The following is a 46,803-nucleotide window of genomic DNA, read 5'->3' as shown; positions in this document are numbered from 1 at the left end:
GTCACCATCGAGGACATCGAAGCTACCCTGCCCGCACAGGTTACAGTAGAAATGGAATCCGGCGCCAAAGTTCTGGCCAATGTCACCGCATGGGATACCTCCAAGGTAGACCTGACCCAGGCTGGCACATACGAAATCACCGGTACGGTAGAGGGGACAGATATCCCGGCTATCATCAAGGTGGTAGTACAGGCAGAGAAATTCATTGAGTCCCTGACACCGGAGGAGATCAACGTCTCCGCAGTGGAAGGTTCTACCGCAGAGGAAGTTTGGAACATGATCGACAAGAATGTCGTTGCCAACTACTCTGACGGCAGCACCGCCAACCTGGTAGTCTCCGACTGGGATTACAGCAATGTCAGGTTTGACGAGCCTGGCACCTATGTGGCAACCGGTACTCTGACCCTGGATGGCGAAGTGATCGAGATGACCATCCCGATCAATGTGACCATCACGGCAGAGGGCGAGGAGCGCGATCCCAATCCTGGCACCGACAAGCCGAGCATTCCTGGATCTGATGAAGATCAGGTAGGCGGCGGCGACTGGGATTGGCCGTCTGGCAGCGGAAATGATTCCACCACCGGATCTGGTTCTGGAGATAAAGAGAACCCGTCTTCTGGAGATCACAGCATGATCGCTGGAGCACTGGCAGTCCTGGCACTGAGCGCTGGCGCTGCTGTAGTTCTCATCCGCAAGAAAAAATAAGAAAATACTCCTGAAATAAAAGCAAAAAGGAGAAAGGTCCCTTGTAATCACAGGGGACCTTTCTCCTTTTTAGTTTCGCTTTCTAAAACTAATGCTTTGAAACGATGGCAAAAATATGGAATATTTCATCTTGACAAATCAGTAACAGGACATATAATTGACTTATCAATAGCTGATAAGTCATCGAATTGAGGGAAACAAGATGGAAAAAACCTTTCACATGCTTTTATACCGGGCGGCCCATGCGGAGCGCAACTATCTGCGTCCCTATCTGGCCGCCATTGGCCTGGAGGTAGGCCAGCCCAAAATATTAGGCTATCTGGAATCCAACGGCCCCTGCCGGCAAAGCCAACTGGCCGATTATTTTGATATCGATTCCGCGGCGGTATCCCGGATGCTGGATTCAATGGAAAAAAGCGGGCTGATCACTCGCCGTCCCAGCGAGAGCAACCGCCGGTGCAATCTAGTGGAGCTAACCGCCAAGGGGCGGGAGGCTTATCATATATGGAAGAGCCACTGCCAGGAGCTAGAGGACATTATGCTCCAAGGCTTTACTCCGGAGGAGCGGACACAGTTTGCTTCGTTTCTCTCCCGGGTATATCATAATTTCCGGGCAGAAAAGGAGGAAAAATAATGGCGGACTTAAAGCGTCTGTTGCGCTATATGGGACCCTACCGAAAGGATATGGTCATCGGCGCCCTGCTCATTGTGGTGGAAACCGCTTTTGAGCTGTTTATTCCTCTGCTCATGGCGGATCTCATTGATGTAGGGGTCACGAACCACGACACCGCCTATATTCTCCACAAGGGAATCCAGATGGGGATCTGCGCCCTCTTTGCCCTCATCACAGGGCTCATGTATGCCCGATTTGCCGCCCGGGCCTCCTTCGGATGGGGCGCGAGGATCCGGGAAGCCCAATACGAACGGGTGCAGGACTATGCCTTTTCCAATCTGGACCACTTTGAAACCTCTTCCCTGGTCACCCGAATGACCACCGACGTCACCGTGCTGCAAAACGCCATCAACGGAGGGTTTCGGCCCATGGTGAGAGGACCTGTCATGTTGATTATGGGGGTGATCCTCTCTTTCTGGATGAATCCCCAATTAGCCCTTGTCTTTGTCGTCGGCACCCCTATCCTAGGCGTTATCCTCTTCCTCATTCTGCGCAAGGTGGCGCCCATGTACGGCATCATGCAAAAAGCAGTGGACCGGCTCAATAACGTGGTGCAGGAGGGGTTAACCGCCATCCGGGCTGTCAAGGCCTTTGTGCGGGACGAATATGAGGAGGAAAAGTTCCAGCAGGTCAATGAAGTACTGATGGATACCACCCAAAAGACCTTTCATTATGCGGTGCTCAACCTGCCTGCGTTCCAGTTTATCATGTACCTGTCAATTGTCCTCATCATGTGGTTTGGCGGCAATATGATTCTATCTTCCCATCTTCAGGTAGGCGATCTGACCGGATTTCTCAGCTATGTATTTCAGGTGATGAACTCCCTGATGATGATTTCCAATGTGTTTTTGCTCCTGACCCGTTCCCTGGCCAGTGCCCACCGCATCGGTGAGGTACTGGATGAAAGGGTGGATCTCTTCTCCCCCCAAGGCGCAGCAACAAAGGTGGCCGATGGCAGCGTGGATTTTGAGGGGGTCTCCTTTAAATACAATGCCGATGCTAAAGAAAGCGCCCTATCCGGCGTAACCCTTCATATCAAAGCGGGACAGACGGTGGGGATCCTGGGGGGAACAGGTTCCGCCAAAACCACCCTGGTCCAGCTCATCCCCCGGCTCTATGACGTCACCTCCGGCAGTGTCAAAGTAGGCGGCCGGGATGTGCGGGAGTATGACCTGCATGCCCTGCGGGATGCTGTAGGCATCGTACTGCAAAAGAACATCCTCTTCTCCGGTACCATCCGGGAAAACCTGCAATGGGGCGACGCCAACGCCGATGACGCCACCCTATGGGATGCCTGCCGGATCGCCTGTGCCGACGAATTTCTTCAGCGGATGCCCAAGAGGCTGGACACCGACTTAGGACAAGGCGGTGTCAACGTATCCGGCGGACAAAAGCAGCGCTTATGCATTGCTCGGACCCTGCTCAAGCATCCCAAAGTTCTTGTCTTCGATGATTCCACCAGCGCGGTAGATACCGCCACCGAAGGCAAAATCCGCGCTGCGCTGGCTAAGCTCACCGACGTGACCAAGATCATTATTGCGCAGCGGGTTACCTCGGTCATGGATACCGATCAAATCGTCATCATGGAGGATGGCGGCATCCACGCGGTGGGGACCCATGCCCAGCTTCTGGCGGAGGACCCCATCTACCAGGAAATCTACGATTCCCAGATGAAAGGAGGCCAGGTCCATGGCAGCACGTCGTCTCAACGCTAAAAAGCCCCGGAACCTGCGGTATACCGTGGAATCCCTCCTATCCTATATGGGCAAACACCGGATGCTCCTGTTCTGGGTGGCGGTTTTGGTCACCATCAGCGCCATGGCCAACCTGCTGGGCACCTATATGATCCGGCCGGTGGTCAACAATCTGGCCTCCGGAGATCTTCATACCCTGATCGCGGGCATTGCCGTTACCGCTGTCATCTATGTCATCGGTGTACTCACCGCCTACGGTTATACCCAAATCATGGTGAAAGCGGCCCAAAAGATCCTGTTTGATATCCGCCGGGATCTATTTGCCCATCTGCAGAAGCTTCCGCTGAAGTTCTTTGACAGCCAGCAGCACGGCGACGTCATGAGTTATTTCACCAACGATGTGGACACCATCTCCGACGCTCTCAACAACAGCTTTGCTATGGCCATCCAGAGCTTTATCCAGATGGCGGGCACCTTGGTGATCCTTTTCATCCTCAACTGGCGCCTCTCCCTCATCGTGGTGGTCTGCTATGCCGCCATGTTCCTTTACATCCGCTTCAGCGGCAAACGTAGCAGCGCCTACTATGCCAAGCAGCAGGCCAGTCTGGGCGAGCTGGATGGATATATTGAAGAAATGGTAGGCGGGCAGAAGGTGGTCAAGGTCTTTAACCATGAACAGGCCAACCTGGAAACCTTCCGGAAGAAAAATGAGGCCCTGCGCAAGGCTGGAACCGGGGCCCAGTCCTACGCGGCCACCATGATTCCCGCTGTAGTCAGCATCTCCTATGTCAACTATGCCATCGTCTCCATTCTCGGCGGCATCATGGCCATGAAGGGGATGACCGACGTGGGCAGCCTGGCCAGTTATCTGGTATTTGTCCGCCAGGCCGCCGCCCCCATCAACCAGTTCACCCAGCAAAGCAACTTCCTTCTGGCGGCATTGGCCGGTGCCGAGCGGGTCTTTGAGGTCATGGACCGCAAACCGGAGGTAGACGACGGCAAGGTGGAGCTGGTCCAGACAGAGCAGGCTCCAGCTTCCTCCGCCAGCTCCTCCCGCAGGACATGGGTTTGGCGCAGAGAGGACGGAAATCTAGTTCCCCTACAGGGGGATGTTCGGTTCCAGAATGTGGACTTTGGATATGATGAAAGCCGGCTCATCCTCAAAGACATCAGCCTCTATGCCAAGCCGGGCCAGAAAATCGCCTTTGTAGGCTCCACCGGCGCTGGAAAAACCACCATCACCAACCTGATCAACCGCTTCTATGATGTGCAAAAAGGGACCATCCTTTACGACGGCTTTGACGTGCGGGATATCAAGAAGGCGGATCTTCGCCGCTCCCTTGGCATTGTATTGCAGGATACCCACCTCTTTACCGGCACCATCGCCGACAATATCCGTTTCGGCAAGCTGGACGCCGCCCAGGAAGAAATCGAACGGGCGGCCCGCATTGCCAATGCCGACAGCTTTATCCGGCGCCTCCCCCATGGATATCAGACCATGGTGACCTCCGACGGGGCCAACCTCTCCCAGGGGCAACGGCAGCTTTTGGCCATTGCCCGGGCCGCGGTAGCCGATCCTCCTGTCCTCATTTTGGATGAGGCCACCTCCTCCATCGACACCCGGACCGAATCCCTCATTGAAAAGGGGATGGATCAACTGATGAAGGGGCGTACCGTCTTTGTCATCGCCCACCGTCTGAGCACGGTGCGCAACGCGGACGCGATCATGGTGCTGGATCACGGCAAGATTGTGGAGCGGGGCGATCATGATGACCTTCTGGCCCAGAAGGGCTTCTATTACCGGTTGTATCACGGCATGTTTGAGCTAAGCTGATTGCCCTCCAAGACCTTTGGGCCGCTTATGCCCCGACTGCTGGAACCCCCAGGGCCCTTTCCCCGTACATTGTAGGGAAAGGAGTGCTTGTCATGATATTTCCATTGACCCAGCGGACCAAGCTGTTCGCTGCTGAGATAATCAAAGGACGTCCCGTATCCTACGCCAGCCTCCGGGGAAGCAAGGCCTATCCCCGTCTCCACGGCAAAGTCTCATTCTATGGAGCCAGAGGCGGCACCCTAGTGGTGGCGGAGGTGTTCGGTCTGCCCACCGGCACAGGGAACTGCGGCCAAAAGGTCTTTGGCTTTCATATCCACGAGGGAAGATCCTGCACCGGAAATGCAGAGGATCCCTTTTCCAACGCCGGGTCTCACCTGAATCCCAGCAACTGCCCTCATCCCAGCCATGCGGGAGATATGCCTCCGCTCTTTGGCAACAACGGTTACGCCTGGAGCGCCTTTTTCACCCAGCGCCTGACAGCCGCTGAAGCTATCGGCCGGACGGTAATCATCCACGGCAGCCCCGACGATTTTCATACCCAGCCTTCTGGCGACGCAGGAATGAAAATAGCCTGCGGTGAAATCAAACGGGCCTGACATAAAAGCTTCTCAGTTGAGATAGTCTCCCCTTCTGGAAAACAGCCACTTCTGAAAAGGGTCCGACGCGGCAGAAACCGCGTCGGGCCCTTTCTCTTTAAAAACTATCTGTACCGTCGTGATCCATACCGGGTTTGATCTGTGAAGCGGATCCTGTCAATCAGCTCTGATGCACCGTACAGTCACCCGAGCACGGCCGTCATAGTTGCAGGTAAAAAGGGTTAAATCCCACCCACCGCTTAACAGCCCTTCTACATCGGTAGCGCCAAGCACTTCAATTCCCGCCACCTCGTAGAGAAAGCGGTTTCCGCCTATATCGGTAAAGACGATCTGGGCGCCGGCAGTTAGACTGCCAAGGGCGCCGAAATGGGTGCGGTAATTGTGGCCGGCGATGACCAAGTCCCCTGAATAGGCCGAACCATGGTAGCGGCAAGGGGCAATTTTCAGATTGGAATCGCTCCATTCCGCCATCACCGGCAGGACTATTTCCAGAGAAGGTATTTCCAGAATACCAATATAGCCCTCCCCCTCAATCTCGGTGGCGGCCATCTCGCTCCTATTTATCACACCCTCTTCTGCAGAAGGATTCGTCTCCGGTGTCCGGACCAACAGCTCCTCAAGTGCGTGTTCCGCATCCGTTCCGGCTCTATGTTCGTCCAACAGGTTATAGCCGGTCAAAAAGAGGGCTGCTGCCAGCAACAACAGCCCTCCTAGGATCAGACAAGTTCCACCCTTTTTTCTTTTACCTTCCATCCGATTCTCCATGTCTGCGTCTTAGAATATATCCCATGACCACAAATAGCAGGCCGGCACAGGCAAGCAGCGGTACAGGCCACCACAGCATGCCCGTTTGTGGGAGGCGCGACGGTGTGTCCGATGGACAGGTATTGGTCATAATAAAGGTACTCCCTTCCTGGGCCACAGACACGGTATATCCCTCCGGTGTCTTGGCCTCCGCCACCTGCCATTTGGAACTGCCCTTTAAATTCTCCCATGTATACTGCCAGTGGTTCTCCTCGTTTAGGACTACGGTGTCCACTACCCTGCCGTTTTCCAAAAGCTGCACCAAAATTTCCTTTGGCCGGCTTTCTTGATTCCCATTGTCCTCCCAAACCTTGCATACCTTCCGTTGGACAAACTCAGATGAAGTTTCGGTGCTGTCAAATTTGCAGGACACCTTTTGGTGGTAGCTCCAGCCGCCGTCTTCCGAAAGCGCGGGAAGGGATACAAGCATCGCCTCCGGCGTGTAGATATGCCCTTCTTCCTCATATTGCTCTCCCTTGACCAAATACAAGCCAGTTGAAAGCCCGGAAAATACGACCTGCCCATCCTGGCCGGTCTTTTTAACCTGCAAAGACTGCAGATGGTCCCGAGCGGTATAGGCGTCTAGGGTTTGGGCCAGCGCCCGCCATCCGGAGCTGGTCAGGTTCTCCAGGTTGACCGGATAGTTTTTAAAGTCGCCGGTCAATGTATAGCTGCCGTCCTGTGATATCTCAGCTATCCGGTAGATGGAAAATTCTACATCCGCGAAACCTTCCCCGTTCTTTCCAAAATACACCGTCAAGGATGCATTTTGCTCTATGTCGCCATTGTCAACGGCAAAAACAGTTGTAACCGCCCAGGAGAGTCCTACCAGCAGAGAGCACAGAATCGCCGTTACACGTCGACGGAATGTGTTAGCTTTCATCCATTTCTCACCTCTCTATTGCTCAATGTGCTTTCCAACGGGGACGGAAAAAGACCCACAGCAGAAAAGTCAGCAGGATAGGGGCTGCCACGATCGGGGCTACCAGCATGGGATCAATCTGTACTGCCTCCGACGTTATGGAGGTGGTCAATGCGTCTTGCTGATTTTCGACACGATGCCCCCGAACCAGAAGCCGGTGGGAGTTGACGCCATAGGGCGTGCATGTAACCAATGTGCATAGGTCCTCTCCCTCTTCCATGCTGAGGAGGGACACATCATCCGGCTCAACAATGTGAATTTGATCCACCTCGTAGGTCAGGGTTTCATCCAGCACATGAAGGATAAAAATGTCCCCTTTTGTCAGCTGGTCTAGGTCGGTAAACAGTTTGGCGGAGGGAAGGCCTCTGTGCCCCGAAATCACACAATGGGTGCTGGGCCCGCCCACCGGTAATGAGGAACCTTGGATATGCCCCACAGCAATCTGCAATATCTCTTCATCCGTCCCATGATAAATAGGTAACTCCACATTGATGCTGGGGATCTCCACATAGCCCATAATCCCATCATCGGAGACGCGCAGCAATCCCTCATAGACCTGTTTTTCTTCTTCGCTCAGTTGAAAGCGCCCCTGATCTCGTGGCAACGCGGTATTATAGGCCTGCGCCTCTCTCCACATACCTTCATAGTCGCTGTCATCCATCTCCGCTACAGTCTCCACATAGGTGGCAATCGTCTTCGACTGGTGAAAGCTGTTCCAACAGTTGCTGATGGTCGGATACAGCAGCAAGGACAGCCCTACAAGAAGGGCGAGAAGAAGGAGCAGGGAATATCTTTTGTTTTTCTTGGCTCTTCCATTCTTCATACAGGGCTCTCCTTACCGCTGCGCTGCCGGGAAGGAGCGCTTCCCGGCCCACAGACGGCGTCTCAAAGATCTTTATTCTTCTTTATTTTCTGTTCCCACACGTCTTTTTACAACCAACAGCACTCCTGCACCGACGACCAGCACTCCGCCCAGCACATAGAAAAGGGTGGTGCCCATGCCACCGGTTTCTGGCAGCTGTGCTCCTTTGTTGTTGACGACGGTCGCGGACAGAGAGCCCTCGGTCAAATTGGCCGTCATGACGATCTCCCCGGTGACAGTATTGCCGGAAAGGGAGGTCAAGGTCATGTCATGTTGGGCCGTCACAGTAAATTCAATGGGCTCAATGGTATTGTATCCCACCGGCGTTTTTGTTTCGGACAGCCGGTAGTCCCCATCGTCCAAGCCGGCAAAGGTAAAGGTGGTCAGACTGCCGTCTGTCCCCAATACCTCCACGGTCTCCCATGATTCCCCCTGTCCATTTACGATCTTCTTTTCCAAGGTAAACTCAGCGCCGGGCAATTCTTCCCTCTCCTGGTTTACCTTGTCGACAATGACCTTATAGGTAAAGACGATGACCGTATCATCCGGGGTTTTGCCTTTGCCTTCGCCGTTGGGGTTATTGGAGTAGGTAATATGCATTGTATTGGGATTGCCGGCGCCACCGATGACGGCGCCTTCATTGAGCACCGACTCATACTCCACCGTAACTACGCTGTTGTTGCCGGCCTGCACCCCGTCGGCAGCGGTAATTTTCTTCAGGTCCTCAAACCTGACCTCGAATGTAAATCCGCCGCCTAGGCCTTCGGTGACAACCGTGTAATTTCCCCCATCTACCAGCTTGCCATCGATGTATACTTTTACACTGTCACTTTGGAAGGAGAGTCCCGCGCTCTCGGTGTCGTGGAAGGTCAGCGCATATTGGCTGTAGGTGCTATAATTTGCCGGTAGAGTGGCTTTCAGCTGGAAAGGAATCCGGTCTCCTATGTCATAGTCGGCAGAGTCCTGCCAGTCTGTGTAGGTAAGACCTTGGGAATCATTGATGTCCTTGACCTTCTTTTCCGAGGTGGTCGTTCCGGACTTTGGTGCCATGGTAACATTTTCCACAACCTGGACAATGTAATTGGTATAGGCGTCATGGCTGCCTTCCAAGCTGTTATCCTTATCTTTTACAAGGTAATATCCAGCAGGTAGGCCGGAAATCACGTAATTGCCGCCTGTTGGCGTATCGGCACTGCCTTTGGGCGTGGTGAGGTAATCTTCCGCCACCTTTGCGAACGCTTCGGCATCCGCGGCTGTCGCCTCCGTCCCATCTCCGCCACCCAGGGCTTCTGCCACCTTGGCCGCCGAATCACAGCTGCCGTATTTCTCGGCATCCGCTGTCTGCAAAGCTGCCAGCAGCGCCGCCCCGTTGACGCTCTCTCCCCATTGGATGTTGGAGAGGACGCTGTCGCTGGACAGATCTCCGGAAAAAATTTGATATGCCTCATAGGTATGGCCCTGCGCTTCATTTTCAATGGTAATGGAATAGTTGCCGCCGGCGGCGAAGGCCGGTATCACCAGCATCAAGGCCATCATCAAAGACAGCAGTATGGCTGTCAGCTTCTTGGTCGGTTTCATCAAAGTTGCCCCTTTCCTCTTTCTGTCAAATCATGATGTCTGCTCAGTTCTATGTTGAGGAGGCATCCCCCTTCCGGTACCTGCGGCGCAGATAGACATATCCCGCACAACATATGCCAACCAGCAGCAATCCTCCCACAGTATAAAAATAGGTGCCTATTCCGCCGGTTTCGGGTAGGACATAGCCTTCCCCCTTTGTATTGATAATCTCAATCACGCCGGTCTGTATGCCGTCAGCATTATTCTCTGAATAGGTGGCGTCAAAGCCGGCGACAGGCTCCTCCTCCACCGTGTAACGGTATTCCCCTCCATTGTCATTCGCTCTGGGCAGATTTTTCCAGGTATAAGACCACCCATTTTCTTCCTTCAGTTCCACCTGCGCATAAACAGATTGGCGATCATCTGCATCCCACTGGTAAAGGGTGACCTTGACGCTATCCGACGGCGGATTTTCCATTGGTTCCCCGTTTTCATTCTGCCATTTCTTTGTCACCGTCAACTGATCTAGTTCGTTGGGCACATAGAGGGTTCCGGAGGTAGAAAAAGGAATAAAGACTATATCATCGGGAGAAATACCGTCTAACGCCCCATTTTCCCGCATTTTTTCAACCGTCTGTTCCTCATTAGCGCCCTGCTCCATCCATACAAAGTATTGAGGCTCGTCACTGGGCAGGTAGCCCTCCGGCGCAGACAGCTCTGTCAGCCTGTATATGGTATTGTAAAGGGATTCCTCCCCCAAGAAGTTCAGGACGATCATACCGCTGTCACCGGTAATAAACTCTCCGCTTCCACCGACTGCTGTGACAGAGGTCTGATTCCACTGATAGCTTCCATTTTTGTATTCATACCGCTCCAATTTAAACGCGGCCCCGGGCAGGAGTGCGGTTACATTCTTGCTGTCATGTTTATAGATGGTCACTGTGGCCTTGTTGACCGTAGCGGATGATGACTGCTCCTGCATGATGATGCCGGCTTCCGAGGAAGATTCTGACCGGCCGCTGAGGGTTACCTTGTTGGATATCTGAATATCTCCGGCCGCGGTCCCTCGATCAATGGAATAGTCATAGACCAGGACACAGGGGGTTGCATCCGGTAGGGTAAACGTAATGGTATGGGTCTCGCTATTGTAACTGACTGTATACTGCGTCCCATCGATTAACTCGCCGCAGTAATGATTTTCCTCCCCGTCCGCCTGATAGTAGTAGAGTTTTACACTCTCTGGCAGGAATGCCGCCCCGCTCCCCGCTGGGGTGCTCATGGTATCCTCCAGGGTGAGGGTATCTGCATATGGGTTTAGGTCATCCCCCTGGGTGTTCACGGTAATGTAATAACGCACCGTGTCAGAATAGGAGGGATTTCCCTCTTCATCATACTGCACCAGCTGTTCCCCTGTTTTTACCAGATTGGGAGTAACCCGCTTGACCGTCGTTGTCGTAGAATCTGTTGTGTCGCCCCACTGGGCATGGTTTTCATAGACCTGGGTATCCCCCTCTTCCCACGCGGGATCACCGGCAACGGAAACGTCGTAATAGATCGCGAGGATCCCGTCGTCAGGCATCTCATGGTGGTGGGTGATGGTAAAGGTTACGGTTGTCGTGCCATCGTCCTGTTCCTGGGTCGCAACCGATAGATAGTAATCCTGCCCCTCCACATCCCAATAATCGTCATCTCGATTTTCGCCGGAATGCAGCCGGAGCTTTACCGAGCCATCCACCAGCTGTGTGCCCTTGGGAAGAGTATCTGTAACAGTGACGGCATCGGGAACCGATTTGACACGGTGCAGCAGCAGCCGGTAATGGAGCAGGCCATCTGTCTGGCTATAGTCAATGGTCAACGGATCATCGGTAAAAGAATGGGTATCTTTGCTCCCCTCCACTACCCCGGTAGCGCTAACCTGTTTGTTGAGCTGCTCCTCCACGACATCTTGACCATATGCATATGCCTCATGATCCGGTATCCTAGCATAATTCCCCGCTCGCAGAGCAACACCATTTGGTATCTTATCCAGAGCCAACTGGGTGTGGTAACCGATGATGATGGACTGGCCTGTAATTTTTTCCAAGGCGCTTTCACTGAATGCAATTCCAAACAGGGTGAGTGGCTCATCCTCCCCGAAACTGGTGATCGTTTGCCATGGAAGATTGTTGATGATCTGCCAAAAATCGGCGGATGCAATCTGTTCAATGGCCGGCGTGCTGGATTTCGCAACCGCATACACCTCAAAATCGGTGCCATAAACAAGTGGCGTTCCATCGGTGGTGCTCACATAAAGGGAATCGTATAGAAGCCGAAGGGTGGTATAGTGGCTGTCGGCCAGGAAGGTCCCATCTTCCTGCATCACCTCAACAATCCTGTCCACATACATTAGGTTGGAAAGATCCCCGCCTTCAGCAGGATATGTAATCAGGGATCCCCATGATAATTCGCCGTTATCCCCTGCGGAACCCCAGAATCCCTTTTGCACATTATAGTCCAGCGGTTCGGGTATTGTAACACCAACATCTACCTCCGTCTCATACTCGCCAAATCCGGCCCAGTTATGGAAAGTGATATTTTCCCCTGGCTGTACCCCAGCCGGCAGATCTGTTTCATAGGTCACCATATACCGGGAGTTTGTACCAGCGGGGAAGGTATAGGGGATGGAAATCACGCTTTCCTCCGCTGGATTCCAGCCTTCAAGCCGGGTCAAAGTGACAGATTCCGGTAATCCCAGCTGATGTGTCTGGCCCTGGCTGTCGGTATAAGTCAGAGTATCCTCCAATTGGTAACCGCCGATGTCCCGCCCATCTTCGTTGATGAGGATGGTCCATTTCACTTTCCGGGTCAGGGCATCGTAAGTTCCTTCTTTAGCTATCATAGATAGGGAGACTTTTGTGCTTATCTGTGCCTCGGCGTCATTGGTGCTGTCCTGAGCCGTCGCCTTATTGGAAAATTCCAGGTATCCATTTCCCTCCCCCCGGCTGTTATCCAAATCAGGCGTGGCAGTATAATAGAGAATATAGGCTTCACCAGCCTGAAGGGCGGGAAGCTCTGTAAGGATGAAGGAAGCCGCCGCCCCAGCTGTCTGCTGTTGGAAAACGGGAACAAACCCTGTTATTTCCGTTTGCGCCCCGGCGGCATCTTTCTTCATGATATGGATGCTGTCCGTATCATAATTTACAATTCCGTCATCAGGGTAATGCAAAAAGGCATCTGTAATAGTTATAGGGCCATCCGAGCCATTCTGGGTGGAAACTTCAATGGCATAGCCAAGTTTCTTCAATTCCTTATCATAGTAGCCGGTTTTTGTAATGGTAAGATCGGTCTCTTCTTCCTTTGGCACAACTGTAATTGATCCACCATCCCCGCCAAAGAAAATCTCATCCTCCCCCTGTCCTCCTGTAAGCGTCACCGTACCCTGAAATTCCAGCTTTCCTGTGAACGGCTTACCATCGGCAAATTGGGTATCAAAGGTAATCTCGATCAGCCCATTTTGATGGATGATATAGGTTCCAACGACTTCATCGCCAATGGTAGCGGGACCGGTGGCATCTTCATCCAGCCCGATACCGCTTGGCAGCTGATAATAGATCACTCTAGAATCCGGCCCCACAATGCCTTCTGGAATAGAATAGCTGATGTTCACCTTGGCCGAATCACCGTTTGTAAATTCTGTGGCCGGCACCCATTGCCCATCAACCTCCTTGGATACAACCACCTGAGTAATATATGGTCCAAAGTCTGTGCCGGTCTGCGCAGAATTAGGGGCAGCGGCAAGCCGTCCGCTTCTGGCTTTATAGCCGGGCTTATCGACGGTAGCCCAGCTGTCCGCATCCTGTGGTATGTCGGTTGCGGTATCTTCAACGGGAAAACAGCTTTGGTCATGGATATGCTCCAGAACCTGCATTTTTCCGCAAATCCAATGGCCGTCTGCGTCAAAGCAGCTGGCGTCATGGGTGTGGAGAAGGATCTCCTCCTGGCCGCAAGCCAACTCCTTATGATATTCATAGCAAGCGTCTGTATGGGTATGGCCTTCTGTCTCTTCCGTGCCGCAGATCAATACAGGCTCCCCTTGTTGATAACAGGATGCGTCATGAGTATGTCCCTCTGTTTCTTCCAAAGGACAGAGTAAATCCCCTCCTGCCTGGTGTTCATAGCAGTCGTCTGTATGGGTATGGTTTTCCGACTCTTCCAGGCCGCAAACCAGTATCCAATCCTCTTGTTGGTAACAGTCCGCTCCGTGGGTATGTCCCTCTCTCTCTTCCAAGGGGCAAGTCAAAGTAGTCTCTGCCTGGCTCTCATAGCAAGCGTCTGTATGGATATGCCCTTCTGTTTCTTCCGTGCCGCAGATCAGCACAGGAACCTCCCTATAGCAGGATTCGTCATGAGCATGTACCTGAATTTCCTCCAAAGGACAGATTAACATGCCGCTATCGCTGTAGCAGGTGCTGTCATGGGTGTGAACTACAAAATCCGCATATCCGCAAATGATGTCTCCGTTTGCATCATAGCAGTCCTCTGTATGGGCATGGAGGCTTTGCTGGCAATAGAGCGTTTCTTCCCCCCGCTCCATGGTAATGGCGGGCAGAATCAGCAGGGATGCCGTTGCAACGGCAACCAAGGCTGCCAAAATGATGACAAGCTTTTTCCAATGCCGATGAATATTTTCCCGATACTTATGCGGATAATTCTTCTTCTCTTGATCATGGAATTCCATGGACGCGCCCCCTTTCACGAAATTATTCTATGGTTCCCAGTTGGCTGAAGGGCCAGATTCGAAAGACTAATTTTCCTACGATCTGTTCTTCTGCAACACACCCCACCGCAACATTTCTCGAGTCGCTGGAGACGCTGCGGTGATCTCCCATAACAAAATACCGTCCATCCGGCACCTGATAGGGAAGCTCAATATTGCATTCACCTAATACCTTTTCTGTCAGATAAGGTTCCTCCAGAAGTATTCCATCGATGTACACGCTGCCGTCGTCACTGATGTCAATCCATTCTCCCGGCAGACCGACCACCCGTTTTACCAAAATTTTATTGTTATAGTAAAATGCTATGACGTCCCCCCGCTCATAGGAATCTTCTCTAAGCGATGCGACAACATCCCCATTGCGCAATGTTGGTGTCATGGAAGAGCCATAGATCCTGAAGATGGGAAGGAAAAAGGTAGCCACCAACACCGCAGCTGCTGCTACAACGACCAGGATAGCAACGGTACTGCGCAGCATCCTTTTATATCGCATCCGGTAGGACTCCCGTTGCAGTTCCGCTTCCAGCTGTTGTATTGTAGGGGGTACCATATTTGGTTTCCGTTTCATACCCGTACTCCATTTATGTATCAGCTGTAAAATTCAGCAGTTTTTTCAGTTCTTGATGGGTTTCATAAAAAGACTGTAGGCGCTGGGCAACTTCCTTCCAATAGGCTTCTGACCTTTCTTTTGCTTCCGCTTCCATGGCCTCGCATTTCTCTCTGCTTTCCGCTTCAGCAGACTGGCATTTTCGACGGGTTTCCGCTTCCATAGCAAGACACTTTTCCGCCGTCTCTTTCAGCAGTCTTTCAGACCTTATCTTGCTGTCCGCATCCCGCTCAGCGCAGAGAGCAGATTGCCTGTCGTTGAGCTTCTGAATGTTTTCAATATACTGCTGGCTGGCAGCCTGCGCCGCCTCAAAGATACCGTTAATTTGCAGGGCGGCAACTGCAATAGAGCCGGCCTCGTCAATGGCAATTTCCCTATTTTTCAAAGCTTTTCTTGCCTCGTCCAATTCTTTTTTCAAGGTTTCCATCTCTTTTTCCTGGGCAATCATCATCTCTAAAAGGTCTTTTCGGCTGAGCCGATGCAGCTGATCTTCCGTCATAATCTCACCGCACCTCCTTTTCATTCCTATGGCCATACTAAAAAGTATATGACCAAACACCTGCCGTGTGCTTTACACTTATGCAATAGTTTTCTTTTCCCCGAGCATTTTATAAAGTAGCTCATCTTTATTTGTCAGCAATGCAAGTCCGATTTTGTAAGTTATTCTTGGTGCTAAACACATTTTCTCACTTTCATGAGGTCCCTATTTTATTTACATTGAATCCACATAATTCGCATTATGTCGAATTAATGATGAATTTATCACTAACGAGGGAAAAAAGGCAATACTGCAATAAAATATGAAATAAACCTACATAGAACGATTTCAGACTTTTCTATAAACTTTATGAGAAGAGTCTTTTCTTATACGCTGATTTATATAAAAAACTATTCCAATGCGTTGACAGATTTCGTGAACTTTGATATATTGCTAGTAAATGGAATTCTCTAGTTCTATTAATGCCACATAATGCGAATTATGTGGCATTAATATTTGTTAAAATTTATATGACCAAATTCAGCGCGTCAGTTCTCTTCCGATGTTCGTAACCGGAGGAAGCAATATAAATCCCATTTGTATTAATGCTGGAATGGCCCAGAACATCCGCAAGCTGGGCAATATCTTTATCAATGGAGTAAAAACATCTGGCAAATAAATGCCTCAGATTATGGGGAAAGACCTTTTCTTCCCGCACCCCCGCTCTTTGACAGAGGGCTTTCATCATTTTCCAGATATGCGACCGATCCATGGGCCGGCCCGACCGCGTGATAAACACCGGACCTGTGGTGATTCCGCGACGGCGCAAATAGCATTTCAGCGCTTTGCGCAGTTTCCCTGCAATCAAAATGGTACGTTTTTTCCTTTGAGGCAGATGGCAGCTTCACCAGACGCTACCGTCTCCGCAGTAATAAACTGCAGTTCCGATACGCGGATGCCGGTGCTGCAGATTGTTTGAAGTATCAGCGCCAGCCTTTCATCCCCTTCCTTTTCCGCCGCTATCACCAGACGTATGTACTCCGCTTTGCTCAGTTCTTTTTCCCTGGAGCAAAACGGCTTTTTTTGAATTTTCAGCTGTTTGACCCGTAACTGAGGATTTCCGATGAAAGAAAAGAAACCATTGAGGGCCGCCAGTTTCGCATTAACACTCACCGGTTTATATTCCTCCTGTAGCTTTTTCTTATATTGAATCACCATCTCCTTTGTTATCTGCTGGTTCCCCAGATAGGCAAAAAAGCTTATGATATCCCTTCGATACTGCTTTCTTGTCGTCAGGCTCCTTTCCTCGCATTCCAGATACCGCATGTAATCGCTCAATTGTTCTTCCATTTAATCATCCTCCCAATTGATTAACGTTAAATCCGTATACTCCTTTCTTCATTTTATCATCTATTTTCGGCTGGCAGCCGTCAGTCAGTCCGGCGCCAGCAGTTTTCTCATAGCGGCATGAAGCATGGCCACCCGAAGATGGGAAACTTCAGTAGATTAGGATAAGACGATTTTGTGATTTCATCTGTCTTTTGCCCTTCGTAACATAAAAAACTCCGTGTCGATGGCAAAACCATTGACACGGAGTTTTTTCGTAAACTTATCGCAAGCCGGCTTTTATTGTCCCTTCATGAAGATATCTAGCCTCGAAAGGGTGGAACCTCCCAAACCCAATACTAAAACCGAATGGGATTTTCATCACTGGCATAATCGTGGGTATCGGTGGAAAGGTTCTTTTTGGTGAGCCGTTCTTCAATAAAGCTGCGTACCAGGGTGTAGATGATGGCGAAGATGGGAACGCCGATGAACATTCCCAAAAATCCGAAAATACCGCCGGCCAACAGCAGGGCAAAAATAACCCAGAAGGCGGAAATCCCAATGGATTGGCCCAGAATCTTGGGACAAAGGACATTGCCGTCAAACTGCTGTAGGGCCAGGATGAATATCGCAAACCAAAACGCTTGGACAGGATTAATCATCAGCACCAATAGAATGCTGGGAATAGCTCCAATAAAGGGACCAAAATAGGGGATTACGTTGGTCACCGCCACTAGGACACTGATGAGCATGGGATAGGGAAAACGGAAGATACTCATAAAAACAAAACAGAGAATGCCCACGATCAGCGCATCCAGAATCTGCCCGGCAATAAAGCCGCTAAAAGTGGCGTTGGACTTATGTCCCAAGCGGATGAGGGAGTCCACCCGTTCCTTTTTCATCAGCGCGTACATGGCCTTTTTTGCCTGGGCAAAAAAGCGCTCCTTATGATAAAGGACATAAACAGAGATAATAAAGCCGATGGCCGCCCGGACAATGCCGGAGGTAATCTGGATGGTATAGCCTACTACATGGGGCAAGGCATCGGTTACAACTTCATAAACTTTAGCCAGAATTCCTTCTGCGGAGCCAATCATGCTGCCCAGATTTTGAACCAATTCCGCCGCTGCCTCCTCATCTCCCAGCAGCCCCACCAAAGTATTCTGGGCAAAGTCCTCCAGCTGCGCCGCGTATGACGAGATGTTGTGGGTCAGGTTGGAAATACTGTTTGCCACCTCAGGGATAATGGTGAAAAACAACAGGGCGAGCACGGCAAAAAAGACCACAAAGGTGAGGAGAATAGAAAGCATCCGTTGATATTTAGGCCGCAGTTTGTCTTTGAACACCCTCTTGATCCCTTTGTTTTCCAGCCACTTCATCAGAGGGTTGAGCAGGTACGCGATGGAAAAGCCATAAATAAAGGGAAGCAGGATGCCGATCAGCTTGGACAAAAGTCCCAGAAAGTAGCTGATGTTAAACAAAAAAAGGAAAAACAGAATACTTGCCACGATGACCAGAAAAGCATAGAGGGAAACCGTAAAATACCGATTGTTCTTTTCAAGTTTCATACATATCCTTCTTCCTCATATAGTTTGATGGGTCTTACGCCATCTCCGCTTCCTCTGAAAGGAGGATCCATTCATCACTTAGGTCGTTTAGCTGCTGTTTTTGCGTTTCTAAATCGCTGCAGAGCTGGGTGATCTTTTCGTAATCGCTGGCGTTCTCCGGATCCGCAATGGCCTGTTCCAATTCGGCACACATAGCCTCTGCCGATCCAATGGCCTCCTCCAGCTCCTTGAGCCTTGCCTTGCGCATGGCGGCTTTCCGGCGCTGCTCCTTGCCTTTGTAAAAAGATTGCTTATTCTGTGAATCGCTTTCTTTCAGCGGTACTTTTATGCTTTCCTCCGGGAGCTCTGCCTTCTGCTCCAGATAGGCGTCAAAGTTTCCATTATACAGGATAGCACGGCCACCGCTCAGATCCAGAATCTGATCCGGTACCCGGTTGAGCAGATACCGGTCATGGGAAATGAGCAGGATGACCCCCTCAAATTCGCGCAGGGCATCCTCAATGGCCTCTTTGGTCTGCAAATCCAGATGGTTGGTAGGTTCGTCCAGCAGAAGTACATTGCTCTCCCGCAGCCGCAGGATGGCAAACTCCACCTTGGCCCGCTCACCGCCGGAAAGCTCCCCGATCTTTTTGTAGACATTTTCCCCGGTGAGGAGCACGCATCCTAAAGCATTGCGCACTTCCTGCTCCGCCATGCGGGGATACCGCTGCCAAACCTCTTCCAGGGCGGTGTTTTGAGGATTCATGTCCGCGTTTTCCTGGTCATAGTAACCCATGTGGACGTTTTTCCCCCACTCGATCCTGCCGGTATCATGGGGAATTTTGCCCATCAGCATCTTGAGCAGGGTGGTTTTTCCGCAGCCATTGGGACCAATGATGGCAATTTTCTGACCCTTTTTCACGTCCAGTTCCACATTGGGAATCAGCAATCGCCTAGCCGTTCCCTCCCCCACCGACACTGACAGGTCCTTGACCAGCAATACATCGTTAGAGGTATTCTTGGGAAAGCGGAAGAAGATTTTCGGCGGCTTCTGGTAAGTTTTCGGCTTCTTCAGCGGCTCCATCCGTTCCAAAGCCTTCTGGCGGCTCTTTGCCATATTGGAGGTGCTGGCCCGGGTGATGTTCCGGGCCACATAGTCCTGCATGGACGCGATGACCTGGGACTGGATCTCGTATTCCTTCTGCATCCTTTTGACCCGCTCATCCCGCTGCCGCAGATAGGCTGTATAGTTGCCCCGATACCCGGTCACCTCGCATTCGCTGACCTCCCAGATGGTGTCCACCAGCTGATCGAGGAAATACCGGTCATGGGAGACGATAAGCACCGCTCCCTTATAGCCTTTCAGATACTCTTCCAGCCACTGCAGGGTTTTAAAATCCAGATGGTTGGTGGGCTCATCCAGGATGAGCAGCTCCGGCTTTTCCAAAAGCAGCTTGGCGATGGCAAGCCGGGTCTTTTCCCCGCCGGAAAGACGGCCGATGACGCTGTCATAAACATCGGCGCCAAAGCCCATGCCTCCCAGCACCGTCTTGATGGCCACATCCATTTGATAGCCGTCCCGGGCCTCAAATTTGGCCTGCTCCCCGGCATAGATAGCGGCAATCTTTTCATATGCTTCCCCGTCGTGGGGAATCCTGGCCATTTCCTGCTCCAGCAGACGCAGATGCTCCCCTATCTGGATCACATCGGCAAAGGCACTTTTCATCTCATCATAGATGGTATTGTCCCTATCCAGGCCGCTATTCTGCTTCAGGTAGCCGATACGCAGCCCGTTTTGGATGGTGATTTCCCCTTCATCCGGCACAAGCTCTCCTGTAATCAGCCGCAGGAGGGTGGATTTTCCCGCCCCATTGGGGCCAATGATACCGATGCGCTGCGCAGGCTCAATATTTTCTGTACAATCTTCTATAATCAGGTCGGAACCGAAGTATTTGGTCACCGACTGAAGTGATACGATCATGGAAGGATATTCTCTCTTTCTGTTGAGTATAGTTGTAGTTTATTATACCTTGTTTTCTCAGGGAGTACAACCACCGGCCGTTAAAAGAAAGGCTTCCCGCCGGGCAGGAAGCCTTTCTTTTAATAGGTAATTTTTGAAACACTGGGATAGCTGCCAAATGGCACAAAACCATAAAGGATAAGCACATCGTCAAAGTGGTTTTCAGCCATAATAGTGCTCAAATCCTCTCCCAGATATCGCAGGTCGATGGCCCAGACCTCGTCATAATTTTGAAGTAGGAAGGGGACAAAGCTATTGCCAAAGCTGTCTTTGATGACCAGGATCCGGCTGGGGTTCTCATTATTTTGAGACCGGCTCTGTTCCCCACTTTTCATGATGGTCAAGCCATTGTTGCCGTGTAGGAAAGCGCCATATTTATCCCGCTTCTCAAATTGATCCAAATTGTAGATGCCTTCTACCTCTTCACCGTCAATGGTTACTTGAGAGGTGGACAAATCATAGTAATCAATGGTGTCTGGCACCGTATTAAACGCTTTAGACTTTGAAAAGAAGGTACCGTAGAAATCCTCTACCTCATGCTTTGTCAAATCGGACAGCTCCGCCGGTGTCAGGCCCCGGCTTTCGCAGAACTGCCGATAGGCATAGTAGGCGCCTGTGGTCGTCCAATGGTGATCGGTGCGGTAATAGATATATGCATCTTTATGCTGGGAAAGGGCCGAGTAAACATCCAGGGTGGAGATCCCACTCTTGGAAAAACGGTCATAGATTTCCTCAGTCCATGCTACCTGGTCAACAAAATGAAGGCCACTGGGCACCTTATCACTGAGCACCTCATAAGAATAAGGCACAATCATCGCTGTAATCTCATTGGTCGCGCTGTATTTCTTGCCAAACTCCTCCACAAAGCCGATGTTTTTCTGTAAACGGTCTTCATCGGTGGCGAAGTATTTCTCGAACATGTAGTGATCCTTTCCATAGACCACCCCATTGTTTTCCGTCTTCCCCAATAGATACTCTGTCCGGGATTTCAGGCTGATCCACTGATCGCGGAGGACAAACTGATCGTTGACATAGGTTTCATATTTCATCGTATAGCTCTGATCGCCTTCCGCCATCAGGCTTCTGATAGAAAAATCCGGTTTTTGTGCTAGCACCCGGTTTTCCATCTCAGAAAAATCCCGGACCGGATAGAAGTTGTCCCAGATAAAAATACCAACGATGAGGAGACCGAAAATCACAGTCATGGGATGCCGAAGTAAATGTTTGATTTTTTCCATAGAAGATCAGTCTCCTTTCATCAGAATCTAAAGTAGAGAAATGGGTTGTAGGTGGCATCCACCAGATAAGCCACTGACAGTAGGAAGATAAGCAGATAGATCGCATTTTTAATCCAGTTGACGTCCACCTTAGAAAGCACCTTGGCAATCAACGGGGTGGATAAGAAGCAGGCGATAACAATGGTTACTGCGTAATTTCGCAGGTAGTAGAGCCAATCCATGCCGCCACTAAAGGAGAACAGCTTGGTGAAGAAGGTGCCCAGCTGTCCCAAATCGGTGATGGCGAACAGGCTCCAAGAGATGAGGAGCAAAAAGAGCACATACACATGGGAGAAAATCCGGTGCTTGTCCAAGAAATTCGAAAATCCCGCCTTCTCGATGGCCAGGAATACAAAGAAAAACAGTCCCCAGAAAATAAAGTTCCAGTTGGCCCCATGCCAAAATCCGGTACAGGCCCAGACCACAAAAAGGTTAAAATACATCCGCGCTTTGCCCTTGCGGTTACCGCCCAGGGGGATGTATACATACTCCCGGAACCAGGAGCTAAGGGTCATATGCCACCGGCGCCAGAAGTCGGTAATGCTCCGGGCAATGTAGGGATAGTTAAAGTTTTCAGGGAACTCAAAGCCCAGCATCTTGCCAAGGCCGATGGCCATGGTAGAATATCCGCTAAAGTCAAAAAAGATTTGCAGGGCAAAGGCCAGGATTCCCAGCCATGCCAGCGGGGTGGATACATTAGCAAATCCCAAAGTTTCCACCTCTGTCCACAAGGCGCCGATATTGTTGGCAATCAGTACCTTTTTCCCCAGGCCAAGGATGAAAATTTTCACGCCTTCCTCAATCTGAGCCAGGCGGATTTTCCGGCTCTTAAGCTCTTTGTTGATATCGGTGTAAAGTACGATGGGGCCGGCGATCAACTGCGGGAACAATACTACAAAGGCGCCCAGGTCGATGATGTTGTGCTCAGCCTTGACCTTCCCCCGATAAACGTCGATGGTATAGGACATGGTCTGGAAGGTATAGAAACTGATTCCCAAAGGAAGGGTCAGCTCCAGCGTCCCGATGGAAAGATTCAATAAGCCGTTAAGGTTTTCGATAAAGAAATTGGTATATTTAAAGAAGATGAGCATGCCTAGACTGAAAAATACAGCAATAAGAAAACAGGCCCTTCGCAAGCCCTTTCTCTCCGCAAATTTTTCAATACCCAAGGCCGCCAGATAATTGACCAGAATGGTGGCCAGCATCACCGGGAAATACCTGGGTTCGCCCCAGGAATAGAAAAACAGGCTTAAAAGCAAAAGGCTGAGATTCTTCAGCTTCCACGGCACAGCGTAGTAAATAATAAACGCAACCGGTAAAAACCGGAACAAAAACAGCAGGCTACTGAATACCACTTATGCATCCCCCTCATCGATATAGTGCCTTATTATCTCAATCGGAAGTATTTTCCGCCGAAAGAAAAATCTTTCAAAAAGCAAAAGCTAGCTCTAAATCTAACAGAAACACCGTCAAATTTCAAGCTAGCCTGCAAAAAAAATCCTAAATATTTTCTTAACGTAAAAAAGTTTGGCTCTTTTTGCTGCAATTTATGCAAAAAAGCTTAAAAATATCTCTTCGGCCTTGTCGATTTCCTCGGAAATGTCCTTCGTGGTATCACCCACAATTAATAACGCCGCGTAATCACCTTTGGTGACCACCTTGCCTGCTTCTGCCTTACTGATCATATCAGGTAGATATTGCTCGGCAATCCGCGCCTCTTTTCTTTTTTCCAGAGCGGCTTTGACATCCTCGATCTTGCCCTCCTTGGCCTTGACAATCACTACATCGTCTACACCGGGCATAACTTGGGCATACTTTCCATAGAAGTCCTCTGCCATGGTGTCATCGATCCCGTACATGTCGCTGAGCATCTCCTGGGTTACCTCTCCGGCCATGGCAATACCGATTTCTTGGTCAATTTTATCCACAATATCGCTGAGTTTAGTTCCCTCAACAAGCTCGTCCTGTGCAGCGCTGCTGCTCCCATTCTCCCCGCTGGCGCATGCGGAAAACATCGTCATACACAGCAGTGCGGCCAGGCAAATCACAAAAATTCTTTTCATCTTATAATCCTTTCTCTTTCTTTTTGAGCCTTCTTTTTTATTATGCCAATTTTATCCCCCATTTAAACACAGGCGAATGGCAGACCCAAATCCATAGTGTCTGATTTCTTACTATTTCTTGCATTTTTTCTAAAGTTCATATTTTATTCATTTTTTATTGTTTTTTCATTGCTTTTGTCCGAAGGGACCGTTATAATAAAGTTAGATCATGTTAATTAAAGGAAAGGGGCGATCCTTGGATGGAGACATGGAAACGATTATCAACCCCCCTTTTGGGCGTTCTTCTGATCCTAGGCGCTTTCTTCTTCTATTCCACCGTTTCCAGCAAAGCTGCGGCGGAGGAGAAAATTCCGGAACAGGTGGTGCTTCCTCAGTACATTCGGCCGCAGATCAAAGGCTGGGCCTATACTGAGGGGCTGACCCTGGAAAGCTCCTGCGAAGTTGCCTTGGTTCCCGGCGGGGACAAGTCCTCCCTGGAGCTGTATGTTGACGCTCCCACCGATGAAAACGGCCAGATCATCTACGACGATGGCCAGATCTGGACACTGGTTCTGCGCAAACACGGCTATTTTTATCCTTTGATGGAAAAGCAATATATTCAGCAAGGCAATGTTTCTTACAGCGCCTATTATTCCCATGAGGATGATGCATTTCACATTATGGTCATCAAAAACCAGCGGGCGGACCTTGATATTTACGAATGTATCTATGACGTCCATGAGGACGCATTCGAGGTCCGCAGTATCTACAATGCCAAGGACATTGAAGAGGTATTCCGCAATTATTAATGAAGAAAAGATACCGCCTTCCAGCGGCATTTTCCAGAACAGCCGGCATAAGCCGGCTGTTTTTTTACGCTGTCCGTTTTTTGATAGCCCCCGCCAGGGAAAACAGTGCGAACATCAGGATATTGGCCGCCACTACGCTGGCGCCCGCCGGGGTGGAAAAGACAAAGGAGCCTGAGATTCCGATGACAAAGCAGACCACCGAAACTAAAGCCGAGCAAATGACCACTCCTTTGAAGCTTTGAAACACCCGCATCGAGGTCAGCGCCGGAAAGATTATCAGGCTGGAGATGAGCAGCGCCCCCATGATCCGCATGCCGACTACAATGGTGATGGCGGTGAGAAGGGCCAGCAGTGTATTATAGGCGCCCACCTTGGTACCGGTTGCCAGCGCAAAGTTTTCGTCAAAGGTAATGGCAAAAAGTTTGTTATAAAAAAGAACAAAAAGGATCAAAACCACAATCGAGAGCCCCACGCTCAGGTATACGTCGCTTTGGCTCATGGCCAGGATGCTGCCAAACATATAGCTGTTGACGTCCGTATTCATGCCGGTGGTCAAAGAGGTAACAATGACGCCTACGGCCAAGGAACCGCTGGCGATCAGGGCAATGGCGGCATCCCCTTTGATTTTGCTGTTTTCGCTGATGCGCAGCAGCAAAAACGCCGCCAGCACCACAATGGGAATCGATACCTGCAAGGGGGATAGGTTCAGAGCCATGGCGATAGAAAGGGCTCCAAATCCCACATGGGATAAACCGTCCCCAATCATGGAGTAGCGTTTGAGGACCAGGCTGACCCCCAGCAGAGCCGCACACAGGGAGACCAAAGTTCCCACAATCAAAGCCCGGACAATAAATTCATAGGATAACAGTTGCCGGAGTAGTTCTATCATAGGTCGACCCTCCCTGTCATCCTGCGGTAGGCGTCGCTGCGCAGGTATTCCTCTGTGGAGCCGTAAAAAAGCAGTTCCTCATCCATGTGAAGAATTTTCCCGGCATGGGTTACAGCGTAATGAAAGTCATGGGACACCATGATAACCGTAACCCCCTGCTCTTTGTTAATCCGGCCGATCAGATCATACAGTTCGGTGGTCGCGATGGGATCAAGCCCTGTCACCGGCTCATCCAGCAGCAGCATCTGATCGGTAGCGCACAGCGCCCGGGCCAGCAACACCCGCTGCTGCTGGCCTCCAGAAAGGTCCCGATAGGATTTGTTCTTCAGCTCCAGAATGCCCATGCTTTTCAGATTCTCCAGAGCCCTCTTTTTATCCCCAGCACTGTAAAAAGGCCGCAGTCCCCGCCGGCTCAGGCACCCGGATAGGACGATTTCATAAACAGAAGCCGGAAAGTCCTTTTGTACCATCGTCTGCTGAGGCAAGTAGCCGATGGAGTTTCGGCTGAGCCCCTCCCCGCAGGTGACCCTTCCCGTCCGCAGGGGAACCAGCCCCAACAGTCCCTTGACCAGACTGCTTTTCCCCGATCCGTTCTCCCCCACGATGCAGATATAGTCACCGGCTTCTATGTCAAAGCTTACATCTTTGACCGCACACTGGTTTTCATAATAGATTGTCAAATGGCGGCAGGCCATCAATGGCATTTAATTCAGCCCCTTCTTTAGATTTTCGGCGTTTTGCTCCATGAGGGATAGATAGGTCACCCCATTGTCAAAATCCTGTTTGGAAACATTGTGGCAGGAGTGGAGCAGCAGCATTTCGCAGCCGGTTTCCTCACTGATGGATCTGGCCACCTTGGGGTCGGTCAGCTCCTCGTAAAATACCACCGGGATATGCTCCTGCCGGATGATGTCGATCATTTGGGCAATGGTCTTCGCGCTGGGCTCCCCTTCGTGGGAACAGGAGGCAAAAGCGGCCACATAGGTAAGTCCATACCGCTCGGCAAAATAGTGGAAGGCAAAGCGTCCGGCAAAAACAATCTCTTTGCGGGATGCCTCGCTTATGATGGTGGAAAATTTCTCATCCAGCTCTTGGAGCTGTTTTTGATAAGTTTCCTCCCGTTGGCGGTAGATTCCTTCCCCCTCCGGATCCTCCTCGCACAGGGCGTCAGCGATATTGGCGACCATCTGCTGGGCCAAAACCGGACTGGTCCAGATGTGAGGGTCATAGGCATGGTCGTGCCCATCTCCGTCCTCGTCCTCTTCATGAGAGGCATCCAGTTGGATTCCTTGGGAAGCATCCACCACCGTGACATCATCACTTGTCAGGCCCTCAATGATCTGTTCCGCCCAGGGCTCCATATACTGGCCGGTATAGATAAAGAGATCCGCCTCATTGATTTTAATCATATCCGCCGGCGTGGGCTCATAGGAATGGCTCTCTACGCCAGGGGGCAGAAGCAGGGTGATTTCCGCCCTGTCCCCGCATAGCTGGCGGGCAAAATCATATTGTGGAAATAGGGTGGTAACAATCTGCAGCTTTGCGTCATCCTCCTTGGAGGGCAGATCGCCGCAGCCGGATATGAGCCCAGCTGTAAGGCAAAGGCACAGCAGCAAGGCAATGATTCTAAACTTCATCCCGGTTCTCCTTTTCCCCTGTCTCCCTGCACTGCTCGCACAGACCGTAGAGCACCGTCTTGCGGCTGTCGATCTGGAACTGATGCTGCTGCAGGATATGGGCGTGCACCTGATCTAAAAAGCTGCATTCTACATGGAGCAGCGCACCGCACCTGACGCATTTGAGATGATAGTGCTTACAGCAGTTCTCGTCTCCGCCAGCCAGCTGGAAGCAAGCCCCCGCTCCTTCTTCCAAAAAGTATTTGCGGACCTTCCCCTCTTCCACCAGCTTTTCCAGATAGCGGTAGACTGTGGATTTTCCCACGCCGTTACCCTGGCTTTTCAGATAGTCTACCACATCGTCCACCATCACATGGCGGTCTTTATTCTCCTGCAAAAAATTCCATATACTTTCCCGTTGCCGGGTCCGATAGCTTATATTCATGACAGCTGTCCATATCCTCCCGAATATGAAAATGATTTTCAATTTCATATTTTATTTCTTTTCCCCATTTTTGTCAACCGCATCCCTATGAAAAGAGGAGACGGAAAACCGTCTCCTCTTTTTAGAAAAAGCTCAGCTGCTTCATAGCGGGCTGTCGTTTTGCCCCATCCTTTTCCCTTTGGAGCAGCTTTCCAGGAATAGAATTCAAAAATGCCGAAGGCTCCCGGTAGGTTATCAGGACCAGTTCCTCTTTGGCCCGTGTCATCCCCACATAAAACAGGCGCCGCTCCTCCTCCATATCCACCGGGTGCCGCGGGGACTCTAGGGGAATGCTTCCCTTTTTCACGCCGCTTAAAAACGCCACGGGAAATTCCAATCCCTTGGCGCCGTGGAGGGTCATCAGCCGCACCGCGCCGCTGTGATAGGTCTTAACAGGGCTGCGGCGCAAATCCCCTTCTGAACCCAGGGCCAGATTTTCCAGAAAAGCCGCCATTGTCTTATCAAACACCGCCATGTTTTGCAGCTTTTCCACCGGCTTTTTCCCTTCCAGACCGCATTCTTCCGCCAGGGCCTCAATAAGCTTGCGGGGATTGTCTTTCTTCACCCGAGGCGTAAAATCCTGGGCCAGCCGGCCCCATTCCCGCAGAAGGCCGGTATTTTCAAATTGGCTGAGTATCTGCGTCACCTTCTCCGCCGTATCCTGTCCGTCCAGGAGGGACCAGGCTTCGCCTACACTGCGGCACAAATCCTCCGGGCAATGCCAGAGAAGCCCCAGGCATCCCCTGAGGGAAAGCACATCCCGCGGCTGGGTCAGCCACCGGAAAAAGCAGAGGATGCCCCGGACACCTTCCTCCTCCAGGAAGTCCTCCCGGCCATGGACAATATAGGGGATGCCCTCATGGCGCAGACAGCTTTCCAGCACCCGGGACTGATGATGGGTCCGGTATAAAATGGCGATGTCCGAGAAGGAGCGTGTTCCCTCCCCCTCACCTTCCGACAGAAGAGCTCCGGCGTCCAGCATATCCACGCCGCCCACCATCCGGCCGATCTCCTTGGCGATGAAGATGCCCTCTGACAGCTCGCTTTCGGAGGTGACCAGACACACCCGCTTCTCCCCGGCGCCATGGGCTTGAAGCAGCCGGGGCTCACCCCCGTTTTCCTCAATGACCGCCAGTGCGCTTTGGAGAATCTGCGGAGTGCTGCGGTAATTGATCCGCAGCCGGATGGTACGCAGACCGCTCATGTCTTCCTGCAGCCGTTCAAAGCAGTGGGCATCTGAGTCCCGGAACCCGTAGATGGACTGATCCGGGTCGCCGATGACAAACAGTCCCTTTCTCCCCTGGCTCCACCGCCGGATCAGCTGGTACTGGACAGGAGCGATGTCCTGAAACTCGTCCACCAGCAGATAGTCAAAGCCTTTCCCCTTTTCCTCCGCCAGCTTCAGCCCCGCCAGGAGCAGGTCATCAAAATCCAGGGCGCCGGCTTCCTCCAAAAGCTGCTGATAGCGGGCAAATGCTTCCTCGCTGAAAGCCTCCTCCCCTTGGACTCCGTTTTTCTTTCGGGATACCTCCTGCAAAAAAGCGGAGGGCTTTATCTTCAGGTCCATCTCCTGGATGACCTGGGCAGCTGTCTCCAGGGCCGCAGGAGTATCCAGCAAAGCGGCCCCCTTTTTCCCCAGCATCTTGAGACAGATGGAATGAAAGGTGCCAATGGTCATCGCTTTGACCCTTTTTTTATCGTCAAATTGGGCTTCCAGCCGCTGCCGCATCTCTTCGGCGGCCTGATTGGTGAAGGTCACCGCCCCGATCTGTTCCGGGCGCACCCTCATTTGTTCCACCAAATAGGCAATGCGGGTAATGAGGGTCTTTGTCTTGCCCGTCCCTGGCCCTGCGATGACTGCCACGGTAGGCTCTGTAGCAGTCACCGCCTGTCTCTGCTCCTCATTAAGCCCGGAGAGCAGGTCTTCGGATGCATTTTCATCCTTTTCTACAGACGGTGCTGTTTTCTTTTCCCTTTGTGAAGCCGAAACCCGGGACCGGGTCCTTTTCAGGTTTTTTTCCTCCTTGCCGAACAAGGAGGTCTGCCCGACCAGCATGTCCATCTCGTCGGGGCTGAGCAGGGTAATTTTGCCGTATTCCCCATCAAAGCCAGGGCTGCGCTCCACCTGCCCAGCCCGCAGCCGCCGGATGCCTTCGGCCACACCCTTTCCAGCGGCCCGCTCGATATCCTCTATAGGCGCCTTCCGCAGGATGTAAAACTCATCTCCTAAAGCATGAAGCATCTGCTCATAGCGGGCCGCCGTCTTCTTGCTGGCGGCGGATACCCCAGTGCAGGCGGCGATAACCTCAGGCAGGGGAACCAGGCTTTCAAAAGGCTTGGCGCCTTTCGGCCGGTAGCCATTCTCCCGGTCGGAAAGCTGGTCCACTCGATGCTGTACGCCTATGGTCAGCTTTTTCCCGCAGACAGGGCATCTGCCCTCATATTGATCGGTCTGGGACGGTTCCAGGCAAACGCCGCAGTTGCGATGGCCGTCCCAGTGATATTTCCCCTCCTCCGGGAAAAATTCCAAGGTGCCGGCAAACCCCTCCCCAGTCTGGATGGCATGGGAAAGGGTGGGATAGGACAAGGGGTCCTCCAAAAGATTCGCCTCCCTTCCCAGCTTTTGCGGGGAATGGGCGTCGGAGTTGGAAACCAATGTATAGCCGTCCAGGGCCGAAATCTGCCAGTTCATAGGCGGGTCGGAGGAAAGTCCCGTCTCTAAGGCATGGATATAGGGGGTCAGGTCCTCAAAACATTCTTCTATGGTGTCAAATCCAGAAAATGCGCCAAACAGGGAGAAATGAGGGGTCCAGATATGGGCGGGGATGAACACAGCATCTGGGCAGGACTCCAGGGTAATTTCCAGCAGGTCCCGGCTGTCCAGCCCCAGGATAGGCCGTCCATCGGAGTGGATATTGCCGATGGCTTCCAGCTTGTGGGCGAGGGTATCCGCCGCCTCCAGGCTGGGGAGCAGGATGACGTTGTGAACCTTGCGCACCTTGCCATTCTTCTTATAAATAGAGCTAATCTCCCCCGAAAGGACAAAGCGGGGCTGACGCGGCTCTCCGGCCACACCGGCCGGTTGTTGGCACAGTTCATCCCGCAGGCGGTAAAGTCCCTCTTCGGCGGGGATCAACTTTTCCTCCAGCTCTTTTCTCCATGCCGGATGGGTAAAATCCCCGGTGCCCAGAAGGTCAATTCCCTTCCGCCGGGCCCAAAGGTCCAGCTGCTCCGGCACACAGTCCCGGCTGGTGGCCCTGGAGTATTTGGAATGGATATGTAAATCGGCAATATACATCCGCTCTCACCCTCATTCTTAAAGTCAGCCTTATTATATCCTGTTTTTTATGACGGCGCAATAAAGCCAAACCCTAACCCAGCATCCTTTGCAGCAGAGAGCCGTAATAGTCCTGAATCCGGTGCTGCCGCAAGGAGTACACGCCCCAAATGCGGGGAGGCCCTACATGGATGCATCCTCCCACATGGCGGTATCCCATAAAGGCAAAGGGAAGCTTGGTGACAATGTCGTTGCCGTTGACCACACGGATGGCCTTGAACACCCGTTTGTCAAAGGACTTTTGGAAAGCCCGGTTTCCCACCCGGGGGCAGCCGAAGGTGATGACCTGAATGTCCTTATGAGGGAAACAGTACTGCAGGTCCACTGCGCACAGGATGGCCAGAGCAGCGCCAAAGGAATGCCCGCAGATGCAGATGTGAATCAACTCCTGCGAAACCTGGCCGTGGATTCTCTCTCGGACCGCCGGGCTTTTATAGGCCCTCAAAAAGCCTTCATGAACCCGGATTTTTGTATCCTGGTTATCATAGGGGATGGTCTTTTTTCCGAAGGAAAAATCAGACTCCCAGTCCTTGGGGGAATCGGAACCTCGGAAGCTGATGGAGAGGCGTCTTTCCTTTTTTCGCAGATAGCATTGGACCCCGGAAGGGCAGTCGTCGATGACAATGAGTTTCTCCCCCGGCTCACAGGGCTGGATATCCCCATAGGAGAGGGCGGAAAGCTCCAGGGCATTGAGTATATCTTCTCTGTTCATGGCATTCACCTCCCCTTAGTCTATGAAAGGGTCATGGAATGAGAGACAATCAACACGTCTTGACACAAGGGAAAAACAGATGTTATACTAAGGGCAAATCAAGGGATTTTCATTACTGACGGATCAGTGGGCTTACCACAAGGGAATGAAAATCTGTCACATGCCGACCGTCTGGGCAACATCGCAAGGATGTTGCCCTTTTTCATTGTCTGCGCTGCGAAAAAGGGCCGCATCCGGCGGTGGCGAGTGAATCAGAACAGGGAGGAAACTGATATGGCTACACCTTGGGAAGGCTTTGTGCCTGGCAGATGGCAGGAAAAGATTGACGTCCGGGATTTTATCCAGATAAACTACACCCCTTACACCGGAAATGAGGACTTTTTGGCTCCCGCTACAGAACGGACCAAGAGGCTGATGCACAAACTGCAAAATCTCATGTCCTTGGAGCAGGAGTTTGGCGGGGTGCTGGATATCGATACCCAGACCGTCACTTCCCTGCTTAACTACAAACCGGGATACCTGGACAAAAATGAAGAAATCATTGTAGGACTGCAAACCGATCGCCCCCTCAAACGGGGAGTCAATCCCTTCGGCGGCCTCAAAATGACCCGCAACGCCTGCAAAGCCTATGGATACGAGCTCTCCCGGAAGGTAGAGGATGAATTTCTCTACCGCACCACCCACAATGACGGGGTATTCCGGGTCTATAATGAGGAAACCAGAGCCGCCCGTCACTGCGGCCTGATCACCGGGCTTCCCGACGCCTACGGGCGGGGCAGGATCATCGGCGACTACCGCCGGGTCGCCCTCTATGGCATTGACAGGCTCATCCAGGAGAAGCAGCGGGACAAACACGATCTGGGGCTGGAGGATATGGATGTGGAGCACATCCGCCAGCTGGAGGAACTCTATCAGCAGATCAATTTCCTGGGAAAGCTCAAGGAGATGGCGGCCATGTACGGCTATGACATCTCAGGGCCGGCCACCACGGCCAAGGAAGCGGTTCAGTGGCTCTATTTCGGCTATCTGGGCGCCATTAAGGAACAAAACGGCGCGGCTATGAGCCTGGGCCGGACCTCCACCTTCTTGGATATCTATTTTGAACGGGATCTCAGAAATGGAGTGCTGGACGAGTCCGGTGCCCAGGAGATCATGGATGACTTTGTCATGAAGCTGCGGATGGCCCGCCACCTGCGCACTCCGGAATACAACGAGCTCTTTGCGGGGGATCCCATGTGGATCACCGAAGCCATCGGCGGCATGGGAGAGGACGGCCGGCCCCTGGTGACCAAAAATTCCTACCGGGTGCTCCACACCCTTTACAACCTTGGCTCCTCCGCCGAGCCCAATCTGACGGTGCTTTGGTCTAAAGACCTGCCCGCTCCCTTCCAGCGCTACTGCGCCAAGGTCTCCTGTGACACCGACGCCATCCAGTATGAAAACGACGACCTGATGCGCCCCCGCTTTGGCGACGACTATGCCATCGCCTGCTGTGTCTCCGCCATGCGGGTGGGCAAAGAGATGCAGTTTTTCGGCGCCCGGGCCAACCTGGCAAAGCTGCTGCTCATGGCGCTCAACGGTGGCCGGGACGAAAAGCAAGGGGTGCAAGTAGGGCCTGTCCATTCCCCTTATGAGGGCGAATATCTGGATTATGGCAAGGTGATGGAGCTTTTGGACTTTTACCGGCCCTGGCTTGCCCGGATGTACTGCAACACCATGAATATCATCCACTATATGCACGATAAATACGCCTATGAAAAGACCCAAATGGCCCTTCATGATACCAAGGTCCATCGGTATATGGCCTTTGGCATCGCAGGGATGAGCGTCTTTGCCGACTCCCTCTCCGCCATCAAATACGCCCGGGTCCGCTGCGTCCGGGATCCGGAAACAGGACTCATCACCGACTTCGAGACGGTGGGGGATTATCCCGCCTTTGGCAACGACGACGACCGTGTGGATTCCATCGCCCGGGAGCAGGTGGAGCTATTTTATCGTGAACTGCAAAAAACGCCTCTCTACCGGGACGCGGAGCCTACCCTTTCCATCCTGACCATCACCTCCAATGTGGTTTACGGCAAAAAGACCGGCTCCACCCCCGATGGCCGCAAGGCGGGAGAACCCTTTGCTCCTGGCGCTAACCCCATGCACGGCCGGGAGAAAAATGGAGCCCTTGCCGCTCTCAATTCGGTGGCCAAGCTCTCTTATGACGTCTGCCGGGATGGCATCTCCAACACCTTCTCCATTGTGCCCACTGCCCTTGGAAGGACGGAGGAAGAGCAATATCAGAACCTGGTTGTCATCTTAAACGGCTATTTTGCCCAGATGGCCCACCATATCAATGTCAACGTCCTCAACCGGGAAACATTGATGGACGCCTATGAGCATCCTGACAAATATCCCAACCTGACCATCCGGGTTTCGGGATATGCCGTCAACTTCCACAAACTCAGCCGGGAACAGCAGCGGGAGGTCATCTCCCGCACCTTCCACGAGGTGCTTTAATCCATGAAGGAGAATGAGATCATCACCGGCCGCATTCATTCCTTTCAGTCCCTGGGAGCGGTGGATGGGCCAGGAATCCGGTATACTGTCTTTTTGCAAGGCTGCCCCCTGCGGTGTATCTACTGTCACAACCCGGACACCTGGGACCCCGCCGCCGGGCAGGTTTGTACGGTGGAGGAGGTGGCCCAGCGGGTGCTGCGCTGCCGCCCCTATTTTGGGGAACTGGGAGGCGTCACCGTTACAGGTGGTGAGCCCCTTCTTCAGCCGGACTTTGTGTCCGCGCTATTTCAGCGCCTGCAAAAGGAGGGGATCCACACCGTTTTGGATACCTCCGGCGCCATAGGCCTCGACCGGGCAGAACAGGTGCTGCAATATACGGATCTGGCCCTGGTGGACGTAAAGTTTCTCTCGGACAAAGGGTATCGCGACCATTGCCGGGGAGATTTTTCCAGAGTCAAGGAGTTTCTCGCCCTAACCCAAAGGCTCCAGGTTCCTATCTGGATCCGCCATGTGGTGGTGCCCGGCCTTACCGACGCTCCCTCCCACATCAAGGCCCTGGCGGATTTTTGCAAGCAGTATCCCAACCTTGAGAAAATAGAGCTTCTCCCTTTTGAAAAGCTCTGCCTGGAAAAGTACAAGGCGATGGGGGTGCCCTTCCCTCTGGAAGACACCCCTGCCATGTCCCGGGAAAAGCTGAACCGTCTTCAGACGCTTTTAGGGCAATAAAAAACAGCCATCCTCGGATGGCTGTTTTTTATTTACTTTCCGCCTTTATGCTTATCGGAGGAGGGAAGCATTTTCCTTTCCTCTTCCGAGGTGGTCTTCAGCTCAAACCAGAAGATACTCCCCTGGCCAATGGAGCTGATGACCCCATAGGCCGCGCCGTGGAGATCCAGGATGTTTTTGACAATAGAAAGGCCCAAACCGGTACCAATGGCCGCCCGTTTATGAGATTTATCCACCTTGTAATATCGGTCCCAAATATAGGGGATTTCCTCTTGGGCAATACCGTCACCGGTATCGATGATTTCCAGCTTCACCGCGCCTTCCCGGACACTTTGGCAGACGGTCACCGTCTTATCCGGGCCGGTGTAGTTGATGGCATTGTTGATGAGATTATAGATCACCTGGGACATTTTCAGCTCATCTGCCATGACCATCGCCTCGGCATCGGCAATAAACTTGATGTGATAGCCCTCCTGCTCTGTCAGCTTCATATAGCGGGTCATGATCTCCCGGACCGTCTGGGTGATGTTAAACTCAGAAAGGCTCAAGGTCATGGTGCCCGACTGCAACTTGGAAATGTCCATCAGGTCGTTGACCAGGCTGGTGAGCCTTTTTGCTTCGTCAATGATGATCTGGATATTCTCCGGTGTGTTTTCCCCAGGGATATCCCGCATGACCTCGGCATAGCCGGTAATCATGGTCAGCGGGGTTCGCAGATCGTGGGAGATGTTGGCGATAAGCTCCCGGCGCAGCCCTTCCACCTTGGAAAGCTCCTTGGCGGCATAGTTGAGGGTATCGCCCAACTCGGAGATTTCCCGATATCCTCCCCCCGCGAAGGTAGTATCATATTTTCCCTTGGCCAGTTCTTTCGCCGACTGGTTGATCTTGATAATAGGCTCGGAAATCTGCCGGGAGAGAAGCAGGGCCAGACCTACACAGAGCACCAGGAGAATGATGGTGACATAAATCAGCTGTACCCGCAAAGTCTCCACCGTAGAGTTGACCGGTGTAATGGTAGAGTTGAGAAGGATCATGACGGTGTCTCCGTCCGATCGCTCCACCAGCTGGGCATATACCATATTTTCCACCTTGGTCCGCATGGGCGGCGGTACATCCCAGCCCTTTTTCTCCATCTTGACCCAAAATTCCTCACTCCACTGATCCTGAGAAATCAACTCGAAGGTCGTTCCGCCCCCCTCCTCCGCCTTTTCATACATAGCCGAGAGATCCTTCACATTCATCTTATGAATGGTACACTCTGCCACGGATTCGTAGGAATAAAGGTTTGCAAAATTTTCATCCACAATGCGGATGCAGGTATCATTGCGTTTGGATAGATTCTCTATCAGTGAATCAAGATCGTCGTTGTCAATGTTGCGGACAATGCTTTCCGCAGTGGACTTAATATTCTGGGTCTTGATGGCCTTGTAAAAGCTCTCCAGAAATACAGTTTGAAACAGCCACAGCAATACCAGCATAAAGCCCACAAATACTACAAGGTAGCCAAAGAGTTTCCACTTGATGCTCACCTTATTTTTTAGATGCAGTTTATTCCACTTCAAAGCGGTATCCCACCCCTCGCAACGTTACAATAAACTTGCTGTATGGGCCCAGTGTTTTGCGCAGCAGTTTAATATGGGTGTCCAGCGTACGGTCATCGCCGTAAAAGTCATAGCCCCACACGTCACTGATGAGCTTTTCCCGAGTCAGTGCAATGCCACGGTTTTTCACCATATAGAAAAACAGATCGTACTCTTTGGGGGACATGTCCACCTTCTCCCCGTCCACATAGACAAGGCGTCCGGTGAAGTCCACCGTCAGCCCCTCAAAGGAAAGGACTTCCTTCTGGGTCTCCCCGCTGCTGCGTTTGACGATGGCTGCTACCCGCATCATCAGTTCTTTGGGAGAGAAAGGCTTGACCACATAGTCGTCGATGCCAAGCTCAAAGCCGTGGATCTTGTCGTATTCCTCCCCACGGGCGGAAAGCATGAGCATAGGTACATTTTTAAATTTGCGGATCTCCCTGCACGCGGAAAACCCATCTAATTCCGGCATCATCACATCCATAATCACAATGTCGAAATCCTGCTCCTTGCAGAGCTTTACCGCTTCCATGCCATCCGCGGCTTCCACCACTTCATGGCCTTCAAAATTTGCGTATTTTTTAATCATTTGGCGGATCCGCTCTTCATCGTCCACCACAAGAATCCGATACATAGGTCCCCTCCAAATTTATTCTGGTTTTTATTTTGATATAATGAAATATTTTAATCCGCCTGTGTGACGGCTGCATGAAGATAGGCTGAAAAACCAACTGAAGAAAATTCACACACAGGGTCAAAAAAGCCCCGTACCACAGGGCACAGGGCGATTTTTCTTCTGAATACCATCCGAAGGAAGATGATGGCATCCAGAGTAGAGAGAAGAAAAGAGGAAAGAAATATGAAAAGAAGTTATTAGCAAGCATCTTTCTTGATGCTGGTTTTAGTATAAAAGGCGAATGTGACCTCCATATGAAGGTCTCATGAACCCTGTAAGAATTTGGAGAAAAAACGCGCTTTAAATTTCCCCTTTCCCTAAAATCTCCTGTAATCTCTCTGCGGAAAGGGCCGCAATACTAATCGGGGGCACCGGTTCCCTATCAAAATTGCCCAGATGTCTTTCCAGGCAGATGACATCATGCCACCGGCCCAGCTTGTACCCACACCGATGCCAGATCCCGGCATCTTCAAAACCAAAAGCCTTGTGCAGCGCCAAGCTTCCGGCGTTGGGCAGGGTGACTACCCCATAAGCGTTGTAGTAGCCCAACTCCTCGGCAAAGGCCAAGAGGCGGGCATAGAAGCCAGAGCCAATTCCCCGGTTTTGAAACCTCTCCTCAATATAGACAGAGGTCTCCACATCCCAGTCATAGGCTGCCCGCTCTCTAAAGGGGGAAAGATAGGCATATCCGGCAATCTCGCCCCGCTCTTCACAAACCAAATAGGGATATTGGGCCGATATATGCCGGATACGGCTGGCAAACTCCGCCACCGAAGGCACATCGTATTCAAAAGTTACCGCCGTATCTGTAACATAGGGGCGGTAAATATCCCGTAGTCGCCCGGCATCCGCCTCCTTGGCCAAACGGAAAATCCGTCCTGGCCCACCACTGTCGCCCCTTGTAGCATTAGTCTCCATATAAAGCCCGTTCCTCCTCCGGAGCGATGACGAAGTCCCCGCCGGACATGGAGTCCTTGAGCTGATCCAGGCTGGAGCAGCCCACAATGGCAAAGCCCTCTACAGGGTTGGAGGTGATGAAAGAAAGGGCCACTGCTGCCGGAGAGAGCCCATTTTTCTCCCCAAAAGCCTTGACCCGCTGGGCACGGGCCACATTTTCTGGACTGAGGAAACGCTTGCGGGCTTTTTCGTTAAGTCCCTCTTCCCCCAGTGTCAAATATTTGGAGAAAAAGCCCTTGGCCTGGGGGCAGTAGGCCATGACCGGCATGCCGCTCTCCCGGTACCAATGGTATTCTTCCTTGGTCATGGTCTCCATGGTGGGGTCTCCATACTGCTCCTTGGTGGTGGATGCCAGACTCCACTGGATCTGGCTCATGGCGATAGGTGTCTTTCCCGCCCTTGCCGCATAAGCGTTTGCCTCGGCAATCCGTTTAGCGCTCCAATTGGACACCGCCGGGAATTTGATCTTCCCTTCCTTCACAAATTCATCCAGATAATCTATAATATAGGATACATCCCGGCTGGGATCATCACGGTGCAGCCAGTAAATGTCCACACAGTCCACACCTAGATTGCGCAAACTTTCCTCCAAATCCGCTGCCACCTCTTCCTTAGCCAAACGGATGGTCTTTTTATCATAAGCGGAAGGATGTCCCCCCTTGGTGGAAAGGATCACCTTTTCCCTGGCGCCCCGGCTTTTCAGCCAGCGGCCGATGATGGTTTCGCTCAGCCCTTCGCCGCCCGGATAGTCGTTGACATAGGCCCTGGCTGTATCGATACAGTTGCCGCCATGAGCCACATAATAATCGAGCATTTCAAAGGATTCCTTTTCTGTCAGCCGGGTACCGAAAATCATGGTGCCCAACACAATCTTACTCATATCCAGGGTAAAATCGCCGGATGTGATGGATGCATATCGCATAGAGATCCCTCCGTTTTTCCTTTAGCCTTATTTTTCCTTATTTTACAACAATCCGTCAGGAGGGACAAGAAAGTCTTTTTATTTTTTATAGAATCTCCCTCAATTTGGATATTCTATTAATATTTTCGAAAGAAACTTGTGAAAAATATTCATAAATTTACACATAAATTAAGAAAACTTTAAGCGTTTAGTACTTTTATCTAGCGATAAAGTGTGGTAACATAAAAACAATGCAACTTGTATCATAAAAAGTATATTCCGGGGCTCTTTGATTCTGTGTTTTTGACAGGAAATCGGGTCCCAGACACCATAGATAAAACCAGAGGAAGAAAAACCAATTGTCAGAGGTGACCCTATTTGATTCGAACCAATTCTTTTTATCCCAGCGACTGCTTTAAGGTGGCATCCTTTAACCTGCGCACCGATAGCAAAAGCGATAAGTTCAACCGCTGGGAATATCGCAAGCAATTGGCCATAGAGGCCATCCGACGCACCGGGGCCAGCGTCATCGGTGTACAGGAGGCCCTGCCTGCCATGCGGGAAGACTTGCAGCGGATGCTGAAAGGCTACAGCGTATTTGGCTGGGGACGCAGCAAAAATAAGCAGAGCGAACACTCCGATATTATCATCCGCAACGAGGATGCCAATGTAGAATTCCACAAAACCATCTGGCTTTCCAAACATCCTGAGATTCCGGGAAGCCGTGCCTATTTCGCCGTATTTCCCCGTATCTGCACAGTGGCAGAGGTCCATTTCAAAGGGATGGAGGACAGGCGTGTCCGGGTGTTTAATACCCACTTTGACCATGTTTGTGGCCTGGCCAGGAGGTTGGGGGTGGAAATCATCCTGCGCTATATCCACGAATATAACAAGACGGATCCCCTGCCCACCATCATCATGGGGGACTTTAACGCCAAGCGAAACAGCAAATGTGTGCGGATGCTCCGGGAAAACACCCACGGCTACTCGGATCTTCGCTTTGTGGATGTTTATTCTTATTTTGACAAACATCACGAAGAGCCTATGAATACTTACCATGGCTTTAAGGGGAAACTGGGGAAAAGCCCCATCGATTATATCTTTGTCACCGACGATTTTACTGTGGAAAACGTGAAAATTGACACCAGCATGATTGATGGCCGTTATCCCTCTGACCACTATCCTGTTATCGCCACCCTTTCCCTCAAAAAGAAACAGAAGGACATTCAGAAGTCGGCGTAAATAAATTGCGACTGCTTCTTAAACATTTTGTAAATTTAAGGATATCTGCCTGGAAATGGCGGATATCCTTTTGACTTTCTCTCCCCTGTTTGCTATAGTATTTGGGTAAATGACGGTTTTGTGGCAACAAAGCCGTCAAGTTGTCTTTTCAGGGGGGAACACCATGACAAAAACCGGAAAATGGATTGTCGCTATTTTAATTATCATGGTAGCGATTCCTCTCATTGGCATCTCCCTCATACTTATTAACTATTCCTTTGCCACCAACCCAGCACAGCTTGACAATGAAATGTGTCATCTTTTTGTCAGTGATTTAAAAGAGACCTATCCTATAGAGAATGCCAGGGTAACCTCTCCCTTATCCAATGTGGTCTACATCGATGTGGACCTTGAGGACGCTGTGACAAAGGATCTGGAGGAAAACCGGCAAATTCTCCAAGACACCATTCAATATTTTTCCCAGATGGAAGTCGTCAATTCTCTTAAAGACACTTTTTTCCACAAGTCCGAAACATCTTCATCCCAGAAAGGCCAGGTTCATTTTGACGAGGAGGGAAGGCCTATCCTCACCTATCAGGTTGCTTTGTCAGCTGGTTCCTCCCAGCAGCCTTATTACCGCCTCGCTGCCGGCGACGGTTATCAGGACTGTTTTGACTTTTGGAGGATTGAAGATGTAGTATCCGGGAAAGAATATACACTGTGTATAGGAAATCGGATCTTTCACACATCGCTTTCCCAGCAGATGCAAGATCTTATGCCGCAATACTGTCCGTCCAGTGATGGATTGGTGACAGCCACCCAGCTCAGCGCAGCCGGCCAGGTTTCCCTCACTGTATTTTTGCCCAAAGCCCAGGGCTATGACGAAATCCATACCCTATTTGACGAAATGGGCACCCTGATGCTGATGCCGGAAGCCGTGCGCGCTTATGACCAGGTCTCCGGACGGACAAGCTCCCAGGCCACCGATTACACCTATACGCTGACCTTCTGCATCCCTGCCCAAACTACAGGACTGTATGAGGTCCTCTACAGTTTTGCCCCTCAGGTAAAGCAAGACGGTGACGCAGACCTCTCTGTCTGGGAGGTCCGAGATTACCAACAGGACAACGTTTCTACAGAAACCCTCCTGCTGCATCCTGTATAATATCTTATAGAATGTCCATGAGTTCTTAGTCTTTTCAATCTCTTTTTAGAAACATAACGTACCTTGGGTACAGATCGGAGAATTATGGAAGCTCAAATTATCAAATGGATTCAGTCCTTTTCCCATCCCATTCTGGACGATGTCTTTCAAGTCGTCACCATGCTGGGGGAGGAGCTTTTTATCATCGTCGCGATGGCGCTTATCTACTGGGTATTTAATAAAGAGATGGGCAAATATCTATGCTATAGCCTTTGTGTCACCCTTTGCGTCAACGGCATCATCAAGTCGTTGGTCAAAGCGCCTCGTCCTATTGGAGAGGAGGGGATCCGCAGTCTACGGGTGGAAACAGCGGACGGTTACTCCTTCCCCAGCGGCCATACCCAGTCCTCTTCCACCTTTTTCTTCTCTATTGCCTGCTGGATAAAAAAGTGGTGGCTCTTTCTCATCGCTGCCGTCCTTTCCCTGCTGGTGGCTCTTTCCCGACTTTATCTCGGCGTCCATTGGCCCAGGGACGTTATTGCCGGCCTGCTCCTTGGAATTGTATTATCCGCCCTCTCTTATTTTCTCTATCGCAAGGTTAAAAACCGTTTGCTGCTCTTTGGAGTCACATTGATTCCCCTTCTGACCGGCCTCTTTCTCCCTGATCTGGGACATTATGTCCGGAGCCTGGGGCTTTATCTCGGCTTTGCATTAGGCGTCCTGTTTGAAGAGCGGTATGTCAATTTTTCTGTTAAAGGAACTGCCCTCCGGAAGGGACTTCGTTTTCTCCTGGGTGCTTTATGCCTTGGTGTTCTCAAATTCACTTTGGATCTTCTGGGGGATAGTATCCCGGTACAACTGATCGAATATACCTGTATCTCATTCTTTGGCCTGGGTATCTGGCCCCTGATTTTCACAAAACTCCACCTTTAGTTGATTTGCCGTCCCGGCCGGGACGGCTTTTTTATAGGGTAAAGCGCTTGCCAATCCCCAGGCCGGCAGCTATAATAAAAACATACCTGCAAGGAGGCCGCCTATGGAAAGAAAAACTCTGCTGGAAATACTGGACTCCGCCGGCGGTGAATTTATCTCCGGCGAGGAATTGGCCGCACGGTTAGGCGTCACCCGCTCCGCCATTTGGAAAGGAATCCGCCAATTGCGTGCGGAGGGTTATGATATCCGTAGCAAAACCAACAATGGCTATGCCCTGTTGGGGAATCCCGACCTGCTGACCCCTAAAAAAATTTCGGACTGTACTTCAATGGCATATCCAGCAGAGCGGATTTCTGTTTTTCCCAGTGTCAAATCCACCAATTCCCTATTGCGGCAGCAGGCCATGGAGGGCGCTCCAGAAGGGACTGTGGTGGTCGCCGAAGAACAGACCGGCGGCCGCGGACGGATGGGCCGCAGTTTTCTCTCGCCTCAGGGTGGGCTCTATATGAGTATTTTGGTCCGCCCCCAGATGGAGGCAGGACGCATCCTTTTTCTTACCATGATTGCCGCCTTAAGCGTCATTGACGCTGTCCAACGCCTGTATGGTGTGACCCTCTCCATTAAATGGGTCAACGATATCTTATTTGACGGCAGAAAGCTCAGCGGCATTCTCACCGAGGCCTCCATGGACGGTGAAAGCGGCGGATTGGAGTTTGCCGCTGTAGGTATTGGGATAAATTTTCGAGGACGCGATCAATTCCCCACAGAAATAGCGTCTACAGCCGCTGTGCTGGAGGAGGTTACCCAGCTTCCTCTTTCTCGCTCTAAGTTATGTGGGGCGATTCTAGACGAATTCTGGGACAGGTATCATGCATTCTCCGCTACAGGGGAGACCAAAGAGCTTCTTTCCCGCTATCGGAGCCATCTCTGTATGCTGGGGCAGCGGATCCACGTCCTATCGCCCCAAGGGGAATATCATGCTGTAGCCAAGGATATCGCCGACAATGGGGCACTATTGGTACAGCGGGAAGACGGCAGTATAACTTCTGTACAATCCGGTGAAATTTCGATTCGCCCAGATTAAAAAAAAACTTGTGTTTCCTGGTATAAGATGAAAGGAGGGGGACCGATGATTAATAAAACACAGCTTTTTAAATGGCTTTCTATCATCTTCTGTGTGGCCTGTGTCTGCTTAATGGCCATCTATGTATATGATAAAAACACTGATACCGCCGTGTGGGGCATTACATCTTTTCTTCTGGCCGTGATTTTCAGTATATTCCATAGCCTCAATAAAAACAAAAGCAAGCAGCCTCAGTCCATCCAGAAACGCCGGAAATAACATCGCACATAAAAAGGCCGAGAGAAAACAGGCAATTTTCTCTCGGCCTTTTTTCCGTATAAATGAAAAAGCGGACAACACTGCCCGCTTTCATCATCTTTTTGAGCGACACGCCGCTTATTTATATTTGCGTTTGCGTGCTGCTTCAGACTTCTTTTTCCGTTTGACAGAAGGCTTCTCGTAATGCTCTCTCTTGCGCACCTCAGCCAAGACGCCGGCTCTGGCGCACTGTCTCTTAAACCGTCTCAGAGCGCTGTCAAGAGATTCATTATCTTTAATACGAATTTCAGCCATTTACTAATTCCCTCCCTCCGCCATGCGACAGGAGTTTTTACACAATAGTGTAACAACATATATTATACAATAACATAGTTACCCATGTCAAGTAAATTAACCGCTGTGGATTTAGTCAAATTGAACAAGATTACTTGGCCACGATGTTGACAAGCTTACCCGGCACATAGATTTCCTTGACAATCTGTTTCCCGTCAATGAAGGAATGAACCATAGCGTTCTCCTTGGCAAGGGAGAGAACCGTATCCTTATCGGTATCAGCGGGGATGGTAATCCGTGCCCGAATCTTTCCGCAAACCTGCACTGCGATTTCGATGGTGCTGTCCTTGCATTTAGCCTCATCATAGCTGACCCACTGGGTGGCGTTGAGCATGCCTCCCATGTTTTGAAGCTGCCAAATCTCCTCTGTCATATGGGGGGCAAAGGGGTTAAGCATAATCAGCAGATCCCGGTATTCGGCTCTATTGATAGCACCGGTATCGGAAATATCGTTGAGCAGGCTCATCATCGCCGCAATTGCCGTGTTAAACTTCAGATTTTCAATATCCTCGGATACCTTCTTGATGGTCTTATGCATGGCGCTTTCCACCTCTGGACGGTAGCTATCCCCTTCCACCAAGCAGTCCTGCAGCGCCCAGATGCGCTCTAAAAAGCGCTTACAGCCCTTGATAGAGCTAGAGCTCCAGGGAGCAGCCTTCTCAAAGTCGCCGATGAACATCTCATACAGCCGCATGGTATCTGCACCGTATTCCTTGACAATGTCGTCGGGATTGACCACATTGCCCCTGGATTTGCTCATCTTCTCGCCGTTTTCGCCTAAGATCATACCATGGCTGGTTCTCTTTTTATAGGGCTCCGGTGTGCTCAAAATCCCCAGGTCATAGAGGAATTTGCTCCAAAAACGGGAGTAGAGCAGATGAAGGGTGGTGTGCTCCATACCACCGTTGTACCAGTCTACCGGCATCCAGTAATCCAGCGCCTCTTTGGAGGCCAGAGCCTCATCATTGTGAGGGTCACAATACCGCAGGAAGTACCAGGAGGAACCAGCCCACTGGGGCATGGTATCCGTCTCCCGTTTCGCCGGGCCGCCACAGTGGGGGCAGGTGGTGTTGACCCAGTCGGTCATGGCCGCCAAGGGGGATTCACCGTCGCCGGTGGGCTCATAGGACTCTACCTCGGGGAGGCGCAGAGGCAGCTCCGATTCAGGCAGAGGCACCCAGCCGCATTTTTCACAGTAGACCAGAGGAATAGGCTCGCCCCAATAACGCTGACGGGAGAAAACCCAGTCGCGCAGCTTATAGTTGACCTTGGGATGGCCTTTGCCGTTATCCTCCAGCCATTGTTTTATCTTTTCTTTGGCCTCTTCTACACTCAGTCCATTCAAGAAATCGGAGTTGACCATAACGCCGGTTTCGCAGTCGGTGAAGGCTTCCTTCTCCACGTCACCGCCCTTGACCACCTCAATGATGGGCAGGTCAAACTTTTTGGCGAATTCCCAGTCGCGGGTGTCGTGGGCAGGTACAGCCATAATGGCTCCTGTTCCGTAGGTCATCAGTACGTAGTCGGAGACAAAGATGGGGATTTCCTTACCGTTAACAGGGTTAATACCCTTGACCCCTTGAATCTTCACACCGGTCTTTTCCTTGACTACCTCGGTCCTCTCAAAATCGGATTTTTTAGCTGCTTCCGCCTGATAAGCGCGGATTTCCTCCATATTGGAGATGCGATCCGCCCACTGCTCCAAATAGGGGTGTTCGGGGGAAATGACCATATAAGTAGCGCCAAACAGGGTATCGGGCCGGGTGGTATACACCTTCAATATGTCGCCGGCAGTGGTGCCGAACTCTACCTCCGCTCCGGTTGAGCGGCCAATCCAGTTTTTCTGGCTCACCTTGATCTTGTCCATATAATCCACAAGGTCCAGATCGTCAATGAGCCGCTGGGCATATTCTGTGATTTTCAGCATCCATTGGCTCTTCACCTTATGGATGACCTCGCCGCCGCAGCGTTCACAAACGCCGCCCACGACTTCCTCATTGGCCAATACCACCTTGCAGGAGGTGCACCAGTTGACAGACATTTCCTTTTTATAGGCAAGCCCCTTTTTGAACAGCTGGATAAAAATCCACTGGGTCCACTTATAATAATTGGGATCGGTGGTGTTGATTTCCCGGTTCCAGTCAAAGGAGAGGCCCAGGCTCTTCAGCTGCTGTTTAAAGCGAGCCACGTTATTTTTTGTCACGATTTCTGGATGGATGTGATTTTTAATGGCAAAGTTCTCGGTGGGCAGCCCGAAGGCATCCCATCCCATGGGATAGAGCACATTATAGCCTTGCAGCCGCCGTTTTCTTGCCACAATATCCAGCGCCGTGTAAGAGCGGGGATGGCCTACATGCAGCCCCTGGCCCGACGGATAGGGGAATTCCACGAGAGCGTAATATTTGGGCTTTGTATAGTCATTCACGGCCGCGAATGTATTGTTCTTGTCCCAAATGTCCTGCCATTTTTTCTCTATGCTGGCAAAATCATATTTCAACCTTTACAACTCCTTTGTAATTTTTACGCAGACAGGTGCTCCGGAAAAATTCCGGAACACCTGGAATTGTCCTTCTTTACGTTATCCTGTTACAACATCAGATAGATCTACCGGCTGGCCATCGGCCCACAACCGTTCCAAGGAATAAAATTCCCTCTGCTCCCCGCAGAACACATGGACGATGACATCATAGTAGTCAAGCACCACCCATGTGGAACTCTGATACCCTTCTGTCTTATTGGGTTCCAGTCCCAGCTTGGTCAGTTCGTATTCCACTTCGTCCGCCAGGGATTTGACCTGTGTGGTACTGGTTCCGGTGGCAATGACAAAGTAATCGGCGATAATAGAAAGGTCTTTAATCTTAATCGCCTTAATGTCCAACGCCTTTTTCTTATCCAGGATTTTCGCGATTGTTTTTGTAAGCTCTAAAGGTTCCAT

General features: G+C 51.3%; 40 protein-coding genes and 1 riboswitch. Of the genes, 13 read left to right on the top strand and 27 right to left on the bottom strand.

The window, feature by feature from the left end:
* From ACZ25G_RS09450 to ACZ25G_RS09430, 5 genes are all read left to right on the top strand, one after another.
* On the top strand, positions 1–705 hold a 705-nt coding region (locus ACZ25G_RS09450), incomplete at its 5' end, for an Ig-like domain-containing protein (RefSeq protein WP_463682280.1).
* A gap of 202 nt (positions 706–907) precedes the next feature.
* Positions 908–1,339 (top strand): MarR family winged helix-turn-helix transcriptional regulator, encoded by a 432-nt coding sequence (locus ACZ25G_RS09445; RefSeq protein ID WP_342680380.1) that lies wholly within the window; start codon positions 908–910, stop codon positions 1,337–1,339.
* Entirely contained in the window at positions 1,339–3,093 is a 1,755-nt protein-coding gene (locus tag ACZ25G_RS09440) for an ABC transporter ATP-binding protein (RefSeq protein WP_463682279.1), read from the top strand. The genes ACZ25G_RS09445 and ACZ25G_RS09440 overlap by 1 nt, the downstream gene beginning before the upstream one ends.
* Positions 3,068–4,906, top strand: a complete 1,839-nt coding sequence (locus tag ACZ25G_RS09435) for an ABC transporter ATP-binding protein (RefSeq protein WP_463682278.1) — start codon at positions 3,068–3,070, stop codon at positions 4,904–4,906. The genes ACZ25G_RS09440 and ACZ25G_RS09435 overlap by 26 nt, the downstream gene beginning before the upstream one ends.
* A 92-nt stretch (positions 4,907–4,998) precedes the next feature.
* Positions 4,999–5,502: a superoxide dismutase family protein gene (locus ACZ25G_RS09430; protein WP_463682277.1), complete on the top strand. Its 504-nt coding sequence runs from the start codon at positions 4,999–5,001 to the stop codon at positions 5,500–5,502.
* A 156-nt stretch (positions 5,503–5,658) separates the two neighbouring features.
* Here ACZ25G_RS09430 and ACZ25G_RS09425 read toward each other — a convergent pair whose 3' ends face one another.
* From ACZ25G_RS09425 to ACZ25G_RS09360, 14 genes are all read right to left on the bottom strand, one after another.
* The gene (locus tag ACZ25G_RS09425; protein WP_463682276.1) at positions 5,659–6,201 is read right to left on the bottom strand and encodes a sortase; all 543 of its coding nucleotides are present in this window, start codon (positions 6,199–6,201) and stop codon (positions 5,659–5,661) included.
* A gap of 43 nt (positions 6,202–6,244) precedes the next feature.
* Entirely contained in the window at positions 6,245–7,189 is a 945-nt protein-coding gene (locus tag ACZ25G_RS09420; protein WP_463682275.1) for a Cna B-type domain-containing protein, read from the bottom strand.
* Positions 7,190–7,211: 22 nt separating this feature from the next.
* Positions 7,212–8,051, bottom strand: a complete 840-nt coding sequence (locus ACZ25G_RS09415) for a class C sortase (protein ID WP_463682274.1) — start codon at positions 8,049–8,051, stop codon at positions 7,212–7,214.
* A 72-nt stretch (positions 8,052–8,123) separates the two neighbouring features.
* Positions 8,124–9,668, bottom strand: coding sequence for a SpaH/EbpB family LPXTG-anchored major pilin (locus ACZ25G_RS09410; RefSeq protein ID WP_463682273.1), 1,545 nt, complete (start codon positions 9,666–9,668; stop codon positions 8,124–8,126).
* A gap of 49 nt (positions 9,669–9,717) precedes the next feature.
* The gene (locus ACZ25G_RS09405) at positions 9,718–14,364 is read right to left on the bottom strand and encodes a Cna B-type domain-containing protein (RefSeq protein WP_463682272.1); all 4,647 of its coding nucleotides are present in this window, start codon (positions 14,362–14,364) and stop codon (positions 9,718–9,720) included.
* 22 nt (positions 14,365–14,386) lie between these two features.
* Positions 14,387–14,971: a signal peptidase I gene (gene lepB, locus ACZ25G_RS09400; RefSeq protein ID WP_191481613.1), complete on the bottom strand. Its 585-nt coding sequence runs from the start codon at positions 14,969–14,971 to the stop codon at positions 14,387–14,389.
* Positions 14,972–14,984: 13 nt separating this feature from the next.
* A complete protein-coding gene (locus ACZ25G_RS09395) occupies positions 14,985–15,509 on the bottom strand; it encodes a hypothetical protein (RefSeq protein WP_191509606.1) in 525 nt (174 codons plus the stop codon).
* 505 nt (positions 15,510–16,014) lie between these two features.
* The gene (locus tag ACZ25G_RS09390) at positions 16,015–16,356 is read right to left on the bottom strand and encodes a tyrosine-type recombinase/integrase (protein WP_463682271.1); all 342 of its coding nucleotides are present in this window, start codon (positions 16,354–16,356) and stop codon (positions 16,015–16,017) included.
* Positions 16,353–16,838, bottom strand: a complete 486-nt coding sequence (locus ACZ25G_RS09385; protein WP_463682270.1) for a tyrosine-type recombinase/integrase — start codon at positions 16,836–16,838, stop codon at positions 16,353–16,355. Before ACZ25G_RS09385 ends, ACZ25G_RS09390 begins: the two co-directional genes overlap by 4 nt.
* A gap of 335 nt (positions 16,839–17,173) precedes the next feature.
* Entirely contained in the window at positions 17,174–18,382 is a 1,209-nt protein-coding gene (locus ACZ25G_RS09380) for an AI-2E family transporter (RefSeq protein ID WP_463682269.1), read from the bottom strand.
* Positions 18,383–18,416: 34 nt separating this feature from the next.
* Positions 18,417–20,342, bottom strand: a complete 1,926-nt coding sequence (locus tag ACZ25G_RS09375; RefSeq protein WP_463682268.1) for an ABC-F family ATP-binding cassette domain-containing protein — start codon at positions 20,340–20,342, stop codon at positions 18,417–18,419.
* Positions 20,343–20,461: 119 nt separating this feature from the next.
* Positions 20,462–21,619: a DHHW family protein gene (locus ACZ25G_RS09370; RefSeq protein ID WP_463682267.1), complete on the bottom strand. Its 1,158-nt coding sequence runs from the start codon at positions 21,617–21,619 to the stop codon at positions 20,462–20,464.
* Between the two features lie 20 nt (positions 21,620–21,639).
* A complete protein-coding gene (locus tag ACZ25G_RS09365; protein WP_463682266.1) occupies positions 21,640–23,013 on the bottom strand; it encodes an MBOAT family O-acyltransferase in 1,374 nt (457 codons plus the stop codon).
* Positions 23,014–23,205: 192 nt separating this feature from the next.
* A complete protein-coding gene (locus ACZ25G_RS09360) occupies positions 23,206–23,721 on the bottom strand; it encodes a DUF4358 domain-containing protein (RefSeq protein WP_463682265.1) in 516 nt (171 codons plus the stop codon).
* Between the two features lie 239 nt (positions 23,722–23,960).
* Between ACZ25G_RS09360 and ACZ25G_RS09355 the strand changes: the two genes are divergently transcribed.
* Positions 23,961–24,509 (top strand): hypothetical protein, encoded by a 549-nt coding sequence (locus ACZ25G_RS09355; RefSeq protein ID WP_463682264.1) that lies wholly within the window; start codon positions 23,961–23,963, stop codon positions 24,507–24,509.
* A gap of 64 nt (positions 24,510–24,573) precedes the next feature.
* On the opposite strand, the gene ACZ25G_RS09350 is transcribed toward ACZ25G_RS09355, so the two are convergent.
* From ACZ25G_RS09350 to ACZ25G_RS09325, 6 genes are all read right to left on the bottom strand, one after another.
* Positions 24,574–25,398, bottom strand: a complete 825-nt coding sequence (locus tag ACZ25G_RS09350; RefSeq protein ID WP_463682263.1) for a metal ABC transporter permease — start codon at positions 25,396–25,398, stop codon at positions 24,574–24,576.
* Positions 25,395–26,102 carry a metal ABC transporter ATP-binding protein gene (locus tag ACZ25G_RS09345; RefSeq protein ID WP_191481623.1) on the bottom strand — a complete coding sequence of 236 codons (708 nt, stop codon included), beginning with the start codon at positions 26,100–26,102 and terminating at the stop codon, positions 25,395–25,397. The genes ACZ25G_RS09350 and ACZ25G_RS09345 overlap by 4 nt, the downstream gene beginning before the upstream one ends.
* Positions 26,103–27,035: a metal ABC transporter substrate-binding protein gene (locus tag ACZ25G_RS09340; protein WP_463682262.1), complete on the bottom strand. Its 933-nt coding sequence runs from the start codon at positions 27,033–27,035 to the stop codon at positions 26,103–26,105.
* Positions 27,025–27,459 (bottom strand): Fur family transcriptional regulator, encoded by a 435-nt coding sequence (locus ACZ25G_RS09335; RefSeq protein ID WP_224771541.1) that lies wholly within the window; start codon positions 27,457–27,459, stop codon positions 27,025–27,027. Before ACZ25G_RS09335 ends, ACZ25G_RS09340 begins: the two co-directional genes overlap by 11 nt.
* Before the next feature lie 121 nt (positions 27,460–27,580).
* Entirely contained in the window at positions 27,581–30,796 is a 3,216-nt protein-coding gene (locus tag ACZ25G_RS09330; RefSeq protein ID WP_463682261.1) for a UvrD-helicase domain-containing protein, read from the bottom strand.
* A gap of 73 nt (positions 30,797–30,869) precedes the next feature.
* On the bottom strand, positions 30,870–31,547 hold the full coding sequence (locus tag ACZ25G_RS09325) for a lipase family protein (protein WP_463682260.1): 678 nt from the start codon (positions 31,545–31,547) through the stop codon (positions 30,870–30,872).
* 101 nt (positions 31,548–31,648) lie between these two features.
* Positions 31,649–31,731: riboswitch (ZMP/ZTP riboswitch) on the top strand.
* A gap of 89 nt (positions 31,732–31,820) precedes the next feature.
* Here ACZ25G_RS09325 and pflB point away from each other — a divergent pair.
* Positions 31,821–34,052: a formate C-acetyltransferase gene (gene pflB, locus ACZ25G_RS09320; protein ID WP_463682259.1), complete on the top strand. Its 2,232-nt coding sequence runs from the start codon at positions 31,821–31,823 to the stop codon at positions 34,050–34,052.
* Between the two features lie 3 nt (positions 34,053–34,055).
* On the top strand, positions 34,056–34,778 hold the full coding sequence (gene pflA / locus ACZ25G_RS09315; RefSeq protein WP_463682258.1) for a pyruvate formate-lyase-activating protein: 723 nt from the start codon (positions 34,056–34,058) through the stop codon (positions 34,776–34,778).
* A 32-nt stretch (positions 34,779–34,810) separates the two neighbouring features.
* Here the strand turns inward: pflA and ACZ25G_RS09310 are convergent, their stop codons facing one another.
* The 4 genes from ACZ25G_RS09310 to ACZ25G_RS09295 form a co-directional block, all read right to left on the bottom strand.
* Positions 34,811–36,340, bottom strand: a complete 1,530-nt coding sequence (locus ACZ25G_RS09310) for a sensor histidine kinase (protein ID WP_224771542.1) — start codon at positions 36,338–36,340, stop codon at positions 34,811–34,813.
* Positions 36,327–36,995 carry a response regulator transcription factor gene (locus ACZ25G_RS09305; RefSeq protein ID WP_342680404.1) on the bottom strand — a complete coding sequence of 223 codons (669 nt, stop codon included), beginning with the start codon at positions 36,993–36,995 and terminating at the stop codon, positions 36,327–36,329. Before ACZ25G_RS09305 ends, ACZ25G_RS09310 begins: the two co-directional genes overlap by 14 nt.
* Before the next feature lie 342 nt (positions 36,996–37,337).
* Positions 37,338–37,955, bottom strand: coding sequence for an N-acetyltransferase family protein (locus ACZ25G_RS09300; protein ID WP_463682257.1), 618 nt, complete (start codon positions 37,953–37,955; stop codon positions 37,338–37,340).
* Positions 37,945–38,916, bottom strand: coding sequence for an aldo/keto reductase (locus tag ACZ25G_RS09295; RefSeq protein ID WP_191481631.1), 972 nt, complete (start codon positions 38,914–38,916; stop codon positions 37,945–37,947). The genes ACZ25G_RS09300 and ACZ25G_RS09295 overlap by 11 nt, the downstream gene beginning before the upstream one ends.
* A 357-nt stretch (positions 38,917–39,273) precedes the next feature.
* On the opposite strand from ACZ25G_RS09295, the gene ACZ25G_RS09290 reads away from it, so the two are divergent.
* From ACZ25G_RS09290 to ACZ25G_RS09270, 5 genes are all read left to right on the top strand, one after another.
* A complete protein-coding gene (locus ACZ25G_RS09290; protein ID WP_463682256.1) occupies positions 39,274–40,137 on the top strand; it encodes an endonuclease/exonuclease/phosphatase family protein in 864 nt (287 codons plus the stop codon).
* A 163-nt stretch (positions 40,138–40,300) separates the two neighbouring features.
* Positions 40,301–41,281: a hypothetical protein gene (locus ACZ25G_RS09285; protein WP_342680408.1), complete on the top strand. Its 981-nt coding sequence runs from the start codon at positions 40,301–40,303 to the stop codon at positions 41,279–41,281.
* A gap of 84 nt (positions 41,282–41,365) precedes the next feature.
* Positions 41,366–42,193 carry a phosphatase PAP2 family protein gene (locus ACZ25G_RS09280; RefSeq protein WP_342680409.1) on the top strand — a complete coding sequence of 276 codons (828 nt, stop codon included), beginning with the start codon at positions 41,366–41,368 and terminating at the stop codon, positions 42,191–42,193.
* A 103-nt stretch (positions 42,194–42,296) separates the two neighbouring features.
* On the top strand, positions 42,297–43,277 hold the full coding sequence (locus ACZ25G_RS09275; protein ID WP_463682255.1) for a biotin--[acetyl-CoA-carboxylase] ligase: 981 nt from the start codon (positions 42,297–42,299) through the stop codon (positions 43,275–43,277).
* Between the two features lie 45 nt (positions 43,278–43,322).
* Positions 43,323–43,535 (top strand): hypothetical protein, encoded by a 213-nt coding sequence (locus ACZ25G_RS09270; protein ID WP_191481636.1) that lies wholly within the window; start codon positions 43,323–43,325, stop codon positions 43,533–43,535.
* Between the two features lie 117 nt (positions 43,536–43,652).
* On the opposite strand, the gene rpsU is transcribed toward ACZ25G_RS09270, so the two are convergent.
* From rpsU to rsfS, 3 genes are all read right to left on the bottom strand, one after another.
* Entirely contained in the window at positions 43,653–43,829 is a 177-nt protein-coding gene (gene rpsU / locus ACZ25G_RS09265; protein ID WP_191481637.1) for a 30S ribosomal protein S21, read from the bottom strand.
* Between the two features lie 130 nt (positions 43,830–43,959).
* A complete protein-coding gene (leuS, locus tag ACZ25G_RS09260; RefSeq protein ID WP_463682254.1) occupies positions 43,960–46,365 on the bottom strand; it encodes a leucine--tRNA ligase in 2,406 nt (801 codons plus the stop codon).
* An 81-nt stretch (positions 46,366–46,446) separates the two neighbouring features.
* Positions 46,447–46,803 (bottom strand): ribosome silencing factor, encoded by a 357-nt coding sequence (gene rsfS, locus ACZ25G_RS09255; protein WP_191481639.1) that lies wholly within the window; start codon positions 46,801–46,803, stop codon positions 46,447–46,449.

It is taken from the genome of Zongyangia sp., assembly GCF_965361945.1.
Note: the sequence above shows the minus strand (reverse complement) of the source record. Positions and strands in the feature narration are given on the sequence as shown.

Excerpts from the sequence above, each read along its gene's own strand:
- ACZ25G_RS09445 (WP_342680380.1), top strand. The coding sequence starts at position 908 with ATGGAAAAAACCTTTCACATGCTTTTATACCGGGCGGCCCATGCGGAG.
- ACZ25G_RS09440 (WP_463682279.1), top strand. The coding sequence starts at position 1,339 with ATGGCGGACTTAAAGCGTCTGTTGCGCTATATGGGACCCTACCGAAAG.
- ACZ25G_RS09435 (WP_463682278.1), top strand. The coding sequence starts at position 3,068 with ATGGCAGCACGTCGTCTCAACGCTAAAAAGCCCCGGAACCTGCGGTAT.
- ACZ25G_RS09430 (WP_463682277.1), top strand. The coding sequence starts at position 4,999 with ATGATATTTCCATTGACCCAGCGGACCAAGCTGTTCGCTGCTGAGATA.
- ACZ25G_RS09420 (WP_463682275.1), bottom strand. The coding sequence starts at position 7,189 with ATGAAAGCTAACACATTCCGTCGACGTGTAACGGCGATTCTGTGCTCT.
- ACZ25G_RS09415 (WP_463682274.1), bottom strand. The coding sequence starts at position 8,051 with ATGAAGAATGGAAGAGCCAAGAAAAACAAAAGATATTCCCTGCTCCTT.
- ACZ25G_RS09410 (WP_463682273.1), bottom strand. The coding sequence starts at position 9,668 with ATGAAACCGACCAAGAAGCTGACAGCCATACTGCTGTCTTTGATGATG.
- ACZ25G_RS09405 (WP_463682272.1), bottom strand. The coding sequence starts at position 14,364 with ATGGAATTCCATGATCAAGAGAAGAAGAATTATCCGCATAAGTATCGG.
- lepB (WP_191481613.1), bottom strand. The coding sequence starts at position 14,971 with ATGAAACGGAAACCAAATATGGTACCCCCTACAATACAACAGCTGGAA.
- ACZ25G_RS09395 (WP_191509606.1), bottom strand. The coding sequence starts at position 15,509 with ATGACGGAAGATCAGCTGCATCGGCTCAGCCGAAAAGACCTTTTAGAG.
- ACZ25G_RS09385 (WP_463682270.1), bottom strand. The coding sequence starts at position 16,838 with ATGGAAGAACAATTGAGCGATTACATGCGGTATCTGGAATGCGAGGAA.
- ACZ25G_RS09380 (WP_463682269.1), bottom strand. The coding sequence starts at position 18,382 with ATGAAACTTGAAAAGAACAATCGGTATTTTACGGTTTCCCTCTATGCT.
- ACZ25G_RS09375 (WP_463682268.1), bottom strand. The coding sequence starts at position 20,342 with ATGATCGTATCACTTCAGTCGGTGACCAAATACTTCGGTTCCGACCTG.
- ACZ25G_RS09370 (WP_463682267.1), bottom strand. The coding sequence starts at position 21,619 with ATGGAAAAAATCAAACATTTACTTCGGCATCCCATGACTGTGATTTTC.
- ACZ25G_RS09360 (WP_463682265.1), bottom strand. The coding sequence starts at position 23,721 with ATGAAAAGAATTTTTGTGATTTGCCTGGCCGCACTGCTGTGTATGACG.
- ACZ25G_RS09355 (WP_463682264.1), top strand. The coding sequence starts at position 23,961 with ATGGAGACATGGAAACGATTATCAACCCCCCTTTTGGGCGTTCTTCTG.
- ACZ25G_RS09350 (WP_463682263.1), bottom strand. The coding sequence starts at position 25,398 with ATGATAGAACTACTCCGGCAACTGTTATCCTATGAATTTATTGTCCGG.
- ACZ25G_RS09345 (WP_191481623.1), bottom strand. The coding sequence starts at position 26,102 with ATGCCATTGATGGCCTGCCGCCATTTGACAATCTATTATGAAAACCAG.
- ACZ25G_RS09340 (WP_463682262.1), bottom strand. The coding sequence starts at position 27,035 with ATGAAGTTTAGAATCATTGCCTTGCTGCTGTGCCTTTGCCTTACAGCT.
- ACZ25G_RS09335 (WP_224771541.1), bottom strand. The coding sequence starts at position 27,459 with ATGAATATAAGCTATCGGACCCGGCAACGGGAAAGTATATGGAATTTT.
- ACZ25G_RS09330 (WP_463682261.1), bottom strand. The coding sequence starts at position 30,796 with ATGTATATTGCCGATTTACATATCCATTCCAAATACTCCAGGGCCACC.
- ACZ25G_RS09325 (WP_463682260.1), bottom strand. The coding sequence starts at position 31,547 with ATGAACAGAGAAGATATACTCAATGCCCTGGAGCTTTCCGCCCTCTCC.
- pflB (WP_463682259.1), top strand. The coding sequence starts at position 31,821 with ATGGCTACACCTTGGGAAGGCTTTGTGCCTGGCAGATGGCAGGAAAAG.
- pflA (WP_463682258.1), top strand. The coding sequence starts at position 34,056 with ATGAAGGAGAATGAGATCATCACCGGCCGCATTCATTCCTTTCAGTCC.
- ACZ25G_RS09305 (WP_342680404.1), bottom strand. The coding sequence starts at position 36,995 with ATGTATCGGATTCTTGTGGTGGACGATGAAGAGCGGATCCGCCAAATG.
- ACZ25G_RS09300 (WP_463682257.1), bottom strand. The coding sequence starts at position 37,955 with ATGGAGACTAATGCTACAAGGGGCGACAGTGGTGGGCCAGGACGGATT.
- ACZ25G_RS09295 (WP_191481631.1), bottom strand. The coding sequence starts at position 38,916 with ATGCGATATGCATCCATCACATCCGGCGATTTTACCCTGGATATGAGT.
- ACZ25G_RS09285 (WP_342680408.1), top strand. The coding sequence starts at position 40,301 with ATGACAAAAACCGGAAAATGGATTGTCGCTATTTTAATTATCATGGTA.
- ACZ25G_RS09280 (WP_342680409.1), top strand. The coding sequence starts at position 41,366 with ATGGAAGCTCAAATTATCAAATGGATTCAGTCCTTTTCCCATCCCATT.
- ACZ25G_RS09275 (WP_463682255.1), top strand. The coding sequence starts at position 42,297 with ATGGAAAGAAAAACTCTGCTGGAAATACTGGACTCCGCCGGCGGTGAA.
- ACZ25G_RS09270 (WP_191481636.1), top strand. The coding sequence starts at position 43,323 with ATGATTAATAAAACACAGCTTTTTAAATGGCTTTCTATCATCTTCTGT.
- rpsU (WP_191481637.1), bottom strand. The coding sequence starts at position 43,829 with ATGGCTGAAATTCGTATTAAAGATAATGAATCTCTTGACAGCGCTCTG.
- rsfS (WP_191481639.1), bottom strand. The coding sequence starts at position 46,803 with ATGGAACCTTTAGAGCTTACAAAAACAATCGCGAAAATCCTGGATAAG.